Here is a 56,708-nt window from a genome sequence, read left to right on the forward strand (position 1 = left end):
GCCCCGCCCGTCGCCCCCTCCGCCGCACCCGCCCCGCCGGTCGCCCCGTCGGCCTCGCCGCCGGGGACAGCACCGTCGGCCTGCTGCCCGGAGGCCTCGCGGGCCGCCGCGTTCTCCTCCTGCATCACGCCGCTGATGGTGGTGAAGGTGTAGCCCGCCGCCTTCATCTTCTTGATGTACGTCGGCAGCGCGGCGATCGTCTGTGAGCGCTCGCCGCCCGCGTCGTGGAAGAGGACCGAGGCGCCCTTGCCGTCCTCCGGCGTGGCCCACTTGATGATGTTGGAGACGCCCGGCCGCTTCCAGTCGTCGCTGTCGGTGTCGACGAAGACGCTGGTGTAACCGTCCTCGCCGAGCCGCTGGTAGACGGGCCAGCTGTAGTTGTCGATGGCGTCCGTCTCCGAGGAGTACGGCGCACGGAACAGCGTGGTGGTGACGCCGGCCGCGCCCGCGAGCGCCAGCTGGGTCTGCTCCATCTCGCGGTCGACGCGGGCGTCGCTCTGGTAGGAGAGGTCGACGTGGGTGAAGGTGTGGATGCCCACCTCGTTGCCCTGCTCGACCAGGTCCTCCACGATGTCCGGGTAGCGCGAGACCATCGACCCGACCAGGAAGAACGTGGCCGGCACGTCGTACTTCTCGAGGATCTCCAGGACCTCGGGGGTCCAGGTGGGGTTGGGCCGTCGTCGAAGGTGAGCGCGATCGTCTTGTCCGGCACCGAGACCGTGGTGGCCTGGCCGCCCCGGAAGGTGAGGATCGGGCCGCCGTCGAGGATGTCGTCGGGCACCTCGCTCGCGCTGGCCCCGGTGCGCACGCGCTGGTCGCCGCCGACCTCGGCGCGCAGGTAGCCGTCGAGCAGCATCACGCTGGTGAGCGCGAGCAGGAGCAGCCCCGCGAGGATGACGCGGGGTTTCTGGAGGGCCGCGGCCTTGCCCGCCGCCCGTTCGATACGGGAGGGGGCGCGGCGCCGGCCGCGGGAGGGAGTCGTCGTCATGTGGGTGGCTGCGTTCCGGTCAGTTGGCGGCCGCGGAGGCGGAGACGGACGGGGATGAGGACGAGGACGAGGAGGGGGACGGGGAGGAGGTCGGGGAGGCGGTGCCGGTGGGCGGGGTGTCGCCCGGCAGGCCGACCGGGTTGCCGACGCCGCCGTCCGGGCGCATACCGCCGGGGCCCTGGCCTCCCTGGGCGTTGCCGCCGAACGGCAGCAGTGAGGACGGGTTCAGCGAGGTGCCCCAGCCCATGAAGGCGGCGCTCAGGACGACCGCGTAGACGAGGCAGCCGACGCCCATGAGGACGCCGATCCGGCGCAGCAGCTTGGACCGGCGTCCGGAGTTGTCAACGAACACGGGCCCCTCGGCGGCGGAGTCGTGGCCGCGTTTGCGACGGCGACCGCGAGCGGCGGCACGGCTTTCGATGGCAGGCTCGGAATGCATTCCCCGGATATTAGGGAGGCTTTATGTGCCCTAAACTCTGCTCTTCTTGTGAGAGAGCCATGAGGAACGGGCGAACCTGTCTCCTGCCTGAGAGAAAGGGCAAAGACCTGCGCGGCCGAACCTGGATGAAGGCGGGTCTATTGTCGCTTTTGGGCGCCGGATCGCACCATTTTGTTCACATCCATCCATGAAATGGCTGTGTGTTTGCCGTTCCGGCGCGGGACCCTCGAATGTGAGACATTTCGAGTTCGGGAACGGTCTTTGTTTCCGTCCTGAGACAGAAATCACGAGAGCGGGTGCATGCGCAATGAGGAGTTTCCTGAGGCCGGCGGCCGGGCTCACCTGCCTGTTTGCCTTGGCCACCGCGGGATGCTCCGCGGGGTCCGACGGCACGTCGGACGCGGCACCCGCGACACCGCGACAGAGCACCAGTGCCGCGCCGTCGCAGAACGCCGCGTCCCGTACGTCGTACGCCCCCTACGTCAACGCGGCGGAGGCCTCCGCCAACGACGCGGCGGGCTCACCGGCGGCGTACAACCTGGCCTTCGTCATCTCCGACGGGAGCGGCTGCACCCCGGAGTGGAACGGCCAGTACGCCGTGGACGACACCGCCGTGGCCTCGCGCGTCTCGGCGCTCACGGAGACGGGCGCCTCGGTGCGGGTCTCCTTCGGCGGGGCGTCCGGGAAGGAACTGGCGGCCACCTGCGACAGCGTGGCCGAGCTGACGCGGGCCTACGGCGCGGCGCTCGACGCGGCCGGTTCCACGCAGGCCGACTTCGACATCGAGGGCGAGGAGCTGACCGACGCCGACTCGGTCGCCCTGCGCTCCCGGGCGATCGCCGCGCTCCAGGAGGAACGCCCGGACCTGGAGGTCTCGTTCACCCTTCCGGTGATGCCGTCGGGGCTGGACTCCGACAGCCTCGCGCTGCTGACCTCGGCGAACAAGTACGACGTCCAGGTGTCCGCCGTCAACCTGATGACGATGAACTACGGCGAGTCGTACACCGGCGACATGGGCGGGTACGCGATCACCTCGGCCACCGCCGCGCACACCCAGTTGAAGGGGATCTTCGGCACGGCGGACGCCGACGCCTGGAAGGGCATGGCGCTCACCTCGATGATCGGCGTCAACGACGTCGACAACGAGACGTTCACGCTCGCGGACGCGGCGGAGGTGCGGGCGTTCGCCGAGGAGAAGGGCATCGCCTGGGTGTCGATGTGGTCGACGTTCAGGGACCAGCAGTGCGAGGACGGCACCGACGCGGACGACGCGCTGACCAACTGCAGTGGCGTGGAGCAGACCGCGGGCGCGTTCGCGGAAGCCTTCTCCGAGTGACGCCGGCTCGGCTAGCGCCTCCTGTGCACGAGCCGGCCCGCGCACACCGTCGCGATGCACGCGCCGCTCTCGTCGAAGACGGCGAGGTCGGCGCGGCCGGTCTCGGTGATCGCGGTCGGCCGGGCCCGCGCCAGCACGACCACGTCGTTGCGGTCGGCGGCGGCCCGGAGTTCGGGTGAGCCGGCGTGTTCCGCGAGGACGGCCGCCGCGCCGAGCTTCAGCACCGCGTGGATGCGCTCACGCGGGCTCGGGGCGTCCGGCAGGGGTCCCTCGTGCAGGTGCGCGGGGCCGAGCACGCCGGGCCAGCGCCGGACCCGCGCGCCGGGAAACCGCCGCTCCAGCTCCGCGAGGGGCCCCACACCCGCGACCCGGCCGCCCTGGACGGCGACAGCACCACCCCTGACCGGCTCCGGGTCGTCCCAGACGTGGCGGACCTCGTCGGCCGCGTGGATCGTCAGCACGGGGAGGTCAGTTGGAGGCCAGCAGCTTCAGCTCGGGGTGCGCGGTGCCGCCCTCGATCGCGGTGGACGAGATGTGCGAGACGACCCGCTCGTCGACCGGGTCGTTCGCCGGGTCGTCGTGCACCACGAGGTGCTCGTACGTCGTCGCACGCTGGGCCGGGACGCGGCCCGCCTTGCGGATCAGGTCGATGATCTCCAGGCGGTTGGAGCGGTGCTTGGCACCGGCCGAGGAGACGACGTTCTCCTCCAGCATGATCGAGCCGAGATCGTCCGCGCCGTAGTGCAGCGACAGCTGGCCGACCTCCTTGCCCGTGGTCAGCCAGGAGCCCTGGATGTGCCGGACGTTGTCGAGGAAGAGGCGGGCGATCGCGATCATCCGCAGGTACTCGAAGAGGGTCGCCTGGGTGCGGCCCTTCAGGTGGTTGTTCTCGGGCTGGTAGGTGTACGGAATGAAGGCGCGGAAGCCGCCCGTCCGGTCCTGTACGTCGCGGATCATCCGCAGGTGCTCGATGCGCTCGGCGTTGGTCTCGCCGGTCCCCATCAGCATGGTCGACGTGGACTCCACGCCGAGGTTGTGCGCGGTCTCCATGATCTCCAACCAGCGCTCGCCGGACTCCTTCAACGGAGCGATCGCCTTGCGCGGGCGGGCGGGGAGCAGCTCGGCGCCGGCCCCGGCGAAGGAGTCGAGACCCGCGGCGTGGATGCGCTGGATCGCCTCCTCGACGGACACCTTCGAGATCCGCGCCATGTGCTCGACCTCGCTCGCCCCCAGGCTGTGGATGACGAGCTGCGGGTACTCCTTCTTGATGGCGGAGAAGTGCTTCTCGTAGTACTCGACGCCGTAGTCCGGGTGGTGTCCGCCCTGGAACATGATCTGGGTGCCGCCGAGTTCGACGGTCTCCGCGCACCGGCGCAGGATGTCGTCCAGGTCGCGCGTCCAGCCCTTGGCCGTGTCCTTCGGCGCCGCGTAGAAGGCGCAGAACTTGCACGCCGTGACGCACACGTTCGTGTAGTTGATGTTGCGCTCGATGATGTACGTCGCGATGTGCTCGATGCCGGCGTACTGACGGCGGCGTACGGCGTCGGCGGCGGAGCCCAGCGCGTGCAGGGGCGCGTCGCGGTAGAGGTCGAGCGCCTCCTCGGGGGTGATCCGCCCACCCTCGGCGGCACGGTCGAGGACGGACTGGAGGTCGGCCTTCTCGGTCACCGAAGCGTCCCTTTCGTCAAGGGTTGTGGACGGACCCGGCCAGCCTACGCCAGCGCCTTCCGACGGCTCACCTCAGGCCGCGTACGCGCCCATCACCACACCGGCGTACACACCGGCGGTCAGGAACGGCCCGAACGGGATCGCCGTCTTGCGTCCGGCCCTGCGCGCGAGCAGCAGCGCGCCGCCGTACAGCGCGCCGAACAGGAACCCGGCGAAGGTGCCCAGCATGACCGTCCCCCAGCCGTACCAGCCGAGGACCGCGCCCGCGCCGAGGGCGAGTTTCACGTCGCCGAAGGCCATGCCGCCCGGGTTGACGAGGTGCAGCACGAGGTAGCCGGCGCTGAGCGCGAGGGCGCCCAGCAGGGCCGTCGTCCAGTCACCCGCGTGCTCGGGCAGCAGCGCGGCCACCCCGAGCAGGGTGAGAGCGGCGGCCGCGAGGGACAGCGTGAGCGGATCGGGCAGCCGCTTCACCCGCAGGTCCACGGCCGCGAGCAGCACCCCGACGGGCGCCAGCAGCAGCCATACGGCCACCTCGGGCCGGATGCCGGTGGCGAGCGCCAGCCCGGCGCAGAGGACCGCGGTGGCGAGGGAGGGACGGAGGGCGCCGGGACCGTACGGCGGTGACGTGCCGGGGCAGCCGGGACAGCGGGCGGGACCGAGCCAGCCGCCCAGGGGGTGTCCCGCGGGACAGGTACGGCGCCAGCCGGGATCGACGGGTCCGGACCCCTCCCCCTCCCCCTCTCCTTCCCCTTTCCCCTCCCCGTCCTCCAGTTCCACCGAGAACCGGTACACCGCCCGTGGCAGCACCGCTCCCGCGAGCGCGCCCCACACCGCCGCGAGGAGGATCAGCAGGGCGTCGATCGGTGCGACGGTCAAGGAACTCCACCTCATCTCTTCACTCGTCGCCTGTGCCCGCGCGCCGCTCTCCACCTGGGCCCGCGCCGCCCGCTAGTCGACCCGCGACATCCGCGCGACGGGATTCCCCTCGGCCGAACTCTCCGACACATACGTCAGGTCGTCGCCCGTCCGCGTCAACCGCACGGTGTGGGCGGCCGGGTTGCAGCCGCCGTGGTTGGTCCGCGCGCCGACCGAGGTGGTGATCAGTTCCTTCGCGGTCACCTTCTTCAAGGTGAGGATGTCGAGGCAGACACCGCCGAGCACATCGGTCTGGCGGAGGCGGCCCAACTCCTTTCCCACGGCGGCCTGTTTTACCGTCAGCCGGAAGGTGCCCATCGGGAGCCGGCCGTCGAGGCCGCTGCCCTGGCCCTCCCAGGTGCCGACGTAGGCCGCGGGGACCACGCCGGTCGCGGCCGGGGGCGCGGTGGCGGCCGGGGCCGAGGAGGACGCGTCGCTGCCCGCGGCGCTGTCGTTGTCGTCGGAGCCCGAGCCCGGCATCAGGTCGAGGACGAACACCGAGCCGACCGTCACCGCCGCCAGCGCGCCCGCGACCGCGAGCGCCAGGGTGCAGCTCAGCCGGCGCCCGCGCCCGCCCTCGCCGGGCGTCGCGGCGGCGGCGAGGGAGAGGGACACCTTGCCGGGCCGCTCACCGCCGGCCGTGGACCTCCCGGCGTCCCGCGGCGCGGGCATCACCGGCGCCGGTCCGAACTCCCCCACCTCGGCGGGAGTCTGTGCCTCCCCCACCCTGGACGGCCCCTCCGCCTCCCCCACCGAGGCGCTGCTGAACCCCACCGGCCCGGACACCGCTCCCGCGCCGGCCCCCGCCCCCGTCGCCTCCAGGTTCAGCAGTTGTACGGCGCTCCGCCCCACCTGTTCCACCAGCCTCCCCGGCAGCCAGCCCGAGGCGACCAGGCGGGCCGCCCCCTCGGGAGCGAGTCGGTGGGCGACCTCCGCGGGGGTGGGCCGGGCGGCCGGTTCCTTGGCGAGGCAGGCCGTGACCAGGTCCAGCAGGTCCCCGTCCAGGCGGCCGAGCGCGGGCTGCTCGTGGACGACCTTGTAGAGCAGGGCGGCCGAGGAGTCGCCGGGGAAAGGGGGTTCGCCGGTCGCCGCGTACGCCAGTACGGCGCCGAGGGAGAAGACGTCGGCCGCGCCGCCCGCGCCCTTGCCGAGGATCTGTTCGGGGGCCATGTAGCCGGGGGAGCCGACGGAGACGCCGGTCGAGGTGAGGGACGCGGTGCCGTCCGTCGCGCGGGCGATGCCGAAGTCGATGAGCAGGGGGCCGTCGACGGTGAGGAGGACGTTGGACGGCTTGACGTCCCGGTGCACGAGGCCGAGTCCGTGGACGGTGGCGAGCGCTTCCCCGAGGCCCGCCCCCAGCACCCGTACCGTGTGCTCGGGCAGTGCGCCGCCGCCCGCGACCGCCGCGGCCAGCGAGGGTCCGGCCGCGTAGGCGGTGGCGACCCAGGGGACGTGCGCCGTCGGGTCCGCGTCCAGGACGGGCGCGGTCCAGGCACCGCCGACCCGCCGGGCGGCGTCGACCTCGCGGCGGAAGCGGGCCCGGAACTCCTCGTCGAGCGCGAGGTGCGGGTGCACGATCTTCACGGCGACGGTGCGCCCTCCGGCACTGCGGCCCAGGTAGACGCGGCCCATCCCGCCGGAGCCGAGCCGGCCCAGCAGCCGGTAGGGCCCCACCTCGGTGGGTTCGTCGACACCGAGCGGCTGCATGACGTCCACCCCTCCCCCGTAGACCCGGTGGGCCCGTGGCCCCCCAGGGCCCGTCAGCAGCCTAGTGCCGTCGTCACGGCTGAAGAAGGTCGACCTTGACGTCGGCCGGGAAGCCGGTCGTCGGGCCGACGCGACGGGCGAACTCGGTGACGGCCGCCAACTGGGCGGGCCCGAAGCGGAAGTCGAGCGTGGTGAAGTAGCGCTCCAGGACCTCCTCGTCGAAGCTCTCCCAACGGGCCGCCTGCTCGGCGACCTTGGTGACCTCTTCGAGGGAGAGGTTGCGGGAGGCGAGGAAGGCCTCGTGGACCTTGCGGGTGATGAGCGGCTCGCGCTCCAGGTAGTCCCGGCGGGCCGCCCACACCGCGAAGACGAACGGCAGGCCGGTCCACTCCTTCCAGAGCGCGCCCAGGTCGTGCACCTGGAGGCCGTACCTGGGGCCGTCGAGCAGGTTCGCCCGCAGCGCCGCGTCGCCGATGAGTACGGCCGCCTCGGCCTCCTGCATCATCAGGCTCAGGTCGGGCGGGCAGGTGTAGTAGTCCGGCCGGACGCCGTAGCGGTCGGACAGCAGGAGCTGGGCCAGGCGCACGGAGGTGCGTGAGGTGGAGCCGAGGGCGACGCGGGCGCCGTCCAGTTCCTCCAGCGGCACCTGGGAGACGATCACGCAGGACATGACGGGACCGTCGCAGCCGACGGCGATGTCGGGGAATGCGACCAGGTCGTCGGCGTTCTTCAGGAACTCGACGAGGGTGATGGGCCCGATGTCGAGGTCCCCCCGCACCAACTGCTCGCTGAGCCTCTCCGGGGTGTCCTTGGTCAGCTCGAAGTCGAGGAGGGTGCCGGTTCTCGCGAGCCCCCAGTACAGGGGCAGGCAGTTGAGGAACTGGATGTGGCCGACGCGCGGCCGGGTGCGAGAATTGTCCACATCGCGACGATAGACCCCGGCCGGTGGCGTGCGGCCTCCGGCCCCCGCCGCGACCCCCACGGGGGCCCGCCGTCAACCCCTTTTCCGGATCTTCAAACATCCGGGTGACGTGATCTTGACCTCTATTGCATTCCGGTGCCTACATGCTAGGCTCGCCCGCAAGTTGCAGTTTGGTTTCCCTTGCAGTACAGAGCCTGCGGAGCATGTAACCGCGGGCTCTTGACGTTTTCAGACGTATGCAGTTGTGCGGCACTTGCTTTCACGCTTGCAGGGTTCTGGAGCAGGGCAACCCTTTGGGCCCAAGGAGGGCTTATGGCTACCGGAACCGTGAAGTGGTTCAACGCCGAAAAGGGCTTTGGCTTCATCGCCCAAGAGGGCGGCGGCCCCGACGTCTTCGTCCACTACTCCGCGATCAACGCGCAGGGTTTTCGTTCGCTCGAGGAGAACCAAGCGGTCTCCTTCGACGTGACCCAGGGCCCGAAGGGCCCGCAGGCGGAGAACGTCACCCCCGTCTGATCGCCTGACCGCATCACACCCTGAGATCGCAAGTCTCTGAGAGCAGTACCCAAGGAGCCCCGCGCCGCAAGGCGACGGGGCTCCTGCCTTTCCGCGACAACCCCCGCGCCCCTACACGTGCTGCATGACGAGCACGAACGTCGTCCCGGGCAGCAACGCCTCGTACGAGTGCGGTACATCACCCCGGTACGTCATGTAATCGCCGGGTTCCAGCTCCACCGTCTCCCCGGCCGGCCCGGCCAGCACCCGCCCGGTGCTCACGATCAGGTGCTCGACCGTGCCCGGAATGTGCGGCTCCGAGACGCGGGCCGCGCCCGGTTCGGCCCGCAGGTGGTAGAGGTCCCGCCGGGCGCCCGGCGGGCTCGCGGACAACAGGGTCGCCACGTACGGCGCCTGCTCCGAGGCGACCGTCGGCCCCTCCCCCGCCCTGACGACCCGTACGGCGGACACCGGGGGCTCCACCAGCGCGCTGAACGGGACTCCCAGGGCCACGCCGAGCGCCCAGATCGTCTCCATGCTCGGGTTGCCGCTCGCCGCCTCCAACTGGGAGAGCGTGGACTTGGCGATGCCGGCGCGCTTGGCCAGTTCGGAGAGGGACAGCCCGGCCCGGGTGCGCTCGCGGCGCAGGGAGGCGGCGATCCAGTCGAGGGGGAGGCGGGAGGGGGGCGAGGGCTGTGAGGGTTGCGGAGGTACGGCGTCGGCCATTTCGTTCGCTCCATCGGTACGTGCGTTCGGCTTGACGAACGGAGTCGCTCTGTCCATTGTAGAAAACATGCGTTCGCCACACCGAACACCCCGCGTATCGGCCGTCCAACGGGCTCTCGTCCGTGACAGTTCGCTCGTCTGGCTCGCCAGCGGGGTGGTCGGCGTCTCCTTCGGCGCGATCTCCGTGGCCGGGGGACTTCCGGTATGGGTGCCGGTGGCGATGTCCGTGCTGGTGTACGCGGGATCGGCGCAGTTCAGCGCGGTGGGCGTGCTGTTGGCCGGGGGCGGGCCGTTCGCCGCGGCGGCGACCGGGCTGCTGCTGAACACCCGGACGGCCGCCTTCGGACTGGCCGTCGCGGACCTGCTGGGCCCCGGTCGTGCGGCCCGGTTTCTCGGCGCGCACCTCGTCACGGACGAGACCGTCGCCTTCGCGCTCGCCCAGCCCGACCCCGCACGCCGCAGGGCGGCCTTCTGGATCTCCGGGCTCGGGCTGTTCGTCGTGTGGAACCTCGGTGTCCTGGCCGGGGCGCTCGCCGGCGGGGCCCTCGGCGACACCGCCGCGTACGGCCTCGACGCCGCCTTCCCCGCCGTCCTGGTCGCCCTGGTGCTGCCCGCACTGCGCGGGGACGCCCGGCTACGGCGTTCCGCGGCACTCGGCGCCGCCCTGGCCCTGGCGCTGACGCCCGCCGTCCCGGCCGGGGTGCCGGTCCTGCTGGCACTCGCCGGGCTGTTTCTGTACGGCCGCGAGGGGGCCGCCGTATGAGTGCGTCGGTCGTCGTGATCCTGGTGTTGGCGGTGGGGACCTACGCGTTCCGACTGGTGGGGCCCGCGCTGCACGGGCGGGTCGTGCTGCCCGCGCGGGTGCGGGAGTTGCTGGCGGCGGGGGCGGTGGTGCTGCTGGCCGCGCTGCTGGCGACCGGCGCCCTGACCGAGCGGGGTGGCTTCGCCGGGTGGGCGCGTCCGGCGGGGGTGCTGGTGGCGGTGGCGCTGGCGTGGCGGCGGGCGCCGTTCCCGGTGGTGGTGCTGGGAGCGGCGGTGACGGCGGCGGGACTGCGGGCGCTGGGGGTGAGGTGAGCCGCGATGATGTACGGGTGGGCGCGTCGTCGGGCGCGACGGAAGCAGGATGGGAGACGGGGATCACATGGAGAACGGTGACGGGAGAGGCGGCGCTTCCGAGGCCGCCGGGGGCACGGCCGCCGCGCCGGTCGGCCTCGCGGCCGGCCTCGGGATCGGCACGGCCGTCGGCGTCGCGCTCGGGCTGACCGTCTTCGACAATCTCGGACTCGGGCTCTCCCTCGGGATCGGCCTGGGCGTGGCCATCGGCGCGGGAGCCGACGCGGGTGCGGGCGCCGCGCGCGGCGCGCGCCGGGCGGGGGACGGGGTCGAGGGCGGTGCGGAAGGTGCCCTCCTGCCGGATCCCGTAGGGTTCCCCCTGTGGTGCGACCGTCCGTGCGGAGGCGTCAACTCCGTTCGACACAAAGGGTTTACGCGGATTCGACCCATTCGCACGCGGTACCTTGCTAGAGTGTTACTCGTCGGTAGCAAGCTGTACGGGGGGACGAGGAACCGGTGACGGACCATCACCCGGGTTCCTCGAGTGGACGATCGAGACGGACGTTCCGGCGACGAGGCCGGACCGGTGCCGTGCCCGTCTCGACGCGGACGCGTCGGCGTGATCTCGAACTCCGTTTCCCTCGCCTATTCCCAGACAGGTGAGACTCGTCAACATGGCCCGTTCCCTGGTCGATCTGCTGACCACGCACGCCACGCACCAGCCCGACCGGACCGCCTACCGCCACCTCGTCACGGGGGACGTGGACGGAGAGATCCAAGAGATCTCCTACGCCCGCCTGGCCACCCGAGCCCAGGCCGTCGCCGCCTGGCTCCAGGAGCGCGGCCTCGCGGGCTCCCGCGCGATGCTGCTGTACCCGCCCGGCCTCGAGTTCGTCTGCGGATACCTCGGCTGCCTCTCCGCCGGAGTCGTCGCCGTACCCGGCGTGCCCCCGCAGGGCCGCACGCAGAACCACCGCGCCGTGACCCGGATGAAGCGCCTCATGGCCGACGCGGACGCCAAGGTGATCCTCGGCGGGCGCGAGGTGATCGCCGCCCTCGGCACCATGGCCGGGCAACTGCCCGAACTCGACGGGATCACCTGCCTCGCCACGGAGGACATCGCCGACGAACTGGCCGCGTCCTGGCGCGAACCCGATCTCACCCCCGACTCCGTGGCCTTCCTCCAGTACACCTCGGGCTCCACCTCCGCCCCGCGCGGCGTGGTCGTCACCCACGGCAACCTGCTCGACAACGAGCGCGTCATCGCCGAACGCATGGGCCACACCGAGGAGGTGCTCGACGCGTACGACCACGAGCTGTTCGTCAGCTGGCTGCCCGTCTACCACGACATGGGCCTCATCGGACCGGTCCTGAACACGCTGTACCTCGGCGCCACCACCACCCTCTTCTCGCCCCTGCACTTCCTTCAGCGCCCCGACCGCTGGCTGACCGCCATCGACCGCCACCGCCCGCACAGCAGCGGCGGCCCCAACTTCGCCTACGAACTCGCCCTCAGGCACGCGAGCCCCGAACTCCTCGACGGCCTCGACCTCAGCGGCTGGAAGGTCGCCTTCAACGGCGCCGAACCGGTGCGCGCCGCCACCCTGCGCCGCTTCGCCGAGACCTTCGCCCCGGCCGGCTTCCGCCGCGAGGCCCTGTACCCCTGCTACGGCCTGGCCGAAGCCACCCTCATGGTCACCGGCGGCCGCGTCGGCACACCCCCCGTCCTCCTGGAGACCGACTCCGGCACCGGCGACGCCGCCGCGGTGAGCTGCGGTCACCCCGCCGACGGCTGGACCGTCGCCATCACCGACCCCGAACGGCAGCAGGAACTGCCCGAGGGCGAGGTCGGGGAGATCTGGCTGCGAGGCGCGAGCGTCGCCAAGGGCTACTGGCGCAACACCCTCGCCACCCGCGAGTCCTTCCGCGCCACCCTGCCCGGCCACGAGGGCCGCTTCCTGCGCACCGGGGACCTCGGATTCCTGCGCGACGGCGAACTGTTCGTCACCGGCCGCCTCAAGGACCTGATGGTCGTCGACGGACGCAACCACTATCCGCAGGACCTCGAACTCTCCGCCGAACTCGCCCACCCGGCGCTGCGCCCCGGCTGCACCGCCGCCTTCTCCGTCGACGGCGGCGTCGAGGGCGAACAGCCCGTCCTGGTCGCCGAGGTGGCCCCGGAGTCGGCCGGTGAGTCCGAGAAGATCACCGACCTGATCCGCGCGGCGATCGGCGACGCCCACGGCCTGCCCGTGCGGGACGTCGTCCTGGTCCACCCCGGCACCATCGCGAAGACCTCCAGCGGCAAGATCCAGCGCCGTGCCACGCGTACGGCCTACCTCGACGGCACCCTCTCCGTGGTCGCGCACCCGCCACCGGCTGACAACGGCCGCCGCCGGTCCGCCCGTTCGGGCCGGCACCACCTCGGGGCCGTCGAACCCGACCTTCCTTCCGGCCGCGCCCTCCACGGCGTACGGAAGTCCGCCGCGCACCCAGTTCACGAGGACCTCTCCAGATGCCTGCGAACGCGTCCCTGCCCCAGAACCCCGAGCCGTCCCCGGCGACCGCCGAGGGCGTGCGCGCCTGGCTGGCCGCGGCCGTGGCCGAAGCGGCCGGCCTCGACCCGCTGCACGTCGACCCACACCGCCCGATCGCCGAATTCGGCCTCGGCTCCCGCCAGTTGGTGGCCCTGGGCGCGGACCTCTCCGACCGCCTCGGCCGCACCCTGGAACCGTCCCTCGTCTTCAACCACCCCACCATCGCGGCGCTCGCCGACGCCCTCTTCGAGGAACGGCCGGCCGCGTACGCCACCGCGGGCACCCGGCAGGACGACCCGGCCACCGGACGCTCCCACGGTGCCGCCGCCACCCTCCTCGGCGACGACATCGCGATCATCTCCATGGCCTGCCGCTTCCCCGGCGGCGCCGACGACCCCGAGGCGCTGTGGCAGCTCCTCGACGCCGGGCGGGACGTCATCTCCGACGTGCCCTCGGGCCGTTGGGACACCCACGGTCTCCTCGACCCCGACCCGGAGGCCACCGGCAAGGCCTACACCCTGCGCGGCGGCTTCCTCGACGACATCGACCGCTTCGACGCCCCCTTCTTCGGCATCTCCCCGCGCGAGGCCGCCGCCATGGACCCGCAGCAGCGGATCCTGCTCCAGACCGCCTGGGAGACCCTCGAACGCGCCGGCATCGTCCCGGACACGCTGAACGGCAGCTCCACGGGCGTCTACGTCGGCCTCTACGACAGCGGCTACCTCGGCGCCGCCTCTCTCGCGCAGCTCGACGGACACGTCGGCACCGGCTCGGCCGCGAGCGTGGCCTCCGGACGCCTCTCCTACACCCTCGGCCTCCAGGGGCCCGCCGTCACCGTCGACACCGCGTGCTCCTCCTCCCTGGTCGCCCTGCACCTGGCCGCGCGGGCCCTGGCGGTCGGCGAGTGCGACCTCGCCCTGGCGGGCGGCGCGACCCTGCTCGTCACCCCGCGCGGGCACGTCGAGTTCAGCAGGCTGCGCGGCCTGTCGCCGTCGGGGCGGTGCAGTCCCTTCTCCGCCGACGCGGACGGCGTGGTGTGGGCCGAGGGCTGCGGCCTCGTCCTGCTCAAGCGGCTCTCCGACGCCCACCGGGACGGCGACCGGATCCTCGCCGTCGTCAAGGGCTCCGCCCTCAACCAGGACGGCCGCAGCCAGGGACTCAGCGCTCCCAACGGGCCCGCCCAGGAACGGGTCCTGCGGGCCGCGCTCGACGCCGCCGGGCTCCGTCCGGACGACATCGACCACGTCGAGGCGCACGGCACGGGCACCCCGCTCGGCGACCCGATCGAGGGCAACGCCCTCGCCGCCGTCTTCGGACCCGGCCGCCCCGCCGACCGGCCCCTCGTCCTCGGCTCCCTGAAGTCGAATATCGGACACACCCAGGCCGCGGCCGGCATCGGCGGCGTCATCAAGACCGTCCTGGCACTGCGCCACGAACGCATACCGGCCTCCCTGCACGCCGCGACGCCCACCGGGCACATCGCCTGGGAGGGCAGCGGCCTGCGGGTGCCGGCCGACGCCGAGCCCTGGCCGCGCCGCGCGGACCGGGTACGCCGGGCGGGCGTGAGCGCGTTCGGCATCAGCGGCACCAACGCCCACGTGGTGCTGGAGGAGGCGCCCGAGACCGCCGACCTTGCCGCGCCCGAGACCGACCTCTCCGCGCCCGAGACCGGCCTCGCGGCCCCGGTCCTGTTCCCGCTCTCCGCCCGCACTCCGCGCGCGCTGAAGGGACAGGCCGGCCGGCTCGCCGGAGCCCTGCGCGAGGCGCCCGCGACACCGCTCCAGGCGGTCGCCGCGACCCTCGCCCGTCACCGCACCCACTTCGCGCACCGGGCCGTCGTCCAGGCCGCCGACCGCGCCGCACTCCTCGCCGCCCTGGACGCGCTCGCCGCGGGGGAACCCGACCCGGACACCACCGCGGGCCCCCAGGAGACCCGCCCGTCCGGCAAGGTCGCCTTCGTCTTCCCCGGCCAGGGCTCGCAGTGGGCCGGCATGGCCCGTGACCTCCTCGCGCACGACCCGGTGTTCGCCGACGAACTCGACCGCTGCGACGGCGCCCTGCGCCCCTTCACCGACTGGTCCGTCGGCGCCGTCCTGCGCGGCGACGCCGGCGCGCCGTCCCTGGACCGCGTGGACGTCGTCCAGCCCGTGCTGTTCGCGGTCATGGTGGCCCTGGCCGCCGTGTGGCGGGCCCGGGGGATCCGCCCGGACGCCGTCATCGGGCACAGCCAGGGCGAGGTCGCCGCGGCCTGCGTGGCGGGCGCCCTCAGCCTCAACGACGCGGCCGCCGTGGTGGCCCTGCGCAGCCAGGCCCTGACCGCCCTGTCCGGCAGCGGCACCATGGCCGTCGTCGCCCTGCCGCACACCGAGGTAGAGGAGCGTCTCGCCGGTCTGCAGGGCGAGGTGTCCGTCGCCGCCGTCAACAGCGGTCGTTCCACGGTGATCGCCGGCGAGGTGGAACCGCTCCAGACCCTCCTCGACGACCTGGACCGCGAGCAGGTGTTCGTCCGCCGCCTCGACGTCGACTACGCCTCCCACAGCACGCAGTCGAACCGGTCCGCGCCGGCATCCTCGACGAACTCGACGGCGTCACCACCTACCCGGCGTCCGTCGCCTGGTACTCGACGGTCACCGGCGAGCCCGTCACCGAGGAACTGGCAGCCGAGTACTGGTACGCCAATCTGCGCGAGCCCGTCCGGTTCGCGCCCACCGTGCGGCGGATGGCCGCCGACGGCTACCGCTGCTTCGTCGAACTCAGCCCCCACCCCGCCCTGCTGACGGCTCTGCGCACGATCGGCGAGGAGACCGGCCACGACCTGGTCACCGTCGGCTCGCTGCGCCGGGACGCGGACGCGCGCGCCTGCCTGGACCGGTCGGCGGCCGAACTGCACGTCCATGGCAGGGACCTCGACTGGCGGCGCGCCGTACCGGAAACGGCCGGCCCCGCCCAACTCCCCACCTACGCCTGGGACACCCAGCGGTACTGGACAGAGCCCGAGGGCACGTCCGCCACCGGCGGTCTCCTCGGCCGGGCCGCGCACCCGCTCCTCGGCGTCCAGCTCCGGTCGCCCGACGAGACCCGCTGGACCTTCCGCGACGAGTGGTCCCCGGCCACCGCCGACTGGCTGCCCGACCACGCTGTTTTCGGCCGGACCGTCGTCTCCGGCACGACCCTGCTCGAACTGTGCCGCGCAGCCCTCACCGAGGCCCGCCCGGACGAGTCCACCGACGTCACCGGCCTGCTCCTGCTCACCCCGCTCGTGCTGCCCGCGTCCGGCACGGTCGAGGTGTCCGTCGAGGTCGTCGTCGACGGCCCCGACACCGAGGTCACCGTGCACAGCCGCCCGCGCGGCCGGGAGGCCACCGGCTGGACCCTGCACGCCACCGCGTCCGGCGCCGACCCGGCCGGAGTCCCGGGGGAGCGTCCCCCGCTCTGGCCCGAGGACGCGGCACCGGCCTGGACCGAGGAGACGTACGAGAGGCTGACCGGCGTCGGCCTCGGCTACGGCCGCGCCTTCCAGGGCGTACGGGAGGCGGTGCTCACCGGCGACGGCGAACTCCTCGCGCGGCTGTCGCTGCCGGCCGAGGCGCGGGACGTGTCCGACCCGTACCCCGTCCACCCGGCTCTGCTGGACGCCGCCCTGCACGTCGCCGCGGTGCTCGACCCGTCCGACGAGCGGGTGCTGCTCCCCGTCGCCGTCGGCCGCTGCACCCTCGAAGGCGGCGCCGACGACCTGATCGTCTCCGTCCGCCGCACCGGATCCACGGCCACCGACCTCACCCTCGACGTCACCCTGTGGGACGCCGACGGCTTCCCCGCGGGCCGCCTGGAGGACGTACGGCTGCGGGCGGCCACTCCGGCGGATCTGAGCAGCGGCTCGGAGAACGCACGCCACCTGTACGAGGTGGCGTGGACGGCCGTGCCCCGGGCGGCCGAGGCCCCGCAGGAGGCGTGGTCGGTCGTCGGGGACCCGGAGGCCGCGCGCGAGCTGATGTCCGCCGGGGTGCCGGTGACCGACGCCGCCGACGTCGTCGTACGGTTCTGGCCGCGCCCGGACACCGACGGCGAACCCGCCGTCCAGGCCCACGAGTTGGCCGCCGTCGCCCTCGGTGAACTCCAGGCGCTGCTCGCCCTGCCGGAGGGGCGGACGCCCGCGCGGACCGTCTGGGTGACCCGGGGCGCGGTCGCGGCCGGTGCGCGGGACGCCGTACCGGCGCTCGCCCAGTCCGTGCTCTGGGGGCTGGCCCGCAGCGCACGCTCCGAACACCCGGACCTCGGGCTCACCCTCCTCGACCTCGACACCCCCGACTGCGCGGACGCCCTCCGGGCCGCCGTGGCGCACGACGACGAGCCGGAACTGGCCGTGCGGGCGGGCGCGTTGCTCGCTCCACGCCTGATCCGCTCCCGCGCCGCCGAGGGCGGCGCCCTGCCCGGTGACGGCACCGTCCTCGTCACCGGCGGCCTGGGCGCCGTCGGCCGGCACATCGCCCGCCTGCTCGCCGAGAACGGCGTACCCCGACTGCTGCTGACGTCCCGCCAGGGACTGGCGGACCCGAGCGCCGCCCGGACCGTCGCCGAACTCGCCGCGCTCGGCGCCGAGGCCGAGGTCGCCGCCTGTGACGTCGCGGACGCCGACGCCCTGGCCGGCGTCCTCGCCCGCGTCGGCGAAGAGCACCCGCTGCGGGGAGTCGTGCACTGCGCGGGCGTCCTGGACGACGGGGTGATCGCCGAACTGACCCCCGAGCGGCTCGCCCGGGTCCTGCGCCCCAAGGCCGACGGCGCCGCCCATCTGCACCGGCTCACCGCCGGACTGCCGCTGGAGATGTTCCTGCTGGTCTCCTCGGCCGCGGGCGTCCTCGGCAACGCGGGCCAGGGCAACTACGCCGCCGCCAACGTCTTCCTCGACCAGCTCGCCCACCACCGGCGCGCCCGGGGCCTGCCCGCCACCTCCGTCTCCTTCGGCGCCTGGGCCGGTGAGGGTCTCGCCGCCGAGCACGCCGACCTGGAGCGGATGGCCCGCCTGGGCCACCGCCCCCTCACCCCAGACCAGGGCCGTGACCTGGTCGGACTCTCCCTGCGGCGCGGCACACCCCATCTGGTGGCCTGGTCGCTCGACCTGCCACGCCTGCGCGAGCACGCGGCCGGGACCGCCCTGTGGCGCTCCCTGCTGCCCGCGCCGCGTACCGTCGGACCCCGTGGCGGCCTCGCCGACCGGCTCGCCGCACTGCCCGAGGCCGAACGCGCCGAACGCGTCCTCGCCCTCGTCCGCGAGGAGGCCTCCCGCGCCCTCGGGCTGCGCTCCGCGGAAGCCGTCCGGCCCGACCAGCCGCTGCGCGACCTCGGAATGGACTCGGTGACCGCGGTCGAGCTGCGCAACCGCATCGGCGCCCGCCTCGCCGCCAAGCTGCCCGCCACCCTCCTCTTCGACCACCCCACCCCCGAACGGCTCGCCCGCCACCTGCTCGACACGGCCCTCGGCGACCCCCGGGGCAAGGCTGCCCCCGCACGGGCGGCCCGCGCCGCCGCCCCCGCCGACGAGCCGATCGCGATCGTGTCGATGGCCTGCCGCCTGCCCGGCGGGGTGAACGACCCCGACGCCCTGTGGCGACTCGTCGCGGACGGCCGCGACGCCGTCGGCCCCTTCCCGGCCGACCGCTGGGACGTGGAGTCCCTGTACGACCCCGACCCGGACGCCCCCGGCAAGTCCTACGCCCGCGACGGCGGCTTCCTCGACGACATCGAGTCCTTCGACGCGGGCTTCTTCGGCATCACCCCGAAGGAGGCCGCCGCCATGGACCCGCAGCAGCGGCTGCTGCTGGAGACCACCTGGGAGGCCCTGGAGCGCGGCGGCATCGTGCCCTCGGACCTCGCGGGCAGCACCACCGGCGTCTACGTCGGCATGTTCGGCAGCGAATACCTGGCCGGCACCCGCCTCGACCAGCTCGACGGCTACGTCGGCACCGGGTCCGCGCCGAGCGTCGCCTCCGGCCGGCTGTCGTACACGCTCGGCCTGCACGGGCCCGCCCTCACCGTGGACACGGCCTGCTCGTCCTCCCTGGTGGCGATCCACCTCGCGGCCCAGGCGCTGCGGTCGGGCGAGTGCGACCTCGCCCTCGCCGGCGGGGTCACCCTCATGGTCACCCCGCAGACCTTCGTCGAGTTCAGCAGACTGCGCGGCCTGTCCGCGACCGGCCGCTGCCGTTCCTTCTCCGACGACGCCGACGGCGCGATCTGGGCCGAGGGTGCCGGCATGCTCGTACTGAAGCGGCTCGGCGACGCCCGGCGCGACGGCGACGAGGTACTGGCCGTGCTGCGCGGCACCGCCGTGAACCAGGACGGCCGCAGCCAGGGCCTGTCCGCCCCGAACGGCCCCGCCCAGGAGCTGGTCCTGCGTCGCGCCCTGGAGCAGTCCGGGCTGGCGCCCGAGGACATCGACCACATCGAGGCGCACGGCACCGGCACCACCCTCGGCGACCCGATCGAGGCGAACGCCCTGACCGAGGTCTTCGGCGTCTCCCGGCCCCCGGACCGCCCGCTGTACCTGGGCTCCCTCAAGTCCAACATCGGTCACGCACAGGCCGCCTCGGGCGTCGCCGGGCTGATCAAGGTGGTGCAGTCGCTGCGCCACGAGACCCTCCCGGCCACCCTGCACGCGGACACGCCCAGCCGGCACGTCGACTGGGAAGACAGCGGACTGCGGCTCCTCCAGGAGGCCCGGCCCTGGCCCGCGCACGGGGGGCGGGTGCGGCGCGCGGGCGTCAGCGCCTTCGGCATCAGCGGCACCAACGCGCACATCGTCGTCGAGGAGGCGCCCGGGACCGCGCCGCGGACACCGGCCGAAGCGAGCGGCGACAAGCACCTCTTCGTGCTGTCCGGCCGCAGCGAGGCCGCCGTCCGCGGACAGGCGGCACGGCTCTCGGCGTACGTCACCGAGGACACCCCCTTGCCGGACGTCGCCCACACCCTGGCGCGGCACCGCAGCCACTTCGAGCGGCGGGCCGCCGTCGTGGCGGGCGACCGGGGCGAACTGCGCGCCGCGCTGGACGCGTTGGCGTCCGGCCGTGCGCCCCTGGCCCCGCACCGCGAGGAGCAGAGCGGCAAGGTCGCCTTCCTGTTCGCCGGACACGGCGGCCAGTGGCCGGGCATGGGACTGGAGTTGTTCGCCGACTCGCAGGCGTACCGGACGGAGCTGACCCGCATCGACGCGGCCGTCCAGCGGCAGGCCGGCTGGTCCGTGCTCAACGTGCTGCGCGCTCCCGAGGAGTTCTCCCCTCTGGAGCGCACCGAGTACCTCCAGCCGGTGCTGTTCGCCGTCAACGCCGCCCTGGCCGCCGCCTGGCGCGCCCTCGGCGTCACCCCCGACGCCGTGGTCGGTCACAGCCTGGGCGAGATCGCCGCCGCCTACAGCGCGGGCGCGCTCACCCTGGACGAGGCCGTGACGGTGGTGACCGGCCGCGTCCACGCGGTCGTGCCGCTCGTCGGACACGGCGGCATGGTCGCCGTCGGCCTCCCGTACACCGAGGTCGGGGAACTGCTCGCGCCGTACGAGGGACGGCTGTTCGTCGGCGCCCTCAACAGCGCCCGCTCCACCGCCGTCTCCGGCGACGCCGACGCCCTGGCCGAGCTGGGCCGGCAGCTGGAGGAGCGGGGCGTCACGGTACGCCGGCTGTCCACGCCGTTCGCCTCCCACAGTCCGCTCATGGAGCCGCTCCGAGACGAACTCCTCGACCGTTTCGCGTCCGTCCGGGGCACCCGCACGGACACCCCGCTGTACTCGGCGGTGCTCGCCGAACCGGTGGACGGCGACCGTCTGGACGCCGCGTACTGGTTCGCCAACCTGCGCCGACCGGTCCGTTTCGCGGACACGATCCGCCGGATGCTGGACGACGGCTACCGCTACTTCGTCGAGCTGAGCCCGCACCCCTCGCTCACCGCCGCCGTCGAGGCCGTCGCCGCCGAGTCCGGTGTCGACGCCGTCGGCATCGGCTCCCTGCGCCGCCGGCAGGACGGCCACGCCGTGCTGCTGCGCCGGGCCGGGGAGCTGTTCACCGCGGGCCACGCACCGGACTGGACGGCCCTCTTCCGCCAGGGCCGCCGCCTCGACCTGCCCACCTACGCCTTCGCCCGCGAACGCCACTGGCTCGCCCCCGCCCCGCCCACCGCGGCCGGCGCCTCCCCGCTGCTCGGCACACACGTCGAGGCCAGCGACGAACCCGGCCGGCACCTCTTCCAGAGCCAGGTCGACCTGCGGGACAGCCGCTTCTCCTACCTCACCGACCACCGCGTCACCGGCGAGGTCTGGATGCCCGGCGCCGCCTTCCTCGACATGGCCCTGGAAGCCGCCCACGCGGTGACGGACAGCGCCGAAGTGCGCCTGGAGGACGTGCGGTTCGTCCAACCCCTGCGCCTCGACGAGGGCCGGCCCATGCGCATCCAGCTCGTCCTGCGCCCCGCCGAGGACGGCGTCCGCGAGTTCACCGTCGCCTCGGCGGCCGAAGGTCAGCGACGCTGGGAACGCCATGTCACCGGCCGGATGCTTCTCGACACGCCCCCCGTTCCCGAACCCCGCCTGGACGACATCCGCGCGAGCTGCACGGAGACGGTCGAACTGGGCCCCGTGTACGCCCAGTTGAGCGCCCTCGGCATCGAGTACGGCCCCGCCTTCCGCAACCTGGAGTCCGGCCGCCGAGGTGACACCGCCGCGCTCGCGCGACTCGCCGAACGCCCCGCCGCCGGGCACCTGTTCCACCCCGCCGTCCTCGACTCCGCCCTGCACACCGCCGCCCTGCCCGGCGACGCGCCCCAGGGACGCGCGTTCGTGCCCGCCGGGTTCGGCCGCGTCCGCCACACCGGTCGGCGCACCGCACCCGTCTGGGTGAGCTGCGAACTGCGCTCGGTGGAGGGCGACACAGCCTCCCTGGACCTGCGCCTGTGGGACGACGACGGCCGACTCGTCCTGGAAGCCGAGGAGTTCGGACTCGCCGCGCTCTCCCCGCTGGACGGCGCCCTCTTCGAGACCCGCTGGCAGCCCCGCCCCGCCGCCCGGGAACGCCCCGCCGAGGGCAGCTGGCTGATCCTCGCCGACGGAACCGGCACCGCCGACGACCTCCTCGCCCGCCTCGGCACCGAGGTGCCGCACGTCGTCGCCCGCGGCGGAACCGAGTTCACCGCGGAGGGCCCCGGCCGGTACGTCCTCGACCTCGCCGACCCGGGTCACCTGGCGCGCCTCCTCGACGAGGCCTACCCCGACACCCTGCCCGCGCGCGTCGTACAGCTCAGCGCGTTGGACGCCCCGGCCGTCACCGACGCGCGGACCGCCGAGGAAGCGGCCCGCCTGTGCTGCCTCGCCACCCTCCACCTCGTGCGGGCCCTCGCCGACCGCCCCCGCGGCCGCTCCCCGCGCCTCTTCGTCGTCGCACGCGGCAGCCAGGCCGCCGGGGAGAGCGGTCAAGCCGTCGGGGACGACGGCCAGGCCGTCGGGGGCAGCGGCCAGGTCGCCCACCCGCAGCAGGCGCTCGCCTGGGGCTTCGGTCTCGCCGTCGCCCAGGAGTACCCCGAACTGACGGCCACCCTCGTCGACCTGCCGGCCACCGGCGGCACCGACGCCCTGTGGACCCAGCTGCGCCACGCCGACGACGAACGCCTCGTCGCCCTGCGCGAGTCGGGCCGCCTCGTCCCCCGGTTGACCCGCACCCGGCCCGACATCGACGGCGCGCCCGTCGTCACCCCCGACGGCGTGCACCTGATCACCGGCGGGCTCGGCGGCCTCGGCCGTGTCGTCGCCGAGCGGCTCGTCCGGCGCGGAGCCCGCCGCCTCGCCCTGTTGAGCCGCGGCACCCCCGCCGCCGACGCCCGGCACTGGATCCGCGGCCTGGAGGAACGCGGGATCACCGTGCACCTCGCCCGCGCCGACGTCGCCGACCGCGACAGCCTGGCGGCCGCCCTGGACGCCGTACGCCACGAAGCCGGCCCCATCGCCGCGATCGTGCACGCGGCCGGTGTCCTCGACGACGCCACCGTCGCCAACCTGACCGGTGAACGCGTCCTGCGCGTCCTCGCGCCCAAGGTGCTCGGCACCGCACTGCTCACCGAACTCGCCCCCGAAGCGGGCAACCTAATCCTGTTCGCGTCGGCGGCCGGCCTGCTCGGCTCACCCGGCCAGAGCCCCTACTCGGCGGCCAACGCCTTCCTCGACGCCTGGGCCCACCACCTCTCCCGCACCGGACGACGGGCGCTCAGCCTCGACTGGGGCGCCTGGTCCGGCGTCGGCATGGTCGCCGAGTCCGGCACCCGCGCCACCGAGACCGGCCGCTCCGGGCTCGTCGCCTTCTCCCCGCAGGAGGGCGGCGAACTCTTCGACCGCGTCCTGGACACCGGCCGCCGCCAACTCGCCCCGCTCGCCCTCGACTGGGAACTCCTCGCCCTCTCCCCGGACGCGGTGCGCACCCGCCCGATCCTCGCCGACCTCGTCACCGCCCCCACCGGCACCGGCGACGCCGACGGCCTGGTACGGAAGGTGTTCGCGGCCACCACCGACCAGGACCGCGTCAGCTGGCTGGAGGCCTACGTCCGCGCCCGCGTCGGCGAGGTCTCCGGCGGCGTCGTCGACACCTCCGCGAACAGCGCGCTCAAGGAACTCGGCCTGGACTCCCTCATGCTGGTGCGGCTGCGCAACTCCTTCGCCCGCGAACTGGGCGTCGAACTGCCCACCGCCGAGATGTTCGCCGCCGCCGACGTCAGAAGCCTGGCCGGGACCCTGGCCGCCGCCCTGCCCGAGCGAGCGGCCGAACAGCGCACCGCCGACCCGGACGCCGAGGTGCCGGAGACCGAGACGCACCCGGCGACCCGCGACGTGGTACGCCTGCTGCGCAGCGCCCGCCCCGAGATGCCGCAGGCCGCCCACGCCGTCGGCCTCGCCGTCCGCCTGACCTCGCCCACCGACCGCGAGACGCTCACCGGCATCGTGGACCGCCTCGCCGCCCGGCACGCCGCCCTGCGCACCGCCGTCCGGACCGGCGCGGACGGACGCCTGCTGCACGTCGTCCGGGAGGTGCCACCGCTCCTGCGGTGGACACCCGTGACGGACGATCCGGACGCGGCCGAGCGCCTGCGGACGCTGCTCGAACCGGAGTTCGACCTGACGGCCGCACCCCTGTGGCGGTTCGAGCTGCTGGACGGCCGAGCGGGGGGCCAGATCCTGGTCTTCGGCGCCCACCACGCCGTCAGCGACCTCCAGTCCCTGCTCCTCGTGGCGGGCGAGATCGACACCGAACTGTCCGGCACCCCGCTCGGCGCGGACCCCACCAACCGGGACGTCCACCTCCTCATCGAGGCCCAGCAGACGGGCGAGGGCACCGCGACGGACGACTGGCGCGAGGCCTTCGACGGCAGCGAGCGGCTCGACCTGACCCTGTCGAGCCCACGCCCTGCGCGGCGGTCGTACCGTGCGGGCAGTGTCACGGTGGCCCTCCCCGACGGGCTCATGGACCGTGTGACAGCCGCCGCGAGCGGCCTCGCCGTCACACCCGCCGCCTTCTGCCTCGGCACCCTGACGGTGCTGCTGGCCCGCAAGCGGCGACGCGAACGCTTCGTGCTCGCCGTCCCCGTCGACACCCGCATCCACACCGACGCCTTCGACGCGGTGGGCTTCTACGGCGTCCCCGTGCCGTTCCCCGCCGAGGCACGGGCCGGCGAACCCGTCGCCGACGTGCTGCGGCGCACCGACGGACGCATGCAACGGCTCCTGGCCAGGGGCGCCATGTTCTCCGACGTGCTGGCGACCCTCGCCCGGCAGGGCCTGCACCGCGCCGAGGCCCCGCTCGTGGAGGTCTACTTCAACTACGTCCGCTACGGCGGCGGCCTCGCCAACCTCGACGTCCTGCCCGCCGGAACCGGCTACTCCGACCTGGACCTGATGATCACCATGACCCCCGACGCGGGTCGCATCCGCCTCGACCACAACCTCGACATCCTCGACCCCGCGGCCACGGCCGGGCTCGGTGAGGAGTTCGTGGAGCTGCTGGGCGAGGTGGCGCAGGACGTGTCGGCACCGGTCGCCCGGCAGGAGGCCGCGCCCGCCCGGTCCCTCGCCCTCGCCGCCACCTTCGCCCTCGGCAACCTCCCGCTGATGTGCGCGACCGCCCTCGGGGAGGGGGCGCCGCACGGCGGGCCGACGGTCGTCGAAGCGCCGTACCACCAGGTGCTCGCCGCCCTGCGCGACCCCTCCGGCGTCTTCGCGGACCCCCGTACGGCCGTCGGCGTCGTCCTTCTGCGGGCGCCCGACCTGGAACGGTTCGGTCCGGTGGACGACGCGCTCCTCACCGAACTGCGCACGGAGTACCCGGCCGCCCTGCGGGCCGTCGCCGAACGGACCCGCAAGCCGCTGATCGTCGGTTTCCTGCCGGCCGTCCGCACCGACGAACGCCTCACCCGCTGGGAGCGCGAGACCGCCGGTGAACTCGCCGCGCTGCCCGGCATCGCGGTGCTCCGCCCCGACGACTTCACCCGTCGGCACCCGGTCGCGGAACGCTTCGACGAACGCACCGAACGCCTCGCCCACCTGCCGTTCACCCCGCCCTTCCAGGCGGCGGTCGCCCTGTGCCTCGCCGAGACCGTCCGGTCCGTGCTGCGGCCCGCGCCCAAGGTGATCGCCGTCGACGGTGACGAGACGCTGTGGGGCGGCGTGGCCGGGGAGATCGGCCCCGACGCCGTGGACCTGACCGGGCCGCGCGCCCTTCTCGCGCGCCGCCTCCTCCAGTGGCGGGAGGCCGGGGCACTGCTGGCGCTCGTCAGCAACAACGACGAGGACACCGTCCGGGCCGTCCTCGACCGGCCCGACAGCCTCCTGACGGCCGAGCACTTCAGCGTCCTGTCCGCCGCCTGGGGGCCGAAGCCGACCCGCGTCGCGGAGGCGGCCCGCACCCTCGGCCTGGGTGTGGACAGCTTCCTGTTCCTCGACGACAACCCCGCCGAGATCGGCAGGATGCGCGCCGCGCTGCCCGAGGTGCTGTCCGTGACCTGCCCGCCCGCCGCCGAACTGGAGGATTTCCTGGCCAGGTTGTGGCCACTGGTCCCCGCCCCGGCCACCGCCGAGGACGCCCTGCGGGCCCGCTTCTACGACCAGGAACGCGAGCGCGACACCGTCCGCGAACAGGCGGGCTTCGAGGAGTTCCTCGCCCAGCTGCAGCTGGAGGTCGACGTCCGCGCCCTCGGCGAGGAGACGTGCGGCGGGCCGAGCAACTCGTCCGCCGCACCAACCAGTTCACCCTCCGCGCCCGCTCCGCCGACGGCGCGACCTCGACCGGTGGCTCAGCCGCGGCGAGGTGTGGACGGCCTCGGCCCGCGACCGTTTCGGCGACTACGGCCAGATCGGCCTGCTCGCCGTCCGCGCCGACGGCGACCGACTCGACGTCCTGGCCTGGCTGATGAGCTGCCGCGCCCTCGGACGGGGCGTGGAGGAGCGGCTCCTCGCCCGGCTCGCGGACCGCGCCGACGAACTGGGCTGCACCAAGGTCCGCCTGACGGCCGAGCGCACCGCGCGCAACGCCCCGGCCCGCCGGATCGTGGCCGCGCTCGGCGGCGGGGACCCGGACGACGAACTCCTGGAGACCGTCATCACGCCGGAACACCTGCGGGCGTTCCGCTCCTGGGAACAGTGACGGCGGCCCGGACAGCGGGTGGCGTCCGCGGCGTCGGCGGCGTCCGTGAGGGCTTCGGCAACAGTAAGGCTTCTGGCAGCAGCAGGGAAAGGACCGTGCACATCGTGAAGGGCTCTCATGCGTGACATGAACGAGGACGCGGCGGCGAACGCCGGACAGCGCACGGACGCCGGACAGCGCACGGACGCCGGACAGCGCGCGGACGCCGGGCGGGCCACCGCCGAGGAGATCGAGCGGGGCGGCGGCGGGCTCGGTGTCAGCGAGCTGCTGGCGCTGGTCATGACGGCCGACCCGGCGGGGCCAGGGCCCGCCTCAGGAGACTCCGCGCCGACACCGCGCTCCGACGCCACTGCCCCTGCCGTCGACGCCACTGCCCCTGCCGTCGACGCCACTGGGCCTGCCGTCGACGCCGCTGACCCCGCCTTCGACCAGGACGGCCTGGCCGACGCGATCGCCGTCGCGGCCGGGCGCCATCTGCCCCAGGGGCACCTGGACGCCGACGCCGACTTCTTCGACGCCGGAGGCAGCTCCGTGCACGCCGTGGAGCTGGCGGCGGAGCTGGAGCGCGATCTGGGCGTGGAGCTGGACCTCGACGACGTGTTCGCCGACGCCCGGCCGAGCAGCCTGGCCCGACGGTGGCTGGAGCGGGGCGGCCGCGCAGCTCCCCTCCCGGCACCCCGGACCGCCGACGCGGAGAAGCTCCCGGCCCCCGCGCCGGCCGTGCTTCCCACCTCAGCCCCGGCCGCCGCACAGGCGATCCTTTCCGTCCGGTCCCCCCGGTCCGCGCAGCCCGCGCCCGTCACCACCCTCCCGCTCCCCGACCTCGGGGACGACCCGCACAGCACCGCCCGCCGCGAGGACCTCGACCAGATCCTGGCCGACCTCGCGCTCGCCGACCGTCTCCCCTTCCTCCGCTCGCCCGAGCCGCTGCCGCCCCGGCGGATCCTGCTCACCGGCGCGACCGGCTTCCTCGGCAGCCATATGCTGCTCGACCTGCTCCGGCACAGCGACGCCCATGTGTACTGCCTCGTCCGCGGGGCCGACGAGGAGGCGGCGACCGCCCGGCTCGCCGAGCAGTTGCGGACGTACCGGTTGCCGTGGAACGCGGAGGTCCGCCGCCGTGTCACCGTGCTGCCCGGCGACATCCGCCGTCCCCGCCTCGGCCTGTCCGAAGAGCTGTGGCACACCCTCGCCCACGAGCTGGACAGCGTGGTCGGGGTGGCGGCGGCCGTCGACTTCCTGCGCGGCTACCAGTCGTTGCGCGCCGGCAACGTCCTCGGCGCCCTCACCCTCGCCGAACTCGCCGCCACCGGACGGCCCAAGCCGCTGCACCACATCTCCTCGATCGCCGTCTTCAACGAGGTCGGCATCAGCTCCATGGGCGAGGACGACCCGTTCGCCCACGTCGACCGCCTCGTCGCGGGCTACGACCAGTCCAAGTGGGCCGCCGAGACCGCCCTGCGCCGCGCCCGCGACCATGGGCTGATCGTCTCCGCCCTGCGCCCCGGCGGCATCGGCGGCCACACGAAGACCGGCGCCTACAACCCGCAGGACCTCAGCAGCGGTCTGATCTCGGCGTTCGGCCGCTTCCGCACCGTACCGGCGTTCCGCTACCTCAACGCGGCTCCCGTCGACTGGGTCAGCCGGGTCGCCGTCGCCGTCGTCTGCGAGCCGGACGCGTGGGGCTTCGACTACAACCTCACCGGCGTCCCCAACACGCTCGACGACGTGGTCCGCGACATGGCGTTCGGCGGGATGCACGTCCGGGTGGAGGACTGGGACGAGTGGCGCACCGACACACTGGCCCGCCTGCAAGCCCAGCCGGTGCCCGAACTCGCCTTCCTCACGCGGGTGTTGCAGAGTCCGACCGCGCTGAAGCTGTGCGAGGCCACTCTCAGGGGCCCGGCGGCGAGCGCCGAGCGCACCGACGCCCTGGTGGAGGCCCTCGGGCTGACCCCGGCCGCCCGCTACGACGCGCAGGCCCAGCTGAAGACGTTCGAGAAGCTGGCCGGTGACGGACTCGCCCGACTGCCGCGGAAGGAGGACCAGCCCTACCTGTGGTTCGCCGAGACCACAGAGGGCCGGGTCCACCGGGCAGGCGGAACCGAGTCCACGGCCGGCACCGAGTCGACGGCAGGTACGGCCGGCACCGAGTCCACGGCCGGCACCGCGTCCATGGCCGGCGCCGAGTCCACGGCCGACACGGCCGACCACGATGACAGTCCCGGCAGCCCCTGTTCCATGGCGCTCACCCTCTCCATCGCGAGCATGTACCAGCTCGTCAAGGAGCGCCGGATCGACGTCTCCGGCGAGATCACCTGCCCGGCGGCCCACGCCGAGCCGCTCACCGTCGTACACGGCGACATATGGGTGCGCCCGGAGGAGGGCATCCCGCAGCAGCACGGTCTCAAGCACCCACTCCTGCGCTACCGGCTGCGGTTGCACGACGCGGACGGGCGGCCGTGGTGGCTGGAGGGCCACAAGTACGCCCGCGCCCGCCGCGACCTGTGGCGCCAGACCCGCGCCCTGACGATCGAACTCGGCCGCGAGGGCGAACCGGCCGCCTTCACCGGCGAGGTCGTGGTGCCCGCCGACTCCTACGTCCGCGACCAGATCGACGGCATCAAGGTCGCCCCGCACCTCGCCGGCCGGGAGAAGCGGGCCGCCAAGCTGACCTGGCTCGCGTGGTTCGGCCTGGAGATGGGCCGCGGACTCGCCGGTCCCTTCGCCCGCGCCGCCGCGGACCTGCTCGACCTGCGCCGCACCCCGAACCCCACGGAGCGCCACCGATGATCTTCAAGACGACCCCGGCGCCGCGGCGCCGGCTCCGCAGAGTCAGGACCACCACCGCTCTCCGCCCGCTGCGCCACCGCCTGGACCCGGCGCGCGTGGAGGAGATCCCGTTCCGCGCGGCCGACGGCGTCCGCCTCGGCCTGACCCGCGTCGACCCGGGCGGGAGCGGCCGCCCCGCCGTGCTCCTCCTGCACGGCCACACCGCGTCCGCCGACATGTTCCTGCTCCCGGAGACCCGCAACCTCGTCGACTCCCTCCTCGACGACGGCTACGAACCGTGGCTCCTGGACTGGCGGGGCAGCTGCCGGCTGCCCTACAACGAGACCGGACAGCGCTACACCTACGACGACGTGGCCCTGTACGACATCCCGGCCGCCGTCTCCCACATCCGCGAACGCATCGGCGACCGCCCGCTGTTCGTGGTCGCCCACTGCATCGGCTCCCTCACCCTCTCCCTGTCGATGACGGCCGGACTGGTCCCCGGCCTCGCCGGAGTGGTCTCCCAGGGCGTGTTCCTCACGCCGAAGCTGGCCGGCCGCACCTCCCTGCGCATGTCGGTGGCGGGGGAGCTGCTGAAGTCCCGCATCGACCACATCCCGGTCGACTTCCGCAAGGTGGGCCTCCGGTCGAAGTACACGCCCCTGTTCGCCCTCGCCTCCCGCAGGGCGACCTGCCCCGACCCGACCTGCCAGATGCTGCACAACTCGGCCTGGGGGAGCGGCGCCTCACTCTTCGTGCACGAGAACCTGTCCGACGCCACCCACGACCGGCTCGCCGAACTGCTCGGCCCGGCGCCGCTGTGGATCCTGCCGCATCTGCGCCGTATCGAGCTGGCCCGCAGTGTGGTGCGCTGGCACGAGACCGACGGCCGCTACCGGTCGCTGCCGCGCAACGCCCTGGACGCCGCGGCCCGCATCGACACGCCCGTCCTGCTGCTCGCCGGCAGTGAGAACGGGCTGTGGCTCGACTCGCAGAAGCTCTGCCACGAGATCCTCGCCCACCGGCAGCCCCAGCTCGACGTCCGGTACACCGAGATTCCGGGCTACGGCCACCTGGACACGTTCCTCGGCCGGGGCGCCGCCCTCGACGTCTTCGGGCACATCCTCGATTTCCTCGCCGAACGACGGTGACGCCGACCCCGTCGGCCGGTTACCGTACGCGTCAGTAACCGGACGTTCACGCAGGAGGCACCCATGCCGCAGCTCGAAGTCGACGGCGCGAGACTGACGTACGACGACGAGGGGCCGCGCGAGGGCGGCGGGGTGCCTCTGGTGTTCGTGCACGGCTGGACGGCGAACCGGCACCGCTGGGACCACCAGGTGGCGCACTTCTCGAAGACTCGCAGGGTGATCCGGCTCGACCTGCGCGGCCACGGCGACAGCGCCGGTGCGGGCGTGAAGACGGTCCAGGAACTGGCGAACGACGTCCTCGCCCTCCTCGACCACCTGAAGGTCGAACGGTTCGTGCTGGTCGGCCACTCGATGGGCGGGATGATCGCGCAGACCATCACCCTGGCCCACCCCGAACGCGTCGAGCGCATGGTGCTCGTGAACTCCATCGGCCGCATGGCGTACAACCGGGGCAGAGGCCTGCTGATGGCGGCCTCCACCCTCGTCCCGTACAAGCTGTTCGTCGCCACGAACATCCAGCGCGCCTTCGCCCCCGGCTACCCGCGCGAGGAGATCCGCGCCTACATCAAGTCCTCCGCGGACACCCCGCGCGAGGTGGTCATGACGCTGTACGGCGCCATGCGGGCGTTCGACGTGCTGGACCGGGTCGGGGAGATCCGCACGCCGACCCTGATGATCCACGGCTACCACGACATCCAGCTCCCGGTGAAGCAGATGCTGCGGATGGCGAAGGCCTATCCGGACGCCACCGTCCGCGTCCTCGACGCGGGCCACGAACTGCCCGTGGAGAAGCCGGCCGAGCTGACGGCGGCCATCGACGCCTTCGTGACCGCCCCGCCGGTCCGGCCGGACGCCGCTAGCTGAAGCCGTCCGGGTCCGCCGACTTCCAGTCCGCCGCCCATGACTCCGGGGGGCCGGACAGCAGCACCCCCGGCTCCAGCCACTCGTACAGCTCCGCGTACGACCGGACCGTCCCCGGGCCCGTCCGCCGCACCAGGTGGGCGGGCGTCAGGGCGGCCGGCTCCCGGACGCCCATCGAGGCCATGATCCGCACGGCGTCGCGAACCGTCCCGCGCTGGTAGTCGCGCACCCGCCGGGCCTTGTCGCCCACGTCCAGGGCGCGCGTCCGCCGCGGGTCCTGCGTGGCGACGCCGACCGGACAGGTGTTCGTGTGGCAGCGGCCGGTCCCCACACAGCCCACGGCCCGCATCATCGCGCGGGCGCGTTGGTGTAGTCGGCGCCCTGGGCGAGCCGCCGGACGACGTCCGCGCCCGTGGCCACCCCGCCGCTCGCCCCGATCCGCACCCGGTCCCGCAGCCCGACGCCGACCAGTGCGTTGTGCACGGTCATCAGCCCTTCGGTGAGCGGCAGCCCGACCTCACCGGCGTACGGCGGCGCCGCGCCCGAGCCGCCCTCCGACCCGTCCACCACCACGAAGTCCGGCGCGACGCCCTCCGCGACCATCGCCCGGCACACCGCGAGGAACTCACGGCGCGAGCCCACGCACAGCTTGAGCCCGGTCGGCTTGCCGCCCGCCAGTTCCCGCAGCCGCGCCAGGAACAGCACCAGTTCACGCGGCGTGGAGTACTCCCGGTGCCCCGGCGGCGACACCACCGGCTCGCCCGCCGGCACGTTCCGCTCAAGCGCGACCGAGGCGCTCACCTTCACGCCCGGCAGCAGCGCGCCGCCGCCCGGCGCGGCCCCCTGCGACAGTTTCAGCGACACACAGCGAACCTCTGGCAGCGCCGCCTTGTCCGCGAACTCCCGTGCGTCGAGACGCCCGTCGCCGGTCCGGCAGCCGAAGTAGCCCGTCCCGATCTCCCACACGAGGTCACCGCCACCCCGCAGATGGTGCTCGGACAACCCGCCCTCGCCGGTGTCCTGCGCGAACCGGCCCAGCGCGGCGCCCCGGTTGAGCGCGAGCACCGCAGGGGCCGACAGCGCGCCGAAGCTCAACGCGGACACGTTCAGCAGCGCCATGTCGTAGGGCAGCCGGCAGTCGGGACCGCCCACCCGCACCACGGGAGGCTCCTCGGCCGGTTCGACCGGGGCGAGCGAGGACACCAGGAACTCGCGGACGGCGCCGGGCCGCTCGTCCCGACCGTGCCGGGGCACGAACGGCACGAACGGCAGCCGCCCGGTCAGGGGGTACGCCCGCAGCAGCGAGTCGCGGCGCTGCACCAGATCGCGGACACCGAGGGCGGTGAGGGCCAGCAGCGGCCCGGCCGCGAACCACCACCGCGCCGAACCGGCACTCGCGGCGAGGGCCGCGCAGGCCGCGCCGACGGCGGCCAGCAGCAGGGGCAGACGGCGGCGCACTCAGTCGTCCTCGTCGGCCCCGCAGGAGCTGCCGCTCGGCGGGAGGGAACCGTACAGCAGGAAGTCGTCGACCTTGCGGTGCACGCACTTCGACGAGCCGTACCCCGTGTGGCCCTCACTGCGGTTGTCGAGCACCACGGCCGACGGGCCGAGCCGCTCCGCCGTCTCCACCGTCCAGCGGTACGGCGTCGCCGGGTCGCCGCGGGTGCCGACCAGCAGCATCTTCGGCGTGTCGAGGTCCTTGACCTCCTCGCGTATGTAGTCCGTGCCCTTGGGGCGGCCGTAGCACATCAGGACCTGGGTGAGCCGGTACTGGCCGAAGACCGGCGACGCCTCCTCGTAGTCGGCGCGCAGCCGCTTCAGGTCGGCGGTGATCCGCTCGGCGGTGGGGCGGTCGGGGTCGTCCGCGCAGTTGATCGCCATCAGCGCGGCCGGCAGGTTGTCCAGCGGGATCTCCTCCTCGTCGGTCAGACCTCCGCCCGGATCACCGCCCCCCGGGTCGCGCACCGGCAGGGAGAGGCCACCGGTGGCGAACGCCAGCACGCCGCTGGTGTCCCCGCTCTCCACGAGCTGGGCCAGCGCCCGCTCCAGGGACGGCCACAACTCCCTGCTGTACAGGCCCTGCCCAATGGCACCCACCAGGTCCTGCCCGGTGAAGGGCTCACCGAAGTCCGTCGGCACCGGGTCCTCGTCCATGGAGCGGACCAGCCGCCGCACCTCCTCACGGGCCGTCCGGGCGTCCTGTCCGAACGGGCAGGCGATGTCCTTCACGCACCAGTCCACGAAGTCGTCCAACGCCACCTGCTGACCCCGGGCGCCCGCGATGCCCTGCTCGGCGAGCGGCTCGGTGAGCGTGTCCACGCCGTCCAGGACCAGCCGGCCCACCCGGTGGGGGAACTGGGCGGCGTACACCGCGCCGAGCCGGGTGCCGTAGGAGAAGCCCAGGTAGTTGAGTTTCTCGTCGCCGAGGGCCGCGCGCATCACGTCCAGGTCCTTGGCCGCGTCCACCGTGCCGATGTGCGGCAGGACCGGCCCGGAGTGCTTGGCGCACGCGGCGGCGGCCTTCTTCAGCTGCGCCAGCAGCTCCCGCGGATCACCGAGGTCGTCCGGGTCGTCGTCGACGGCCGCGTACGCGTCGTCCTCGGCGTCCCCGCAGCTGACCGGGGAGGACCGGCCGACGCCCCGCGGGTCGAAGCTCACCACGTCGTAGCCGTCGGTGAGGTCCATGAACTCCTTGCCACCGTAGGCGAGTTCGGGGACACCGGGGCCGCCGGGGCCGCCGAAGTTCAGCAGCACGGAGCCGCGTTTGTCGCCGGTGGCGCGATAGCGTGCGAGCGCCAGGTCGAGGGTGGCGCCCTTGGGGCGCGCGTAGTCGACGGGCACGGTCACCTTGGCGCACTGGAGGTCGTCGGGCATGCCGTCGCCCGTGCACTTCCCCCATGCGACCTTCTGGTCGTGGAACCGGGACAGGTCCGGGGGACGGCCACCGTCGCCGTCCGCGGCCGTGGTCGGCAGCCCCGCGCAGAGCAGGGTCAGTGCGGCGGCCACGGCGAGCGCGCCGCGTCGCGGTGCGGGTCGCGTCGACAGCTTGGCCAGCATCAATGCCTCCCAGGACGCCTTGCGGCGGACCGGGGACCGCCGCCCCGGCCCACGATAGGCGGGCTCCGCGGGACCCGCCTCCGGACGCCGGGCGGCCCGCGCGAGGGTCCGCCGCACGAGGCGGCCCATCGGGGAGGGGCTGCCGGATTGTCGGTTTAACCGCCAGTTCGACGAGAGTGGCCCCCATTGGGGTGAAAGACCGTTTAGCCATAACTCGATGCTTCGGGTCGCGTTCTACGGGGTGCGGGCGAGCGCCCGCGACTATTTCTGGAAGGCAGGGACCCCATGAGACGGGTTACCCGAAACGGTGTGATCGCCGTCGCCGCCGCCTCGGGCGCGCTGGCCGTAGCGATGCCCGCGTTCGCCGACTCCGCGGCGGACGGAACCACGGCCGGCTCGCCGGGAGTGATCTCCGGCAACGGCGTCCAGTTGCCGGTGCACGTCCCGGTGAACCTGTGTGGCAACACCGTCAGCGTGGTGGGACTGCTCAACCCCGCCGCCGGCAACGCCTGCGCCAACGAGGGCTCGGCCGCAGCTCCCGCGAAGAAGGGCGGCGGGGCGAGCGCCCACGGCGGGGCGAGCGCCCACGGCGGTGCGAAGGACTCGCCCGGCGTCGTCTCCGGCAACGGCGTCCAGTTGCCGGTCGACCTCCCGCTCAACGTGAGCGGCAACAGCGTCAACGTCGTCGGCATCGCCAACCCGGTGTTCGGCAACGAGTCCGTCAACACCTCGGACGAGGAGCCGGAACTCCCGACCGAGCCGAAGGCGGAGCCGCCGACGCGACACACCCGCCGCCGCGTCCCACGCGGAGCCGTCGGTGGTGCCGCCCGCCCGGCCCGCGCACACGCCGCTCGCCATGTCGGCTCTCGCCCGCACGGGCACCGACGCCACGGTTCCCGCCCTCGCGGGCGCCGCCGCGCTGGTCCTGGGCGGAGCGGTCCTCTACCGCCGGTTCCGGCCCACCGCGGAACACTGACCGGCGCACCCGCACGGCCGTAGGTCCCCACCCGCGGGGGCCCACGGCCTTCCGGCTCCGCTCAGACGCCGTGGAACCGCCGATGCAGTGCCCGCACCTCCTCCACCAGCTCGGGCACCGGCCCCTCCACGGTCACGCCGGGGGCGATCTCCCGGACCGGCAGGGCCCGCACCGGTGCGGGCGGCACGCCCCACTCCGTCAGCCACGTCGTCAGCTGGGCGGACGAGGCGACGTACACGATGCGGCCGAGGCCCACCCACGCGTGGGCGGCCGCGCACATCGGGCAGTGCTCGCCGGACGTGTACACCGTGGCCGCCGCCCGCTCCCCGGGAGCCAGACGCGCCGCGGCCCAGCGGGCCAGCTCGAACTCGGGGTGGCGGGTGCGGTCGCCGGACGCCACCCGGTTGTGGTCCTCGGCGAGCACCGTCCCGTCGGCCCCGACGAGCACCGATCCGAACGGCTCGTCCCCGGCCCGCAACGCCTCCTCGGCGAGCGCGACACAGCGGCGCAGATGCGGGAGTTCGTCGTCCCTCGGCATGACGTGCGGCTCTCCTCGTCCTCGGTCCGGTCCTCGACGTCCAGGGTAGGACGGCCCGGGTGCGGTACGTCCGGCGGCCGTGCGACGGCGCGAGAACGCCGCCCACCGGTAATCCCGTTGATCACGACGGGACGTGCTGCTGAAGTGTGCCCATGGACAATGCCGCGGTACTCGCCCAGTACGACCGGGACATGCGCGAAGGCGCACTCCCCGAGAGCCCCGGCGCATGCGTCGAACGCGTCGGGCGGGTGGTCCGCCACGTCGGCTCCGAGGACGGCTGGAACGGCGTCGTGTGGTCCGACCTGAGTGACGCGGACGCCGACGCGGCGATCGCCGAGCAGGTCGCGTACTTCGGCGGGCTCGGCCGGGACTTCGAGTGGAAGCTCTACGGGCACGACCGGCCCGCAGGCCTCGGGGACCGGCTCGTAGAGGCCGGGTTCGTGCCCGAGCCCGAAGAGACCCTGATGATCGGCGAGAGCGGTGAGCAGGTCGGCGACGCCGAACTGCCCGAGGGGCTCCGGATCGTGCCGGTGACCGACATGGCGGGCGTCGGCCTCATGGCCGAGGCGAACGAGAAGGCGTTCGGCAAGGACTCCGGCTGGCTGCGCGACCTGATGCGGGACCGCCTCGCCACGGACCCGGACAACCTCGTCGCCCTCGTCGTCCTCGCGGGAGACGAGCCGGTCAGCTCGGCGCGCATGGAGCTGATCCCCGGCACCGGCTTCGCCGGCCTGTGGGGCGGCGGTACCGCCGAGGCCTGGCGCGGTCGCGGCATCTACCGCGCCCTGGTCGCCCACCGCGCCCGTATCGCCGCCGACCGCGGCTACCGCTACCTCCAGGTCGACGCCTCCGACCAGAGCCGCCCCATCCTCCACCGCCTCGGCTTCGCCCCCCTGACCACGACGACGCCGTACGTCCACGTGGTGTAGGCCCGCGTGGTGTAGGCCCGTCCGGCCTTGCCTCCCGGCGTGCCCGCGGTCGTCGCATCGTCCGTGCTCGTTTCTTGGCGTGCCCGCGGTCGTCGCATCGTCCGTGCTCGTCTCCTGGCGTGCCCGCAGCCTCGCACCGCCCGTTCGGACGCGTGTCGGTTGCCCGGCGGTCGGAGCGCCGGTGGTATGGCTGCGGGGCCGCTGTCGCAGGGCCCGGCTCCCGTCAGCCGCGAGGGAAGGGCCCATCCATGCCACGGACCGTCATACGGATGCCGCTCGGAGGGGCCGCGAGCGCGGCGGCCGGGGCGTTGGTGATGCTGCTCGGAGCGGCCGGCCCGGTGTCCGCGGGCGGACCGGGCGGTGACAGTGGTGTCTTCCTGCGGTGGAAGCCCTGCGAGGGCGAGACGCAGACGGGATTCGACTGCGCGGTGGCGAACGTCCCGCTGGACCACTCCCGCCCCGAGCGCCGCACGATCGAGCTGGCCGTGATCCGGCACCGCGCCGCCGAACCCGCCGAGCGGGCCGGCACGCTGTTCTTCAACCCCGGCGGTCCGGGCGGCCCCGGCACCGTCGGACTCCCGGAGCTGTACGAGAAGTTCCCCCGCGCACTGCGCGACCGCTACGACATCGTCAGCTGGGACCCGCGAGGCGTCGGCGAGAGCACGGCCGTGCGCTGCTTCGGCTCCGCCGGGAAGGCCGCCGCCTGGCGTGCCGAGGTCCCGCCGTTCCCGGTGGGCGAGCGCGAACAGCGCGCGTTCACCGCCTCCTACGCCGACCTCGCCGGCGCTGCGAGCGCGAGGACCCCGAGTTGCTGCGTCACGTCTCCACCGCCGACACCGCCCGTGACCTGGACCTGCTGCGCCGCGCGACGGGCGAGGAACGACTGGACTACTGGGGCATCTCGTACGGCACGCTGCTCGGCGCGACCTACGCGAACCTCTTCCCCGAGCGGGTCGGGCGCCTGGTGGTCGACGGGAACGTGGACCCGCAGGCATGGGTGAACCGGGGCGCGACCGGTGAGCCCGCGCTGAACACCTTCCTGCGGCTCGGCTCCCACCAGGGCTCGGCCGGGACGCTGGAACAGTTCCTCGACCACTGCGGCCGCGCACCCGTGACGGAGTGCGTGTTCTCGGCCGGCAGCCCGGCGGCCACCCGCGCCAAGTACCACTCCCTGCTGCGGCGACTGGCGAAGGGGCCGGTCGGGGAGTGGACGTACGCGCGGACCGTGAGCGAGGTGCGCGGCGGGCTCTACACCGTGCATCCCGGCTGGGCGGGGATCGCTGACACGCTCCAGGGGCTGTGGGACGGCAGGGGACCTGTGGACCCGGGGACGGTGGCGGCGGAACCTGCGCGCTACCCGGGCTTCGAGCAGTCGATCGCGGTGATGTGCGCGGAGAGCCCCAATCCCGGCTCGTCGGACCGCTACCCCGGCCTGGAGCGGCGGGCGGTGGCGGAGGCCGGGGCGCTGGGCAGCTGGTGGGCCTGGGCCAACGAACCGTGCACGGCGTGGCCGGCCCGGGCGGCGCAGCCGTACACCGGTCCGTGGAACCGGCGCACCGCCCACCCGGTGCTGGTGGTCAACTCGACCCACGACCCCTCGACCCCGTACGCGTCGGCCCGCGCCATGGCCGCGCAGCTGGGCGGTGCGCGCCTGCTGACGCTCGACGGCTACGGGCACACCGCGCTGGACAATCCCAGCGCGTGCGTGGGGCGGCACGTGGTGAGCTACTTCCTGACGGGCGAGCTGCCGCCGGAGGGCGCGCGCTGTGCGCAGGACCTCCCGCCGTTCGTCGAGCGGACCCCGGAGACGGTGGCGCCCGCCTCGGCCGGTACGCCGACGCAGACGTTGCCGCCGGGTGGCCTGACCGAGTTGCTGCCGCTGTACGGGGTCTGGCCGGCGGAGGTCGTCCCGGGCCTGCTGCCGCCACGGAACGCGGTCGGGACGTCCGGTCGCCGTTGACGTGCAGGTGGGTGGCTGCATAACGTGGGGTGTGCGATCAGAGAGCGACTCCGCGATGGACCAGGTGTTCAAGGCGCTGGCCGACGACACGCGGCGACGGCTGCTGGACCGGCTGCACGAGAGGTCCGGGCAGACCCTCGGGCAGTTGTGCGAGCACATCGACATGAGGCGCCAGTCGGTCACCCAGCACCTGGCCGTCCTGGAGGCCGCCAACCTGGTCGCGACGGTGCGCCGGGGGCGGGAGAAGCTGCACTACCTCAACCCCGTGCCGCTCCACGACATCCAGGAACGGTGGATCGACAAGTTCGAGCGCCCGCGGCTGCGCCTGCTCACCGAGGTCAAGCGGCGAGCCGAGGAAGCCGTGACCGACAGACCCGCTTTCGTCCACGTCTCCTACATCGCCAGTACGCCCGAGCAGGTCTGGGACGCGCTCACGGACGCCGAGCTGACGGCCGCCTACTGGGGGCACGGCAACGTGTCGGACTGGCGGCCGGGCTCGCGCTGGGAGCATGTGCGCACGGACGGCTCCGGTACGGCCGACGTCGTCGGCACCGTCGTGGAGAGCGAGCGGCCGACCCGGCTCGTCACCACCTGGGCCGCACCGGAGGAGGAGGGGCAGCCGGAGCGGCACTCGCGGGTGACCTTCGAGATCCGGCCGCACGCCGACATCGTCCGCCTCACCGTCGTCCACGAGGACCTCGCCGACGAGGGAGCGCTCGCCGAGGTCTCGCAGGGCTGGCCCGCGGTGCTGTCCAACCTCAAGTCGCTGCTGGAGACCGGCCGGCCGCTGCCGCAGGACCCGTGGCTGGTGCCGAGCGGCTGAGAGTACGACGGAAGGCGGACGGCACAGAACGGAAGCCGTACGGCACAGACAGGAACGCGGCCCGGCCGGGCCGCCTTCCTGTCTCTGCCTGTGCTCCGTGGTGCTCCTCGGTGCGCTCCGGCCTCTCTCGTCGACGCGCGTCACGTCTTGGGGACGCTCTTCGCCGCCGTACCGGCGCACAGCAGCCCGAGGATCAGTGCCAGCGCCCCGATGATGATGTTGTTGACGATGACACCGGCGTCCGGGCTGTCGCCGACAACCCACGGAGCGACGATCATCCAGATGCCGAGCGCGCACATGGCCCAGCTCAGGCCGTACATACGGGCCGGAGCCGCGGTGAACCCGAGCGCCAGCAGGCCGATCGCTATGCCGACGATCAGGTTGTGCGTCATGAGCGCGGGCTGGCTGGCGCTGTAGTGGAGTATCCACGGGGATGCGGCGCAGTACAGACCGACCAGGAACACCGGTCCGTCCACGAGCGCCACATCGCGACCACCGAGCATGCGGTCGTGTCGGGTCCGCATCTCGGAAACATCCGGGTGGGTCGACATGTCGCCCCGGGAGTGCGAGACGTTGGCCATGGCTCATCTCCTTCGACTTGCAGGTCCGACCGCGTCCGGTGCGGTGAGCGGTGAGAGCCGCGCACGCCCATTCTGCGCTTATATTTCCTTTATGTGTAGAGGCGGGAGGGTAGCTCCGTGGATGTGCGTCCTGTATTCGGGGAGCATGGACGTATCGCATGGGTGCCTATCTGAATAGTAAAAAAAGTGAGTATGCTGGCGCCGACTCATCGACGCAGGGGGGCGGCCCATGTCCAGCACCCGGACCAGCTACGCGCGCTACGTCGCCCTCGGCGACAGCCAGACCGAAGGGCTCGGCGACGGCGACGACACGACCGGCCTGCGCGGCTGGGCGGACCGCCTCGCCGAGCGACTCGCCCGCCACGACACCGGATTGCGGTACGCCAACCTCGCCGTCCGCGGACGACTGGCCGAGCAGGTCCGCACCGAGCAGCTCGCCCCGGCGCTCGCGCTCCGCCCCGACCTGGCCACCGTCGTCGCCGGCGTCAACGACCTGCTGCGTCCCCGCTTCGACGCCGACGAGGTCGCCGGTCACCTGGAGGCCGCGTTCGCCGCGCTCACGGCACAGGGCGCCCGCGTCGCCACGGTGACCTTCCCCGACGTGGGCCGCGTCGCCCCCCTCGCCCGGCCCCTCGTCCCGCGCGTCCTCGCCCTCAACGCGCGCATCCGGGAAGCGGCCGGTCGGCACGGTGTCGTCGTCGCCGACACCGAGGCGCACCCCGCGGCCACCGACCCGCGCCTGTGGAGCCCGGACCGGCTGCACGCCTCACCGCTCGGCCACGACCGCATCGCCGCCGCCGTGGCCCACGCCCTGGCGCTGCCCGGCAGCGACGACACCTGGACCCACCCGCTGCCGCCCCGGACCGGCCCGCCGCCTCCGGATGGCGGGCGGGCGCCGCCGAACTCCGCTGGGCCGCCACCTTCCTCGGCCCCTGGGCCGTACGGCGGCTGCGCGGCCGTTCCTCCGGCGACGGCCGCACGCCGAAACGCCCCGCGCTGCTGCCCGTGCGGCAGAACTGACCGGGTCTCAGCCGAGCCCGCGCGCCCGCCGGAACCGGGCCAGCCCGTCGGACAGCTCGACCACCGGGTCCGGATAGCCGACCGCGGCCCGGTCCGGCCCGCGCAGCTTCCACGGCTGGTGCACCGCCGCCCCCTCGATCCCCGCCAGCTCCGGCACCCAGCGCCGCACGTACGCGCCGTCCGGGTCGAACCGCCTCGCCTGCGCGACCGGGCTGAGGACCCGGTTCGGACGGGTGTCCGTTCCGGTGCCCGCGACCCACTGCCAGTTGAGCTGGTTGTTCGCCACATCCCCGTCGACCAGCAGGTCCAGGAAGTGCCGCGCGCCGATCCGCCAGTCGACGTACAGCGACTTGGTGAGGAAACTCGCCGTCAGCAGCCGGCCCCGGTTGTGCATCCAGCCCTCGTGGCGCAGCTGCCGCATCGCCGCGTCGACGACCGGGTAGCCGGTACGGCCCTCCCGCCACGCCTCGATGTCCTCGCGGGCGGTCAGCTCGGTGCGCCAGCGGTCGTGCCGGGGCCGGTAGTCGGCGACCGCGGCGTCCGGGCGAGCCGCGAGCACCTGCCGGTGGAACTCGCGCCAGGCGAGCTGCCGCACGAACGCCTCGGCGCCCGCGCCACCCGCCGTACGGGCCCGCTGCACGACTTCGACGGGGGAGAGCGTGCCGAAGTGCAGGTGGGGGGAGAGCCGGGAGGTCGCGTCGCCGGCCAGGTCGTCGTGCCGTTCCGCGTAGGCGGAGATCCCGTGGCGCAGCCAGGCCGCCAACCCCGCGCGGCCCGCACGCTCACCGCCCGCCGCCAGTCCCTCCGACACGCCTCTGTGCACGGGCAGCTGCTCCGAGCCGACACCGTCCGGGACCCGTACCACGCGGGGCGCACCGAGGACGTCCCGCGACCGCTCCTGCGTCCAGCGCCGGAAGTACGGCGTGAAGACGGCGAAGTGGTCCGACCCTGCCGGGGTCACCGCGCCGGGCGCTACGGATGCCGTCACGGCGTCGTGCACGTGCAGGCGTACGCCCTCGACACGCAGGGCGTGCCGCAGCCGCTTCTCGCGTTGCTGGGCGTACGCGCTGACGTCGGCCGCCAGGTGGATTTCGTCGGCGCCCGCCTCGGTGGCGACCCGGCACACCTCCTCGACCACGTCCCCCGAACGGACCACGAGCCGCCCGCCCCGCTCGCGCAGCCCCGCGTCCAGGTCGCGCAGACAGTCGGCGAGGAACGCCAGCCGGTTCGGCGCGGCGAATCCGGCGGCGTCCACGGCCCGGTCGCGCACGAACAGCGGGACCACCTCGCGGGCCCCCGCCGACGCCGCCCGCAGCGGCGGATGGTCGTGCAGCCGCAGATCGGAGGTGAACAGGACGACCGAGACGTTCATGACGCGACTCCGGTTGGGGTGAGCGGGACACCGGGCGCCGGCGAGGCGAGGCTCCCGGCGGATGAGCGATCAGGCACCGGGCGCCGCCGTGTGCGCCTGGGCGGCCGCGGTACGGGCGATGTTGCGGGCCATGCCGCCGAACACGACCGCATGGAACGGGGAGACGCTCCACCAGTAGGCCTGGCCGAGCAGCCCGTGCGGATGGAACAGGGCGCGCTGGCGATAGCGGGTACGGCCCGCCTCGTCCGTCTCCGCGAACATCTCCAGCCAGGCCAGCCCCGGCAACCGCATCTCGGCGCGCAACCGGAGCAGATGCCCGGGTTCGATCTCCTCGACCCGCCAGAAGTCGAGCGAGTCGCCGACCCGCAGGCGTGCCGAGTCCCGCCGTCCCCGGCGCAGCCCCACCCCGCCGACCAACCGGTCCAGCCAACCGCGCACCGCCCAGGCCAGCGGGAACGAGTACCAGCCGTTGTCGCCGCCGATGCCCTCGATCACCCGCCACAGGGCCTCCCGGGAAGCGTCCACGGTCAACTCCCGGCGGTCGGTGTACAGGCTGCCGCCCGCCCAGTCGGGATCCGTCGGCAGCGGATCGCTGGGAGCGCCGGGAAGGGAGGCGGAGGACCACCGGGTGAGGACCCGCGCGTCACGGACACGGGACAGCGCGAGCCGTACCGCCTCGTCGAAGCCCAGCGGATGGCCGGGCGGGTCCGGCACGTACCGGGCGATGTCGTGCTCCCGGCACACCACCTCGTGCCGGAGCGACTCGGTGAGCGGCCGTGCGATGGAGGCGGGCACGGGCGTCACGAGGCCCACCCAGTGGCTGGAAAGACCGGGGGTGAGCACCGGCACCGGGAGGATGATCCGACGGGGAAGACCCGCGACGGCGGCGTAGCGGAGCATCATGTCGCGGTACGTCAGTACCTCCGGCCCGCCGATGTCGAAGTGCCGTCTGACCTCCTCGGGCATACGGGCACTGCCGACCAGGGCGCGCAGCACGTCCCGGACGGCGACGGGCTGGATCCGGGTGTGTACCCAGCTCGGCGTGACCATGACGGGCAGGCGTTCGGTGAGGTAGCGCAGCATCTCGAAGGAGGCCGAGCCGGAGCCGATGACCACGGCCGCCCGCAGCACCGTGGCCGGCACACCGGAGGCCAGCAGGATGCGACCCACCTCGGCACGCGAGCGCAGGTGCGGCGACAGCTCCCGCTCGGGGACACCGGACGGGGTGAGTCCCCCGAGGTAGACGATGCGGCGTACCCCGGCGGCCCGGGCCCGCTCCCCGAAGATCCGTGCCGCCCGCCGGTCGGTCTCCTCGAAGTCCGGGCCCGTGCCCAGCGCGTGCACCAGGTAGTAGGCGACGTCGATGCCCCGCATCGCCTCCGCGACCGAGGCGCCGTCCGTGACGTCCCCGCGCACCACCTCGGCCTCCCCGGCCCAGGGATGGTCGCGCAGCCGCTCCGGTGAACGGGCCAGGCAGCGCACCCGGTGGCCCGCGGCCAGCAGCTCCGGGACGAGCCGGCCGCCGATGTACCCCGTGGCGCCGGTGACCAGGCAGCGGAGCGCTTCCGGGCCGTGGCTGTGTGCGGTCATGAGTCTGGTCCTCCGTGTCGGCGGTCCTCTGACTATGGCTTCCGCGCGGAGGCGGTCGGCGGAGGCGGCGACGGTGTGTGGGCGCACGATCGGGTGATCGCGGGGAGCGGCTACGCTGACCGCGTGGCCACAGGGAACGACCGGACGCAGCACGAGCGCGGTGGAGACGCCGACGCGGCCTCGCCACCGACCGACCTGTACGCCTTCGCCGTCCGGCTGCGCCGGATGAACGGCGAGATCAACCGACTGGTGCACGGGTTCGCGGGCGAGCACGGACTGCACGCGACGGACGTCCAGGCTCTCGCGGCGATCCTGGACGCCGAGGAGCCCATGACCCCCAAGCGGCTGCGCGAGCACCTCGGACTCACCTCCGGTGCCGTCACCGCCTGCGTCGACCGGCTGGAGCGCGCCGGCCACGTGCGGCGGGTCCGGGAGAGCTCCGACCGCAGGGTCGTCCACCTGCACTACGTGTCCGACGCCCGGGCCGCCGCGCGCACCTACTTCCGGCCCCTGGCCGAGGCCACCAGGGCGGCCCGGTCCCGGTTCACCGAGGACGAACTGTCGGTGGCGCTGCGCTTCCTCACGGCGATGAACGAGGAACTGTCGGAGATCACTCCCGCGGACCGCTGACAGGCGGCATGATCCCGGAGCCGACGTCCTGGGACACCGTGCGGCCGGCGTTGCGCGGGCAACCGGGCGCCGGGGCCCCGCCGGGCCATCGGCATCGGCGCCGCCGTCGTGGGCGCGCCGACCTTCCCCCACGCCGTCCCGGTTCCTCCCGATCGCACCGCTCGACACCCTGGTGGTGCGTTCGCCGCTGGTTCCCGCCCTGGTCCGGGGTGTCGGCGCACGCCCCTGGTGGCCGGGTCGGCTCGACCGCGGCCGACCGGGTGTCACCCAGGTGGATGCGTAGTGAACATGGTTGCGTCGACAATGGGCAGGCGTAGGACACGGACCTGTTCGTACGAGTCAGGAGGTGTCTGCCGCTATGGGCGCGAAGGTGTTGGAGCGTTTTGCCGCGGGAGCTCCGCGAGGATCGTTGCCCGCGGAGGAGTACGCGGCTCGGCGGCGGGCCGAGGGGGAGCCCGCGACCGTGGTGATGGACCTGAAGTCGGACGCCTTCCTCGTGGTGGTCCCGGCGGCGGCGGAGGAGGACTGACGCCGCGTCAGGCTCCGGGGGCGTGCGGTCGGCCGTCGGCCGTGACCAGCGTCCGCGCCGTCCGCACGAACACCTCGTGCAGCTCCCGCGCCGCCTGAGGCACCGAGTCCGCGCGCCGCCGTCGCAGCATCAGCAGCACCCGCGTCGCGTCCCCGTCGATCGGCCGGTGGGTGATCGCGCCGCACCGCTCCAGGGGATCCCCGGCCACGCTGAAGTCGGGCAGGACCGTCGCCCCCAGCCCCTCGGCGACCATCAGCTTGCCCATCTCCGCGCCGTCGGTGGAGTACGCGAACGCGGGGCCGTGCCCGCCGAGGAGCCGGTGCACATAGCGGTGCATCACATAGCCGGACCGCATCCCGATCAGCGGCACGCCGATCAGGTCCTGGACCGTCACCGACCGCAGCGAGGCCGGCGGGCTGTCGGGGCGTACGCACACCACCGGCCGCCCGCGCAGCAGCTCGGTGGACTGGAACTCGGCCGGCATGTCGTCGCCCTCCAGATGGTTGACCAGCCCCAGGTCGAATCCGCCCTCCAGCAGCGTCCGGTGGATGTCCGTCTGCTGGGCGGCCACCACCTCCACCTGGGTCACCGGATGCGTCGCACGGAACTCCCGCACGGCCGGGACGAGCAGCGCCGCGGTCGCCGCGTTCACCGTGCCCACCCGCACCATGCGGCTGATCCGGTGCTGCTCGCCCGCCGCCGCGCGCAACCGGTCCACCGCGTCCAGCACCCCGATGATGTGGGGCAGCAGTTCACGGCCCGAGGCGCTCATCGTCGCCCCCGACCGCTTGCGTTCCAGCAGGTCCACCCCCAGCTCGCGCTCCAGATTGCGCACCGTCTCGCTCAGCGCCGGCTGGGAGAGCCGCAGTTCCTCGGCGGCGCGGCGCAGCGAACCGAGCCGGGTGACCGCAGCGATGTATTCCAGCTGTTCCGTCCGCACCCCGGAAGGATGCGGGCGCATTCCCGGCCGGTTCAAGGGTTTCCCTGTCACGCCTTCGTGAAATTCAATGGTCCGCGATACGAGAACGGTCGGGTTCTCCTTGACTGCCGAGACCGGCGGCTGCCACGATCGACGGCATGAAGATGCGACTGGACCTCACGCGGCGACGCCATGTCGACCTCGCGCGCGTCTCCAGCGCCTCCTGTCGCGCCGCGGCCTGATTCCCTCCCGAACCGCCGCCGCCTCCCTCTCCCACCGCGCCACCTGCCCCGACCGCAGTCTGCGCCGTGTGTCTTTGCAGCACCGCCTGAATTCACCACGCTTCACCGCCCTGTGTGAATTCGGCGTGCCCGAAAAAGAAATCGCGCACCAGGAGTTCCGCATGTCCGCAGCGCCCGTGAAATTCGCCTACTGGGTCCCCAACGTCAGCGGAGGGCTCGTCACCAGCAAGATCGAACAGCGCACCGACTGGGGATACGACTACAACCGCGAACTCGCCGTCCTCGCCGAGAACAACGGCTTCGAGTACGCGCTCAGCCAAGTCCGCTACATGGCCAGTTACGGCGCCGAGTACCAGCACGAGTCGACCAGCTTCAGCCTCGCCCTGCTGCTCGCCACCCAACGGCTGAAGGTCATCGCCGCCGTCCACCCGGGGCTGTGGCACCCCGGCGTCCTCGCCAAGCTGGGCGCCACCGCCGACCACCTCTCGGGCGGCCGCTTCGCGGTCAACGTCGTCTCGGGCTGGTTCAAGGGCGAGTTCACCGCCCTCGGCGAGCCCTGGCTGGAACACGACGAACGGTACCGCCGCTCCGAGGAGTTCATCCGCGCCCTGCGCCAGATCTGGACCGAGGACCACACCGAACTCGCCGGCGACTTCTACCGGTTGCGCGATTTCTCCCTCAAGCCCAAGCCCCTGAACACGCCCGAGCGCCCCCACCCGGAGATCTTCCAGGGCGGCAACTCCACCGCCGCCCGCGCCATGGCCGGCCGGGTCTCCGACTGGTACTTCTCCAACGGCAAGGACTTCGACGGGGTGACCGAGCAGATCGCCGACGTCAGCCGCTCGGCCGCCGCGGTGGGCCGCAGGGCACCGAAGTTCGGCCTCAACGGCTTCCTCATCGCCCGCGACACCGAGGCCGAGGCCCGCGACACCCTCCGCGAGATCGTCGCCAAGGCCGACAGCGAGGCCGTCGAGGGGTTCGGCGCCGCCGTCAAACAGGCCGGGCAGTCCACCGCCGACGGCAAGGGCATGTGGCAGGACTCCTCCTTCGAGGACCTGGTCCAGTACAACGACGGCTTTCGTACCGGCCTGATCGGCACCCCCGAGCAGATCGCCGAACGCATCGTCGCCTACCGCCGACTCGGCGTCGACCTGCTGCTCCTCGGCTTCCTGCACTACCACGAGGAGGTCGAGTACTTCGGCAAGCGCGTGCTGCCCCTCGTACGCGAACTGGAGGCCGGGCTCCCGGACGCCGAATCCGAATCCCGATCCGCATCCGACGCCGAGTCCGCGCCCGCCCACGCCTGATCACTTCCACGCGTACCGCACCGCACTGCGAAAGAGGTCACCGAACATGAGCACCGTCACGCCCACCGACTGGCAGACCCGTCCCGCCCCGGCCACCACCGACGAGTGGATCGCCCGCGCCACCGAGGTGGCCGCCGTCCTCGCCACCGACGCCGCCGAACGCGACCGGGCCGGCGCCGCCCCGCACGCCGAGGTCCAGCTCCTCAAGGACGCCGGCCTGGTCACCCTGCTCGGCCCCGTCGAGCACGGGGGTGGAGGCGAGCGGTGGACCACCGCCTACCGCGTCGTCCGCGAGATCGCCAAGGCCGACGGCTCCATCGGCCAGCTCCTCGGCTACCACTACCTGTGGAACTGGGCAGCCCGCCTCGTCGGGACCCGCGAACAGTGGGAGCACGTGGAGGCCGAGGCCGCGCGCAACCGCTGGTTCTTCGGCGGGGCCGTCAACCCGCGCGACAAGGACGTCACCGTCACCGAGGACGGCGACGACCTCGTCTTCACCGGCGGCAAGTCCTTCTCCACCGGCAGCAGGGTCTCCGACGTCACCGTCCTGGAAGGCGTCCTCGAGGGCACCGACCAGCACGTCTTCGCCATCGTGCCCTCCGACAGCGAGGGCCTGACCTTCCACGACGACTGGGACAACATCGGCCAGCGCCTCACCGAGAGCGGCAGCGTCACCCTCGACGGGGTCCGCACCCCCTGGTCCTCGGCCGCCGGCTACGTCGACAAGGTGTTCCGGCCGCGCACCTACAACACCCTCAACGTCCCCACCATCCAGCTGGTGTTCGTCAACTTCTACCTCGGTATCGCGGGCGGCGCCCTGGAGACGGCCGCCACCTACACCCGCACCAAGTCCCGCTCCTGGCTGCACGGCGGCCACGAGAGGGCGGTCGACGAGCCCTACGTCGTCGACATCTACGGCGACCTCACCGCCAAGCTCTGGGCCGTCGAGGCCCTCGCCGACGCCGTCGCCGCCGAGGGACAGAAGCTGCACGAGGACCCCGACGCGGTCACCGCCCGGGCCCGCGGCGACTTCGAGGTACGGGTGGCCGCGGTCAAGGCCCGCGCCACCGACGTCGCCCTGGAGATCTCCAGCCGCATCTTCGAGGTGACCGGAGCCCGCTCCACCGCCACCGCCGAGGGCCTCGACCGCTTCTGGCGCAACGTCCGCACCCACACCCTGCACGATCCGGTCGCCTACAAGCGGCGCGAGGTCGGCCGCTGGGTCCTCGAGGGCGAACTGCCCGAACCCACCTGGTACTCCTGACCGCTCCGGGGGCGCCTCCCGCACCGAGGCCCCCCCGCCCTCCTCCTCCCGAAAGAGGACCCATGGCCACCGTCCTGTCCGTCTCCGGCAGCCCCTCCGCCACCTCCCGCACCGGCCGCCTGCTGCGCCACCTCGACCAGCGCCTGATCGCCCAGGGACACGAGGTCGTCCCGCTCGACGTGCGCACCGTCCCGGCCGAGGCCCTGCTCGGCGCTGACTTCCGTCACCCCGCGATCGTCGAGGCCGCCGAGCTGTTCGCGCGTGCCGACGGCATCGTGGTGGGCACGCCCGTCTACAAGGCGTCGTACTCCGGTGTCCTCAAGGCGCTCCTCGACCTGCTGCCCCAGTACGCGCTGACCGGCAAGACCGTGCTGCCGCTCGCCACCGGTGGATCCGTCGCGCACGTCCTCGCCATCGACTACGCCCTGCGGCCCGTGCTGAACTCGATGGGCGCGACCCACATCGTGCAGGGCTGGTTCACCCTCGACAAGGACATCACCGCCCACGAGGACGGCTCTCTGACCGTCGCCCCCGCCGCGGCCGAGGCCCTCGGCCAGGTCGTCGACCAATTCTCCACAGCCCTCGGCCGTACGCCGCACCTGGCCGCGGCGAGCTGAGGCCACCATGACCGCCCAGGAGAGCGCGCATGTGATCGCCGACGACGCGGAGGCCCTCGCCGTCGCCGCCGTCCTGGCCGACGAGTTCCGGACCGGAGCCGCCGAGCGGGACGCCGAACGTCGCCTGCCCCGAGCCGAGCTGGACCGGCTCTCGGCCTCCGGCCTGCTCGCCGTCACCGTCCCCGCCGAGCACGGCGCGCGGACGTGAGCGCGGTGACCCTCGCGGAGATCCTCCGGCTGCTCGGCACCGTCGACGGCAGCCTCGCGCAGATCCCGCAGAGCCACTTCGCCTACGTCAACGTGATCCGCCGGCAGGGGACCGAGGAACAGCGGAAGTTCTTCTTCGCCGAGCTGCTGGCCGGGCGCCGCTTCGGCAACGCCCAGTCCGAGGCGGGCACCCGGCACGTCCAGGACATCCGCACCCGCCTGGCGCCGCGGCCCGACGGCTCGTACACCCTCACCGGCGTCAAGCACTACTCCACCGGAGCGCTCTTCGCCGACTGGATCCCGGTCCTGGCCCGCGCCGAGGACGACACGCTGCACGTCGCCTACGTGCCCGCCGGCGCACCCGGTCTCACCGTCGTCGACGACTGGGACGGCATGGGACAGCGCACGACGGCCAGTGGCACCGTCCGCCTCGACGGTGTGCCGGTCCCTGGTGATCGGGTCCTGCCCCACCACCTCACCTTCGAGGGGCCGCAACTCCACGGCGCGGTGGCCCAGTTGCTGCACGCCGCCATCGACACCGGCATCGCCGCGGGCGCCCTCGCGGAGGCGGCCGAGTTCGTGCGGACCAAGAGCCGGCCCTGGTTCGAGAGCGGTGTCGAGACGGCCGCCGAGGATCCACTGCTGATCCAGCGCTTCGGCGAGCTGTCCGTGCAGCTGAGGGCGTCGGAGGCACTCCTGCGGGAGGCCGCCCGCACGGTCGACGCGGCGGGCGCCGGGTTGACCGACGACACGGCCGCCGAGGCGTCCGTCGCCGTCGCCGCCGCGAAGGTGCACGCGGCGCAGACGGCCGTGGAGGTGGCGAGCGCCCTGTTCGAGGTGTCCGGCACCCGCTCGGCGCTGCACGCCCTGAACCTGCACCGGCACTGGCGCGACGCCCGCACCCACACCCTGCACGACCCGGCCCGCTGGAAGCTCCAGCACATCGGCCGGTACGCGCTCAACGGGACCCGCCCGCCCCGCCACGGCCTCCTCTAGCCGGCTGTCGGACATCGCTGATCGGAGACCCCACGTGTCCCTCACCTTCCACTGGTTCCTGCCCACCAACGGCGACAGCCGTCATGTCGTCGGCGGCGGCCACGGCACCCCCGCCACCGCGTCCGGACGGGACCGCCCCCCGACGGTGGGCTATCTGAGCCAGATCGCCCGCGCCGCCGAGGACCTCGGCTTCGAGGGAGCGCTGACGCCGACCGGCGCCTGGTGCGAGGACGCGTGGCTGACCACCGCCATGGTCAGCCGGCACACCGAACGGCTGAAGTTCCTGGTCGCGTTCCGGCCCGGCTTCGTCTCGCCCACGCTCGCCGCACAGATGGCCTCGACGTTCCAGCGGCAGACCGGCGGACGGCTCCTGCTGAACGTCGTCACCGGCGGCGAGAGCCATGAGCAGCGCGCCTACGGCGACTTCCTCGACAAGGACGCCCGCTACCGCCGTACCGGCGAATTCCTCCACATCGTCCGGGAGTTGTGGGAGGGCAAGGCCGTCGACCTCGAGGGCGAGCATCTCCGGGTCGAGGACGCCAGGCTGGCGCGCGTGCCGGACCCCGTCCCCGAGGTGTACTTCGGGGGCTCCTCGCCGATCGCCGGCGAGATCGCCGCCCGGCACGTGGACGTGTACCTGACCTGGGGCGAGCCGCCCGCGCGGGTCGCGGAGAAGATCACCTGGATCCGGGGGCTCGCGGCCCGGCAGGGACGGACCCTTCGGTTCGGCATCCGGCTGCACGTCATCACGAGGGACACCTCCGAGGCGGCGTGGGCGGAGGCCGACCGGCTGCTCGCCGGCTTCGACCCCGCCACCGTGGCCTCCGTCCAGGCGGGGCTGGCGCGCAGCGAGTCCGAGGGACAGCGGCGGATGCTCGCCCTGCACGGCGGCGACCGGAACGGACTGGAGATCCACCCCAACCTGTGGGCCGGGATCGGGCTGGTCCGGGGCGGTGCGGGAACCGCGCTGGTGGGAAGCCACACGGAGGTCGCCGACCGGATCAAGGAGTACGCGGCACTGGGCATCGAGGAGTTCGTGCTGTCCGGGTATCCGCACCTGGAGGAGGCCTACTGGTTCGGCGAGGGGGTGCTGCCCCGGCTGGCCGCGGACGGGCTGTGGAGGCATCCGGCGGGGGAGCTGGGGGCTTGCGTGCAGGTACCGTTCGCCGGCTGACCCCGGACGACCAGGGCGTCGAGGTGGGCCCCGCGTGACTGCGGCGTCTGGCCCTGGACCATGAGGAACAGGGCCTCGCGCGCCAGCCGTTGGGCCCGGTTCGCCAGCGACAGGGAACGGCCGCCGCCCGCCACCACCGCTGCCGTCGTCGCCGCGTGCAGCACCTCGTACGCCCGGACCCTGAGCGCCAGACGCTCGTCCAGGTGCTCGTCGGCGACCGGGTGGTCCGCCAGCGCGTAGGCCCGGTCGCGAACCTCCGTGAGGCGGGCGCGCAGCGGAGCCGCCGTGTCCTCGTCCAGGAGGGCGAGGGCCGTCTCCGCCACGCCGAACACCGCCGGGTTCGCGGCCACCGTCTTCGGCCGATCCGTGGCCGCCCACCGGGCGAACGGCGTCCGCAGGGCCACCGCCTCCTCCGGCAGCCGGAACCCGTCCAGCTCCAGGGAGACGGTGCGGGCCGCGGTGAGCGCGGTCAGCCGCATCGGCGGCGACGCCCGCAGCCCCGGCTGCTCGCGCGCCTCGGTGAAGGCGAACAGCGCCTCGTCGGCGTCGGTCACCCCGGCCAGCAGCATCACGTCGTTCAGCCCCCACCCCGTGTACCAGGGGACCCGCCCGTCGAAGCGCCACCCGTCCCCGTCCCGCGTCACCCGCACCGGCGTCCTCGGATACGCGCGCAGATGGGCGTACGCCACACCCGACAGCAGCTCACCGCGGGACAAGGGGCCCAGCAGCCGCTCGCGGACCGGGCCCGCGCTCCTGGCCAGCGTCAGCACCGGTGTGTGGTGCTGCGTCTGCACGAACCAGGTCGAGCAGCAGGCCCCGGCGAGGATCTCCGCCGTCTCCCGCACCACCGACGCGGGCGCCGCCGAGCCGCCGTACTCCGTCGGCGCGTTCACCCCGAGCAGGCCCGAGCGCCGGATCTCCGCGAGATGACCGGCGGGTACCTCCGACTGGTCCACCTCTTCGGCGTGCGGGGCGAGGAGCGTGCGGGCGAGGTGCCGGGCCCGGGTGACGAGCGGGTGCGGTGCGGTCATGGACACGATTCTTCCTGTGCCGCCGCGCGGGGTGTCGATCCGGGGGTGTGGCGTTCGTGCAGGAGGTGAAGGGGCACCGCGGCACGGCGATGCCCCGGACCCACCTCACCCCGCGCGGCCAGGACTACCGGAAGCGCGTCGACCGGGCCGCGCGCACCGCCTGACCCGCGCGTGACGCCGGCGACGGCGACGAGGAACTGCTGCGGACGCTGCGGGGCCCCCTCGCCGGGACGCTGGACGCGTCGGCACGCGTGTAGCGGCCACCTCACGCAAGGTGACGGTCGAGGAGGGGAATGTATTTCGGCTCATGAAAGGTTGGTATATACATCGAGTGGGCCGAGTCGACCGCTCGCTCCCTGAACCCAGGGCTGAGAAGCCCGCGCACCACCAGCGAGGCACCCGTGACCACCGCCACCCCCGAGCAGCCCGCCGACGTCGTCGCCCGGCTGCGCGCCACCTTCCGCACCGGACGCACCAAGCCAGCCGCCTGGCGCACCGGACAGCTGCGCCGACTGCGCGAGATGCTCACGGAACGAGGCGCCGACCTGGCAGCCGCCCTCCACACCGACCTCGGCAAGAGCGTCACGGAGGCCTACCGCACCGAGATCGACTTCACGGTCCGCGAGATCGACCACACCCTCGACCACCTCGACGACTGGCTGCGTTCCGAGCCCGCCCCGGTCCCCGCGCACCTCGGCGCCGACGCCCGCGCCTGGACCCAGTACGACCCGCTCGGCGTCGTCCTCGTCATCGCCCCCTGGAACTACCCCGCCCAGCTGCTGCTCGCCCCGCTCGTCGGCGCCCTGGCGGCGGGCAACGCCGTCCTCGTCAAGCCCAGCGAACTGGCCCCGGCGACCTCGGCGGCCCTTGCCCGGCTGCTGCCCGCGTACCTCGACACCGACGCGGTCGCCGTCGTTGAGGGCGGCATCCCGCAGACCACGGCCCTGCTGGCCGAGCGCTTCGACCACATCTTCTACACCGGCAACGGCACCGTCGGCCGCGTCGTGATGCGCGCCGCCGCCGAGCACCTCACCCCGGTGACCCTCGAACTCGGCGGCAAGTCACCGGCGTTCGTCGACCGCGGCACCGACCTCGCCGTCGTCGCCGACCGGCTGGCCCGCGGCAAGTTCCTCAACGCCGGCCAGACCTGCGTCGCCCCCGACTACGTCCTCACCGACCCCGAGACCGCCGCCGCGCTGGAACCCCTTCTCGCTGAGGCCGTCGAGAAGGTCCACGGTGCCGACCCGCAGACCTCCGGCGAGTACGGCCGGATCATCAACGAGCGCCACTTCGACCGGCTCACCGGCCTGCTCGGCTCCGGCCGGGTCGTGGTCGGCGGGAACAGCGACCGTGCGGACAAGTACATCGCGCCGACCGTCCTCGCCGATGTCGACCCCGCCTCGCCCGTCATGCGGGAGGAGATCTTCGGCCCGATCCTGCCGATCGTGACCGCCGACGGCCTCGACGCGGCGATCAGGTTCATCAACGACCGCGACAAGCCCCTCGCGCTGTACGTCTTCTCCGAGTCCGAGGAGACCCGCGCGCGCATCGCCGCCGAGACCTCCTCCGGGGGCCTGGGCCACGGCCTGCCGCTGGCTCATCTCACCGTCCCCGACCTGCCGTTCGGAGGAGTGGGGGAGAGCGGCATGGGCAACTACCACGGCCGGTACTCGATGGAGACGTTCAGCCACCGCAAGGCGGTGCTGGAGAAGCCGCTGAGCTGAGCCGAACCCGGGCGCGACTCCGGTGCGGGACGGAGCGCCCGGGAGCATCCAGGCAGCCGACCCGGCCGTGCTCCGGCCGGGTTGACTGGTCTACACCCTTGACTGGTACAGACCAAAGCGGTTGAGTGTGGCTCCACACCCCCCACCACGGCCGCCCCCGCGCCGCGACCGGTCCCACCGGCACGCGCACCAGGCCGGGCTCCGCCCTGCCCGCGCCGGGGACGGCCGTGCCCCGCGAAGGAGTTGATCCCGTGTCGAGGCGCCGTATCTCCGCGGTCGTGACCGCACTCGTCCTCTCCAGCGCCGTACCGGTGCTCCTGCCGGCCACGAGCGCGTCCGCCGCCACCTGTTCGAGCTACCCGAACTGGGTGGCGGGCAAGGCCTACCGCACCGGTGACATCGTCCGCTACACCGACGGCAAGGCCTACATCGCCGAGCACGACAACCCGGGCTACGACCCCGTCATCAGCACCTGGTACTGGGAGCCGTACGCCTGCGACAACGGCCCGGGGACGCCCGTCGGCACCTTCGTGGTCACCGAGGCGCAGTTCAACCAGATGTTCCCGGGCCGGAACTCCTTCTACACCTACAGCGGCCTCACGGCCGCCCTCAAGGCCTACCCCGGCTTCGCCAACACCGGCAGCGACACGACCAAGAAGCAGGAGGCCGCGGCCTTCCTCGCCAACGTCAGCCACGAGACCGGCGGGCTGGTGCACATCGTCGAGCAGAACACCGCCAACTACCCGCACTACTGCGACTGGAGCCAGCCCTACGGCTGCCCGGCCGGCCAGGCGGCGTACTACGGGCGCGGCCCCATCCAGCTCAGCTGGAACTTCAACTACAAGGCGGCGGGCGACGCACTGGGCCTCGACCTCCTCAACAACCCCTGGCTGGTGCAGAACGACGCGGCCGTGGCCTGGAAGACGGGCCTGTGGTACTGGAACACCCAGAACGGCCCCGGCACCATGACCCCCCACAACGCCATGGTCAACGGCGCCGGCTTCGGCCAGACCATCCGCTCCATCAACGGCTCCCTGGAGTGCGACGGCAAGAACCCGGCGCAGGTGCAGAGCCGGGTCACCAAGTACCAGCAGTTCGCGCAGATCCTCGGCGTCTCCCCCGGCGGGAATCTGTACTGCTGACCCGGACGGTGTGCGCGAGGCTCCGCCGATGACCTGGGAAGCCGTCACCGCGGACGCCGCAGGCCCCTGGAGACCGGGCGACACGCCCGTCGGCCGCGTCGGCTCCGGCGCGATGAGGTCGACGGGCGACGCCGCCCTCCACGTCGCCACACCGGGCGACCGTGACCGGTCGACCGTGACCGGTCGACCGCCGTCCGACGCGGGGCGGTCGACCTCGGCGTCGGCCACAGCGCGCACCTCGCGCGAAACGCGGCGGCGGGCCCCCTCCGGCCGACGAACCCAAGAGCTGGACCGCCTGAAACGATGCCCACGCGAAGGCGGGCTGAGGGCGACGTCCGGGGGCGTCGGTACGGCTACACGGCCCACACCCCTCGCGCATCACATGCCGCCCGCGCACGCTCGCGCTCCTCCCGCCAGGCCTGCACGTCACGTGGCCGCACCCGGAAGAAGGCGTACGCCGCGCCGTCCGAGCGAGGATCCCACCCCGTCTTCGCGGCGAACGCCTCCACGGCCGCGGCCGGCACCTCATCTCCCGCGTACACCGTCACGTCCCCGTCGATCAGCACCACGTCCCGCGTGTCCCCGAACGCCAGCCGGGCCGGCCGCCGTCCCGGAGATTGCGGCCGGTGGGGTTGGTGAGCCGTGTCGACAGCCACAGACACTCCCCGTCCCAGACGAACCACAGCGCGACGAGACACGGCACGCCGTCCGGTCCGGCCGTGGCCACCCAGATGTCGATCTCCCGTTCCAGCCGGTCCAGGACGTCCGCTCTGCGCTGCCGAGGGCCGCGAAGCGGCTCGATGATCTCCATACCGGAACGCTAGCCACCCGCCCATCCCTCCCGCCTCGGTC

At 73.4% G+C, this 56,708-nt stretch carries 34 protein-coding genes and 8 pseudogenes; 24 read left to right on the plus strand and 18 right to left on the minus strand.

Going from position 1 to position 56,708, the window contains the following annotated elements; translation table 11 throughout:
* Both BM536_RS32435 and BM536_RS40435 read right to left on the minus strand, forming a co-directional pair.
* Positions 1-988: pseudogene (locus BM536_RS32435) on the minus strand (polysaccharide deacetylase family protein); the annotation flags it as partial.
* A 19-nt stretch (positions 989-1,007) separates the two neighbouring features.
* Positions 1,008-1,340, minus strand: a complete 333-nt coding sequence (locus tag BM536_RS40435) for a hypothetical protein (protein ID WP_073499704.1) — start codon at positions 1,338-1,340, stop codon at positions 1,008-1,010.
* 394 nt (positions 1,341-1,734) lie between these two features.
* Between BM536_RS40435 and BM536_RS32445 the strand changes: the two genes are divergently transcribed.
* Positions 1,735-2,763: a chitinase gene (locus BM536_RS32445; RefSeq protein ID WP_073499702.1), complete on the plus strand. Its 1,029-nt coding sequence runs from the start codon at positions 1,735-1,737 to the stop codon at positions 2,761-2,763.
* An 11-nt stretch (positions 2,764-2,774) separates the two neighbouring features.
* Here the strand turns inward: BM536_RS32445 and BM536_RS32450 are convergent, their stop codons facing one another.
* From BM536_RS32450 to BM536_RS32470, 5 genes are all read right to left on the minus strand, one after another.
* On the minus strand, positions 2,775-3,224 hold the full coding sequence (locus BM536_RS32450) for an imidazolonepropionase-like domain-containing protein (RefSeq protein ID WP_073499700.1): 450 nt from the start codon (positions 3,222-3,224) through the stop codon (positions 2,775-2,777).
* A gap of 7 nt (positions 3,225-3,231) precedes the next feature.
* Positions 3,232-4,431 carry a cyclic dehypoxanthinyl futalosine synthase gene (mqnC, locus tag BM536_RS32455; RefSeq protein WP_073499698.1) on the minus strand — a complete coding sequence of 400 codons (1,200 nt, stop codon included), beginning with the start codon at positions 4,429-4,431 and terminating at the stop codon, positions 3,232-3,234.
* A gap of 72 nt (positions 4,432-4,503) precedes the next feature.
* Positions 4,504-5,307 carry a prepilin peptidase gene (locus BM536_RS32460; protein WP_245873896.1) on the minus strand — a complete coding sequence of 268 codons (804 nt, stop codon included), beginning with the start codon at positions 5,305-5,307 and terminating at the stop codon, positions 4,504-4,506.
* Between the two features lie 72 nt (positions 5,308-5,379).
* On the minus strand, positions 5,380-7,053 hold the full coding sequence (locus tag BM536_RS32465; RefSeq protein WP_094103921.1) for a serine/threonine-protein kinase: 1,674 nt from the start codon (positions 7,051-7,053) through the stop codon (positions 5,380-5,382).
* Positions 7,054-7,126: 73 nt separating this feature from the next.
* The gene (locus BM536_RS32470) at positions 7,127-7,975 is read right to left on the minus strand and encodes a menaquinone biosynthetic enzyme MqnA/MqnD family protein (protein ID WP_073499904.1); all 849 of its coding nucleotides are present in this window, start codon (positions 7,973-7,975) and stop codon (positions 7,127-7,129) included.
* A gap of 312 nt (positions 7,976-8,287) precedes the next feature.
* On the opposite strand from BM536_RS32470, the gene BM536_RS32475 reads away from it, so the two are divergent.
* Positions 8,288-8,491: a cold-shock protein gene (locus BM536_RS32475; RefSeq protein ID WP_073499902.1), complete on the plus strand. Its 204-nt coding sequence runs from the start codon at positions 8,288-8,290 to the stop codon at positions 8,489-8,491.
* Positions 8,492-8,602: 111 nt separating this feature from the next.
* Here the strand turns inward: BM536_RS32475 and BM536_RS32480 are convergent, their stop codons facing one another.
* On the minus strand, positions 8,603-9,196 hold the full coding sequence (locus BM536_RS32480; RefSeq protein WP_094103811.1) for a helix-turn-helix domain-containing protein: 594 nt from the start codon (positions 9,194-9,196) through the stop codon (positions 8,603-8,605).
* Between the two features lie 67 nt (positions 9,197-9,263).
* Between BM536_RS32480 and BM536_RS32485 the strand changes: the two genes are divergently transcribed.
* From BM536_RS32485 to BM536_RS32520, 8 genes and pseudogenes are all read left to right on the plus strand, one after another.
* The gene (locus BM536_RS32485; RefSeq protein ID WP_073499901.1) at positions 9,264-9,959 is read left to right on the plus strand and encodes an AzlC family ABC transporter permease; all 696 of its coding nucleotides are present in this window, start codon (positions 9,264-9,266) and stop codon (positions 9,957-9,959) included.
* A complete protein-coding gene (locus BM536_RS32490; RefSeq protein ID WP_094103812.1) occupies positions 9,956-10,270 on the plus strand; it encodes an AzlD domain-containing protein in 315 nt (104 codons plus the stop codon). Before BM536_RS32485 ends, BM536_RS32490 begins: the two co-directional genes overlap by 4 nt.
* A gap of 653 nt (positions 10,271-10,923) precedes the next feature.
* Positions 10,924-12,552, plus strand: a pseudogene (locus BM536_RS32500) (fatty acyl-AMP ligase); the annotation flags it as partial.
* Positions 12,553-12,764: 212 nt separating this feature from the next.
* Positions 12,765-24,826 (plus strand): annotated as a pseudogene (locus tag BM536_RS44480) (SDR family NAD(P)-dependent oxidoreductase); the annotation flags it as partial.
* Between the two features lie 651 nt (positions 24,827-25,477).
* Positions 25,478-26,569: pseudogene (locus BM536_RS45040) on the plus strand (HAD-IIIC family phosphatase); the annotation flags it as partial.
* Positions 26,562-29,237 (plus strand): thioester reductase domain-containing protein, encoded by a 2,676-nt coding sequence (locus BM536_RS32510; RefSeq protein WP_094103813.1) that lies wholly within the window; start codon positions 26,562-26,564, stop codon positions 29,235-29,237. The pseudogene BM536_RS45040 and the gene BM536_RS32510, both read left to right, overlap by 8 nt.
* Positions 29,234-30,367 carry an alpha/beta hydrolase gene (locus tag BM536_RS32515; protein WP_094103814.1) on the plus strand — a complete coding sequence of 378 codons (1,134 nt, stop codon included), beginning with the start codon at positions 29,234-29,236 and terminating at the stop codon, positions 30,365-30,367. The genes BM536_RS32510 and BM536_RS32515 overlap by 4 nt, the downstream gene beginning before the upstream one ends.
* A gap of 63 nt (positions 30,368-30,430) precedes the next feature.
* The gene (locus BM536_RS32520; RefSeq protein ID WP_073492573.1) at positions 30,431-31,231 is read left to right on the plus strand and encodes an alpha/beta fold hydrolase; all 801 of its coding nucleotides are present in this window, start codon (positions 30,431-30,433) and stop codon (positions 31,229-31,231) included.
* Here the strand turns inward: BM536_RS32520 and BM536_RS32525 are convergent.
* Positions 31,224-32,686 (minus strand): annotated as a pseudogene (locus tag BM536_RS32525) (glutamate synthase-related protein). The gene BM536_RS32520 and the pseudogene BM536_RS32525 sit on opposite strands and share 8 nt — an antisense overlap.
* Positions 32,687-34,285, minus strand: coding sequence for an alpha/beta hydrolase (locus tag BM536_RS32530; protein ID WP_094103815.1), 1,599 nt, complete (start codon positions 34,283-34,285; stop codon positions 32,687-32,689).
* Between the two features lie 285 nt (positions 34,286-34,570).
* Between BM536_RS32530 and BM536_RS32535 the strand changes: the two are divergent.
* Positions 34,571-35,261, plus strand: a pseudogene (locus tag BM536_RS32535) (chaplin).
* Positions 35,262-35,322: 61 nt separating this feature from the next.
* On the opposite strand, the gene BM536_RS32540 reads toward BM536_RS32535, so the two are convergent.
* Positions 35,323-35,799, minus strand: a complete 477-nt coding sequence (locus tag BM536_RS32540; protein WP_073492571.1) for a nucleoside deaminase — start codon at positions 35,797-35,799, stop codon at positions 35,323-35,325.
* Between the two features lie 152 nt (positions 35,800-35,951).
* On the opposite strand from BM536_RS32540, the gene BM536_RS32545 reads away from it, so the two are divergent.
* The 3 genes from BM536_RS32545 to BM536_RS32555 all read left to right on the plus strand — a co-directional run bounded on the left by BM536_RS32545 (position 35,952) and on the right by BM536_RS32555 (position 39,511).
* Positions 35,952-36,728 carry a GNAT family N-acetyltransferase gene (locus BM536_RS32545; RefSeq protein ID WP_094103816.1) on the plus strand — a complete coding sequence of 259 codons (777 nt, stop codon included), beginning with the start codon at positions 35,952-35,954 and terminating at the stop codon, positions 36,726-36,728.
* A gap of 808 nt (positions 36,729-37,536) precedes the next feature.
* On the plus strand, positions 37,537-38,688 hold the full coding sequence (locus BM536_RS32550; RefSeq protein ID WP_073492570.1) for an alpha/beta hydrolase: 1,152 nt from the start codon (positions 37,537-37,539) through the stop codon (positions 38,686-38,688).
* Positions 38,689-38,743: 55 nt separating this feature from the next.
* Positions 38,744-39,511 carry an ArsR/SmtB family transcription factor gene (locus BM536_RS32555; RefSeq protein ID WP_073492569.1) on the plus strand — a complete coding sequence of 256 codons (768 nt, stop codon included), beginning with the start codon at positions 38,744-38,746 and terminating at the stop codon, positions 39,509-39,511.
* A 140-nt stretch (positions 39,512-39,651) separates the two neighbouring features.
* Here the strand turns inward: BM536_RS32555 and BM536_RS32560 are convergent, their stop codons facing one another.
* Positions 39,652-40,092 carry an SPW repeat protein gene (locus tag BM536_RS32560; protein WP_073492568.1) on the minus strand — a complete coding sequence of 147 codons (441 nt, stop codon included), beginning with the start codon at positions 40,090-40,092 and terminating at the stop codon, positions 39,652-39,654.
* Between the two features lie 229 nt (positions 40,093-40,321).
* Between BM536_RS32560 and BM536_RS32565 the strand changes: the two are divergent.
* Positions 40,322-41,112: pseudogene (locus tag BM536_RS32565) on the plus strand (SGNH/GDSL hydrolase family protein).
* A 7-nt stretch (positions 41,113-41,119) separates the two neighbouring features.
* On the opposite strand, the gene BM536_RS32570 reads toward BM536_RS32565, so the two are convergent.
* Complete coding sequence (locus BM536_RS32570; RefSeq protein WP_073492567.1) at positions 41,120-42,484, minus strand: cryptochrome/photolyase family protein; 1,365 nt, start codon at positions 42,482-42,484, stop codon at positions 41,120-41,122.
* 69 nt (positions 42,485-42,553) lie between these two features.
* Positions 42,554-44,074, minus strand: a complete 1,521-nt coding sequence (locus BM536_RS32575; RefSeq protein ID WP_073492566.1) for an SDR family oxidoreductase — start codon at positions 44,072-44,074, stop codon at positions 42,554-42,556.
* Between the two features lie 123 nt (positions 44,075-44,197).
* Here BM536_RS32575 and BM536_RS32580 point away from each other — a divergent pair, with 123 nt between their 5' ends.
* Entirely contained in the window at positions 44,198-44,704 is a 507-nt protein-coding gene (locus BM536_RS32580) for a MarR family winged helix-turn-helix transcriptional regulator (RefSeq protein WP_073492581.1), read from the plus strand.
* Between the two features lie 536 nt (positions 44,705-45,240).
* On the opposite strand, the gene BM536_RS32585 is transcribed toward BM536_RS32580, so the two are convergent.
* Entirely contained in the window at positions 45,241-46,173 is a 933-nt protein-coding gene (locus BM536_RS32585; protein WP_211362991.1) for a LysR family transcriptional regulator, read from the minus strand.
* 143 nt (positions 46,174-46,316) lie between these two features.
* Between BM536_RS32585 and BM536_RS45045 the strand changes: the two genes are divergently transcribed.
* From BM536_RS45045 to BM536_RS32615, 6 genes and pseudogenes are all read left to right on the plus strand, one after another.
* Positions 46,317-46,394, plus strand: a complete 78-nt coding sequence (locus BM536_RS45045) for a putative leader peptide (protein WP_351405193.1) — start codon at positions 46,317-46,319, stop codon at positions 46,392-46,394.
* Between the two features lie 161 nt (positions 46,395-46,555).
* Positions 46,556-47,701 (plus strand): dimethylsulfone monooxygenase SfnG, encoded by a 1,146-nt coding sequence (gene sfnG, locus BM536_RS32595; protein WP_073492565.1) that lies wholly within the window; start codon positions 46,556-46,558, stop codon positions 47,699-47,701.
* A gap of 46 nt (positions 47,702-47,747) precedes the next feature.
* On the plus strand, positions 47,748-48,965 hold the full coding sequence (locus BM536_RS32600; protein ID WP_073492563.1) for an acyl-CoA dehydrogenase family protein: 1,218 nt from the start codon (positions 47,748-47,750) through the stop codon (positions 48,963-48,965).
* Between the two features lie 62 nt (positions 48,966-49,027).
* The gene (gene ssuE / locus BM536_RS32605) at positions 49,028-49,582 is read left to right on the plus strand and encodes an NADPH-dependent FMN reductase (RefSeq protein ID WP_073492561.1); all 555 of its coding nucleotides are present in this window, start codon (positions 49,028-49,030) and stop codon (positions 49,580-49,582) included.
* 7 nt (positions 49,583-49,589) lie between these two features.
* A pseudogene (locus BM536_RS32610) lies at positions 49,590-50,785 on the plus strand (SfnB family sulfur acquisition oxidoreductase).
* A gap of 34 nt (positions 50,786-50,819) precedes the next feature.
* On the plus strand, positions 50,820-51,959 hold the full coding sequence (locus BM536_RS32615) for an LLM class flavin-dependent oxidoreductase (protein WP_094103818.1): 1,140 nt from the start codon (positions 50,820-50,822) through the stop codon (positions 51,957-51,959).
* Here BM536_RS32615 and BM536_RS32620 read toward each other — a convergent pair.
* Positions 51,854-52,990, minus strand: coding sequence for an acyl-CoA dehydrogenase family protein (locus BM536_RS32620; RefSeq protein WP_094103819.1), 1,137 nt, complete (start codon positions 52,988-52,990; stop codon positions 51,854-51,856). The two genes, BM536_RS32615 and BM536_RS32620, sit on opposite strands and share 106 nt — an antisense overlap.
* 401 nt (positions 52,991-53,391) lie before the next feature.
* On the opposite strand from BM536_RS32620, the gene BM536_RS32625 reads away from it, so the two are divergent.
* Both BM536_RS32625 and BM536_RS32630 read left to right on the plus strand, forming a co-directional pair.
* Positions 53,392-54,714: an aldehyde dehydrogenase family protein gene (locus tag BM536_RS32625; protein ID WP_094103820.1), complete on the plus strand. Its 1,323-nt coding sequence runs from the start codon at positions 53,392-53,394 to the stop codon at positions 54,712-54,714.
* Between the two features lie 251 nt (positions 54,715-54,965).
* A complete protein-coding gene (locus BM536_RS32630) occupies positions 54,966-55,856 on the plus strand; it encodes a glycoside hydrolase family 19 protein (protein ID WP_073492555.1) in 891 nt (296 codons plus the stop codon).
* A 353-nt stretch (positions 55,857-56,209) separates the two neighbouring features.
* On the opposite strand, the gene BM536_RS45050 is transcribed toward BM536_RS32630, so the two are convergent.
* Both BM536_RS45050 and BM536_RS45055 read right to left on the minus strand, forming a co-directional pair.
* Positions 56,210-56,425 carry a hypothetical protein gene (locus BM536_RS45050; RefSeq protein ID WP_425444705.1) on the minus strand — a complete coding sequence of 72 codons (216 nt, stop codon included), beginning with the start codon at positions 56,423-56,425 and terminating at the stop codon, positions 56,210-56,212.
* The gene (locus BM536_RS45055) at positions 56,416-56,667 is read right to left on the minus strand and encodes a pyridoxamine 5'-phosphate oxidase family protein (protein WP_425444706.1); all 252 of its coding nucleotides are present in this window, start codon (positions 56,665-56,667) and stop codon (positions 56,416-56,418) included. The genes BM536_RS45050 and BM536_RS45055 overlap by 10 nt, the downstream gene beginning before the upstream one ends.
* Between the last annotated feature and the right edge of the window lie 41 nt (positions 56,668-56,708).

Source organism: Streptomyces phaeoluteigriseus, from assembly GCF_001896135.2.
GTDB classification, from domain to species: domain Bacteria; phylum Actinomycetota; class Actinomycetes; order Streptomycetales; family Streptomycetaceae; genus Streptomyces; species Streptomyces phaeoluteigriseus.

Bases quoted from the DNA above. Each gene is read 5' to 3' on its own strand.
- BM536_RS32485 (WP_073499901.1), top strand. From the start codon at position 9,264: ATGCGTTCGCCACACCGAACACCCCGCGTATCGGCCGTCCAACGGGCT.
- BM536_RS45045 (WP_351405193.1), top strand. From the start codon at position 46,317: ATGCGACTGGACCTCACGCGGCGACGCCATGTCGACCTCGCGCGCGTC.
- BM536_RS32520 (WP_073492573.1), top strand. From the start codon at position 30,431: ATGCCGCAGCTCGAAGTCGACGGCGCGAGACTGACGTACGACGACGAG.
- BM536_RS32540 (WP_073492571.1), bottom strand. From the start codon at position 35,799: ATGCCGAGGGACGACGAACTCCCGCATCTGCGCCGCTGTGTCGCGCTC.
- BM536_RS45055 (WP_425444706.1), bottom strand. From the start codon at position 56,667: ATGGAGATCATCGAGCCGCTTCGCGGCCCTCGGCAGCGCAGAGCGGAC.
- sfnG (WP_073492565.1), top strand. From the start codon at position 46,556: ATGTCCGCAGCGCCCGTGAAATTCGCCTACTGGGTCCCCAACGTCAGC.
- BM536_RS32560 (WP_073492568.1), bottom strand. From the start codon at position 40,092: ATGGCCAACGTCTCGCACTCCCGGGGCGACATGTCGACCCACCCGGAT.
- BM536_RS32490 (WP_094103812.1), top strand. From the start codon at position 9,956: ATGAGTGCGTCGGTCGTCGTGATCCTGGTGTTGGCGGTGGGGACCTAC.
- BM536_RS32545 (WP_094103816.1), top strand. From the start codon at position 35,952: ATGGACAATGCCGCGGTACTCGCCCAGTACGACCGGGACATGCGCGAA.
- BM536_RS32620 (WP_094103819.1), bottom strand. From the start codon at position 52,990: ATGACCGCACCGCACCCGCTCGTCACCCGGGCCCGGCACCTCGCCCGC.
- BM536_RS32510 (WP_094103813.1), top strand. From the start codon at position 26,562: ATGCGTGACATGAACGAGGACGCGGCGGCGAACGCCGGACAGCGCACG.
- BM536_RS32480 (WP_094103811.1), bottom strand. From the start codon at position 9,196: ATGGCCGACGCCGTACCTCCGCAACCCTCACAGCCCTCGCCCCCCTCC.
- BM536_RS32475 (WP_073499902.1), top strand. From the start codon at position 8,288: ATGGCTACCGGAACCGTGAAGTGGTTCAACGCCGAAAAGGGCTTTGGC.
- BM536_RS32555 (WP_073492569.1), top strand. From the start codon at position 38,744: ATGGACCAGGTGTTCAAGGCGCTGGCCGACGACACGCGGCGACGGCTG.
- BM536_RS32575 (WP_073492566.1), bottom strand. From the start codon at position 44,074: ATGACCGCACACAGCCACGGCCCGGAAGCGCTCCGCTGCCTGGTCACC.
- BM536_RS32600 (WP_073492563.1), top strand. From the start codon at position 47,748: ATGAGCACCGTCACGCCCACCGACTGGCAGACCCGTCCCGCCCCGGCC.
- BM536_RS32570 (WP_073492567.1), bottom strand. From the start codon at position 42,484: ATGAACGTCTCGGTCGTCCTGTTCACCTCCGATCTGCGGCTGCACGAC.
- BM536_RS32515 (WP_094103814.1), top strand. From the start codon at position 29,234: ATGATCTTCAAGACGACCCCGGCGCCGCGGCGCCGGCTCCGCAGAGTC.
- BM536_RS32445 (WP_073499702.1), top strand. From the start codon at position 1,735: ATGAGGAGTTTCCTGAGGCCGGCGGCCGGGCTCACCTGCCTGTTTGCC.
- BM536_RS32530 (WP_094103815.1), bottom strand. From the start codon at position 34,285: ATGCTGGCCAAGCTGTCGACGCGACCCGCACCGCGACGCGGCGCGCTC.
- ssuE (WP_073492561.1), top strand. From the start codon at position 49,028: ATGGCCACCGTCCTGTCCGTCTCCGGCAGCCCCTCCGCCACCTCCCGC.
- BM536_RS32465 (WP_094103921.1), bottom strand. From the start codon at position 7,053: ATGCAGCCGCTCGGTGTCGACGAACCCACCGAGGTGGGGCCCTACCGG.